General features: G+C 52.8%; 54 protein-coding genes, 3 tRNA genes and 1 pseudogene (1 of these 58 cut by a window edge). 23 read left to right on the top strand and 35 right to left on the bottom strand.

The genetic code is table 11. From position 1 onward, the window contains the following. Positions 1-363: 363 nt before the first annotated feature. From motD to flhD, 12 genes are all read right to left on the bottom strand, one after another. Positions 364-1,233, bottom strand: a complete 870-nt coding sequence (gene motD / locus ACZ5BW_RS06850) for a flagellar motor protein MotD (protein ID WP_464543516.1) — start codon at positions 1,231-1,233, stop codon at positions 364-366. Positions 1,234-1,299: 66 nt separating this feature from the next. Continuing rightward, on the bottom strand, positions 1,300-1,539 hold the full coding sequence (locus ACZ5BW_RS06845) for a hypothetical protein (RefSeq protein WP_464543515.1): 240 nt from the start codon (positions 1,537-1,539) through the stop codon (positions 1,300-1,302). A 60-nt stretch (positions 1,540-1,599) separates the two neighbouring features. Further along, complete coding sequence (locus ACZ5BW_RS06840; protein WP_464543514.1) at positions 1,600-2,340, bottom strand: flagellar motor protein; 741 nt, start codon at positions 2,338-2,340, stop codon at positions 1,600-1,602. Then, the gene (locus ACZ5BW_RS06835) at positions 2,322-3,050 is read right to left on the bottom strand and encodes an RNA polymerase sigma factor FliA (protein ID WP_464543513.1); all 729 of its coding nucleotides are present in this window, start codon (positions 3,048-3,050) and stop codon (positions 2,322-2,324) included. The genes ACZ5BW_RS06840 and ACZ5BW_RS06835 overlap by 19 nt, the downstream gene beginning before the upstream one ends. A gap of 11 nt (positions 3,051-3,061) precedes the next feature. Beyond that, positions 3,062-3,955: an AAA family ATPase gene (locus ACZ5BW_RS06830; protein WP_464543512.1), complete on the bottom strand. Its 894-nt coding sequence runs from the start codon at positions 3,953-3,955 to the stop codon at positions 3,062-3,064. Next, entirely contained in the window at positions 3,948-5,624 is a 1,677-nt protein-coding gene (gene flhF, locus ACZ5BW_RS06825) for a flagellar biosynthesis protein FlhF (RefSeq protein ID WP_464543511.1), read from the bottom strand. Before flhF ends, ACZ5BW_RS06830 begins: the two co-directional genes overlap by 8 nt. After that, positions 5,621-7,699 (bottom strand): flagellar biosynthesis protein FlhA, encoded by a 2,079-nt coding sequence (flhA, locus tag ACZ5BW_RS06820; protein WP_464543510.1) that lies wholly within the window; start codon positions 7,697-7,699, stop codon positions 5,621-5,623. The genes flhF and flhA overlap by 4 nt, the downstream gene beginning before the upstream one ends. A gap of 2 nt (positions 7,700-7,701) precedes the next feature. Further along, positions 7,702-8,880, bottom strand: a complete 1,179-nt coding sequence (gene flhB / locus ACZ5BW_RS06815) for a flagellar biosynthesis protein FlhB (protein WP_464543509.1) — start codon at positions 8,878-8,880, stop codon at positions 7,702-7,704. Between the two features lie 274 nt (positions 8,881-9,154). Next, entirely contained in the window at positions 9,155-10,081 is a 927-nt protein-coding gene (gene motB / locus ACZ5BW_RS06810) for a flagellar motor protein MotB (RefSeq protein ID WP_464543507.1), read from the bottom strand. Between the two features lie 21 nt (positions 10,082-10,102). Further along, positions 10,103-10,963 carry a flagellar motor stator protein MotA gene (gene motA, locus ACZ5BW_RS06805; RefSeq protein ID WP_464543506.1) on the bottom strand — a complete coding sequence of 287 codons (861 nt, stop codon included), beginning with the start codon at positions 10,961-10,963 and terminating at the stop codon, positions 10,103-10,105. 354 nt (positions 10,964-11,317) lie between these two features. Continuing rightward, positions 11,318-11,866 (bottom strand): flagellar transcriptional regulator FlhC, encoded by a 549-nt coding sequence (gene flhC / locus ACZ5BW_RS06800; protein WP_464543505.1) that lies wholly within the window; start codon positions 11,864-11,866, stop codon positions 11,318-11,320. A 78-nt stretch (positions 11,867-11,944) separates the two neighbouring features. Continuing rightward, positions 11,945-12,262: a flagellar transcriptional regulator FlhD gene (gene flhD / locus ACZ5BW_RS06795; protein ID WP_464543504.1), complete on the bottom strand. Its 318-nt coding sequence runs from the start codon at positions 12,260-12,262 to the stop codon at positions 11,945-11,947. Positions 12,263-12,664: 402 nt separating this feature from the next. Here flhD and ACZ5BW_RS06790 point away from each other — a divergent pair, with 402 nt between their 5' ends. Both ACZ5BW_RS06790 and ACZ5BW_RS06785 read left to right on the top strand, forming a co-directional pair. Then, positions 12,665-13,798 carry an RNA-guided endonuclease TnpB family protein gene (locus ACZ5BW_RS06790; protein ID WP_464543503.1) on the top strand — a complete coding sequence of 378 codons (1,134 nt, stop codon included), beginning with the start codon at positions 12,665-12,667 and terminating at the stop codon, positions 13,796-13,798. Positions 13,799-14,384: 586 nt separating this feature from the next. Next, positions 14,385-14,822, top strand: coding sequence for a hypothetical protein (locus tag ACZ5BW_RS06785; protein ID WP_464543502.1), 438 nt, complete (start codon positions 14,385-14,387; stop codon positions 14,820-14,822). Positions 14,823-15,028: 206 nt separating this feature from the next. Here the strand turns inward: ACZ5BW_RS06785 and ACZ5BW_RS06780 are convergent, their stop codons facing one another. Continuing rightward, a complete protein-coding gene (locus tag ACZ5BW_RS06780) occupies positions 15,029-15,346 on the bottom strand; it encodes a hypothetical protein (protein WP_464543501.1) in 318 nt (105 codons plus the stop codon). A 158-nt stretch (positions 15,347-15,504) separates the two neighbouring features. Further along, positions 15,505-15,593: transfer RNA gene (locus ACZ5BW_RS06775), tRNA-Leu, on the bottom strand. A gap of 958 nt (positions 15,594-16,551) precedes the next feature. Between ACZ5BW_RS06775 and ACZ5BW_RS06770 the strand changes: the two genes are divergently transcribed. Next, positions 16,552-18,276, top strand: coding sequence for a di-heme-cytochrome C peroxidase (locus ACZ5BW_RS06770; RefSeq protein WP_464543500.1), 1,725 nt, complete (start codon positions 16,552-16,554; stop codon positions 18,274-18,276). Positions 18,277-19,502: 1,226 nt separating this feature from the next. On the opposite strand, the gene ACZ5BW_RS06765 is transcribed toward ACZ5BW_RS06770, so the two are convergent. After that, positions 19,503-20,540, bottom strand: a complete 1,038-nt coding sequence (locus ACZ5BW_RS06765; RefSeq protein WP_464543499.1) for an SDR family oxidoreductase — start codon at positions 20,538-20,540, stop codon at positions 19,503-19,505. 322 nt (positions 20,541-20,862) lie between these two features. Here ACZ5BW_RS06765 and ACZ5BW_RS06760 point away from each other — a divergent pair. Next, positions 20,863-21,620, top strand: a protein-coding gene (locus ACZ5BW_RS06760) for an IS5 family transposase (protein WP_464543498.1) whose coding sequence is annotated in 2 segments (ribosomal slippage) — positions 20,863-21,196 and positions 21,196-21,620 — 759 coding nt in all. Because the reading frame shifts where the segments join, the coding sequence is not laid out codon by codon here. 12 nt (positions 21,621-21,632) lie between these two features. Here the strand turns inward: ACZ5BW_RS06760 and tnpA are convergent. Beyond that, complete coding sequence (gene tnpA, locus ACZ5BW_RS06755; RefSeq protein ID WP_464543497.1) at positions 21,633-22,046, bottom strand: IS200/IS605 family transposase; 414 nt, start codon at positions 22,044-22,046, stop codon at positions 21,633-21,635. A gap of 21 nt (positions 22,047-22,067) precedes the next feature. On the opposite strand from tnpA, the gene ACZ5BW_RS06750 reads away from it, so the two are divergent. Together ACZ5BW_RS06750 and ACZ5BW_RS06745 are read left to right on the top strand one after the other, a co-directional pair. Continuing rightward, positions 22,068-23,291: an RNA-guided endonuclease InsQ/TnpB family protein gene (locus tag ACZ5BW_RS06750; protein ID WP_464543496.1), complete on the top strand. Its 1,224-nt coding sequence runs from the start codon at positions 22,068-22,070 to the stop codon at positions 23,289-23,291. 292 nt (positions 23,292-23,583) lie between these two features. Continuing rightward, positions 23,584-23,787 (top strand): cold-shock protein, encoded by a 204-nt coding sequence (locus ACZ5BW_RS06745; RefSeq protein ID WP_464543495.1) that lies wholly within the window; start codon positions 23,584-23,586, stop codon positions 23,785-23,787. A 457-nt stretch (positions 23,788-24,244) separates the two neighbouring features. On the opposite strand, the gene ACZ5BW_RS06740 is transcribed toward ACZ5BW_RS06745, so the two are convergent. Continuing rightward, positions 24,245-24,871, bottom strand: coding sequence for a CHRD domain-containing protein (locus tag ACZ5BW_RS06740; protein ID WP_464543494.1), 627 nt, complete (start codon positions 24,869-24,871; stop codon positions 24,245-24,247). Positions 24,872-25,278: 407 nt separating this feature from the next. Between ACZ5BW_RS06740 and ACZ5BW_RS06735 the strand changes: the two genes are divergently transcribed. The 6 genes from ACZ5BW_RS06735 to ACZ5BW_RS06710 all read left to right on the top strand — a co-directional run bounded on the left by ACZ5BW_RS06735 (position 25,279) and on the right by ACZ5BW_RS06710 (position 31,575). Next, the gene (locus tag ACZ5BW_RS06735) at positions 25,279-27,207 is read left to right on the top strand and encodes a Tar ligand binding domain-containing protein (RefSeq protein WP_464543493.1); all 1,929 of its coding nucleotides are present in this window, start codon (positions 25,279-25,281) and stop codon (positions 27,205-27,207) included. Continuing rightward, positions 27,204-27,617, top strand: a complete 414-nt coding sequence (locus ACZ5BW_RS06730; RefSeq protein ID WP_464543492.1) for a response regulator — start codon at positions 27,204-27,206, stop codon at positions 27,615-27,617. Before ACZ5BW_RS06735 ends, ACZ5BW_RS06730 begins: the two co-directional genes overlap by 4 nt. Positions 27,618-27,662: 45 nt before the next feature. Further along, complete coding sequence (locus tag ACZ5BW_RS06725; protein WP_464543491.1) at positions 27,663-29,375, top strand: PAS domain-containing sensor histidine kinase; 1,713 nt, start codon at positions 27,663-27,665, stop codon at positions 29,373-29,375. 48 nt (positions 29,376-29,423) lie between these two features. Then, complete coding sequence (locus tag ACZ5BW_RS06720) at positions 29,424-30,053, top strand: UdgX family uracil-DNA binding protein (RefSeq protein WP_464543489.1); 630 nt, start codon at positions 29,424-29,426, stop codon at positions 30,051-30,053. 313 nt (positions 30,054-30,366) lie between these two features. Continuing rightward, on the top strand, positions 30,367-30,708 hold the full coding sequence (locus tag ACZ5BW_RS06715) for a cupin domain-containing protein (protein ID WP_464543488.1): 342 nt from the start codon (positions 30,367-30,369) through the stop codon (positions 30,706-30,708). 6 nt (positions 30,709-30,714) lie between these two features. Beyond that, positions 30,715-31,575, top strand: coding sequence for a DUF72 domain-containing protein (locus ACZ5BW_RS06710; protein WP_464543487.1), 861 nt, complete (start codon positions 30,715-30,717; stop codon positions 31,573-31,575). A gap of 54 nt (positions 31,576-31,629) precedes the next feature. Here ACZ5BW_RS06710 and ACZ5BW_RS06705 read toward each other — a convergent pair whose 3' ends face one another. Together ACZ5BW_RS06705 and ACZ5BW_RS06700 are read right to left on the bottom strand one after the other, a co-directional pair. Then, positions 31,630-32,070, bottom strand: coding sequence for a KGG domain-containing protein (locus tag ACZ5BW_RS06705; RefSeq protein ID WP_464543486.1), 441 nt, complete (start codon positions 32,068-32,070; stop codon positions 31,630-31,632). 255 nt (positions 32,071-32,325) lie between these two features. After that, a pseudogene (locus tag ACZ5BW_RS06700) lies at positions 32,326-32,448 on the bottom strand (IS110 family transposase); the annotation flags it as partial. A gap of 701 nt (positions 32,449-33,149) precedes the next feature. On the opposite strand from ACZ5BW_RS06700, the gene ACZ5BW_RS06695 reads away from it, so the two are divergent. Further along, the gene (locus tag ACZ5BW_RS06695) at positions 33,150-33,419 is read left to right on the top strand and encodes a hypothetical protein (RefSeq protein ID WP_464543484.1); all 270 of its coding nucleotides are present in this window, start codon (positions 33,150-33,152) and stop codon (positions 33,417-33,419) included. A gap of 13 nt (positions 33,420-33,432) precedes the next feature. Here the strand turns inward: ACZ5BW_RS06695 and ACZ5BW_RS06690 are convergent. The 7 genes from ACZ5BW_RS06690 to ACZ5BW_RS06660 form a co-directional block, all read right to left on the bottom strand. After that, positions 33,433-33,506 (bottom strand) — tRNA-Cys (locus tag ACZ5BW_RS06690). A gap of 148 nt (positions 33,507-33,654) precedes the next feature. Further along, positions 33,655-33,729: transfer RNA gene (locus ACZ5BW_RS06685), tRNA-Gly, on the bottom strand. 264 nt (positions 33,730-33,993) lie between these two features. Next, a complete protein-coding gene (locus tag ACZ5BW_RS06680) occupies positions 33,994-34,269 on the bottom strand; it encodes a hypothetical protein (protein ID WP_464543483.1) in 276 nt (91 codons plus the stop codon). A 29-nt stretch (positions 34,270-34,298) separates the two neighbouring features. Then, positions 34,299-34,871 carry a CDP-diacylglycerol--glycerol-3-phosphate 3-phosphatidyltransferase gene (gene pgsA / locus ACZ5BW_RS06675; protein WP_464543482.1) on the bottom strand — a complete coding sequence of 191 codons (573 nt, stop codon included), beginning with the start codon at positions 34,869-34,871 and terminating at the stop codon, positions 34,299-34,301. Positions 34,872-34,952: 81 nt separating this feature from the next. Continuing rightward, a complete protein-coding gene (gene uvrC, locus ACZ5BW_RS06670; protein ID WP_464543481.1) occupies positions 34,953-36,701 on the bottom strand; it encodes an excinuclease ABC subunit UvrC in 1,749 nt (582 codons plus the stop codon). Positions 36,702-36,778: 77 nt separating this feature from the next. Further along, the gene (locus ACZ5BW_RS06665; protein WP_074974177.1) at positions 36,779-36,967 is read right to left on the bottom strand and encodes a tautomerase family protein; all 189 of its coding nucleotides are present in this window, start codon (positions 36,965-36,967) and stop codon (positions 36,779-36,781) included. Between the two features lie 13 nt (positions 36,968-36,980). After that, a complete protein-coding gene (locus ACZ5BW_RS06660; RefSeq protein WP_464543480.1) occupies positions 36,981-37,697 on the bottom strand; it encodes a uracil-DNA glycosylase in 717 nt (238 codons plus the stop codon). An 18-nt stretch (positions 37,698-37,715) separates the two neighbouring features. Here ACZ5BW_RS06660 and efp point away from each other — a divergent pair, with 18 nt between their 5' ends. Then, the gene (gene efp, locus ACZ5BW_RS06655; RefSeq protein ID WP_464543479.1) at positions 37,716-38,282 is read left to right on the top strand and encodes an elongation factor P; all 567 of its coding nucleotides are present in this window, start codon (positions 37,716-37,718) and stop codon (positions 38,280-38,282) included. Between the two features lie 54 nt (positions 38,283-38,336). Here the strand turns inward: efp and ACZ5BW_RS06650 are convergent, their stop codons facing one another. Beyond that, positions 38,337-39,695: an OprO/OprP family phosphate-selective porin gene (locus ACZ5BW_RS06650; protein ID WP_464543478.1), complete on the bottom strand. Its 1,359-nt coding sequence runs from the start codon at positions 39,693-39,695 to the stop codon at positions 38,337-38,339. A 483-nt stretch (positions 39,696-40,178) separates the two neighbouring features. On the opposite strand from ACZ5BW_RS06650, the gene ACZ5BW_RS06645 reads away from it, so the two are divergent. Continuing rightward, positions 40,179-40,559, top strand: a complete 381-nt coding sequence (locus ACZ5BW_RS06645; RefSeq protein ID WP_464543477.1) for a hypothetical protein — start codon at positions 40,179-40,181, stop codon at positions 40,557-40,559. A gap of 133 nt (positions 40,560-40,692) precedes the next feature. On the opposite strand, the gene ACZ5BW_RS06640 is transcribed toward ACZ5BW_RS06645, so the two are convergent. Beyond that, positions 40,693-41,628, bottom strand: coding sequence for a DMT family transporter (locus tag ACZ5BW_RS06640; protein ID WP_464543475.1), 936 nt, complete (start codon positions 41,626-41,628; stop codon positions 40,693-40,695). Between the two features lie 195 nt (positions 41,629-41,823). Here ACZ5BW_RS06640 and ACZ5BW_RS06635 point away from each other — a divergent pair, with 195 nt between their 5' ends. The 3 genes from ACZ5BW_RS06635 to ACZ5BW_RS06625 all read left to right on the top strand — a co-directional run bounded on the left by ACZ5BW_RS06635 (position 41,824) and on the right by ACZ5BW_RS06625 (position 44,886). Further along, positions 41,824-42,390: a DNA-3-methyladenine glycosylase gene (locus ACZ5BW_RS06635; protein WP_464543474.1), complete on the top strand. Its 567-nt coding sequence runs from the start codon at positions 41,824-41,826 to the stop codon at positions 42,388-42,390. A 174-nt stretch (positions 42,391-42,564) separates the two neighbouring features. Continuing rightward, positions 42,565-44,637, top strand: a complete 2,073-nt coding sequence (locus ACZ5BW_RS06630; protein WP_464543473.1) for a carbon starvation CstA family protein — start codon at positions 42,565-42,567, stop codon at positions 44,635-44,637. Between the two features lie 48 nt (positions 44,638-44,685). Further along, positions 44,686-44,886 (top strand): YbdD/YjiX family protein, encoded by a 201-nt coding sequence (locus ACZ5BW_RS06625; RefSeq protein ID WP_464543472.1) that lies wholly within the window; start codon positions 44,686-44,688, stop codon positions 44,884-44,886. A gap of 477 nt (positions 44,887-45,363) precedes the next feature. Here the strand turns inward: ACZ5BW_RS06625 and ACZ5BW_RS06620 are convergent, their stop codons facing one another. Continuing rightward, positions 45,364-45,648: a TonB-dependent receptor domain-containing protein gene (locus tag ACZ5BW_RS06620; RefSeq protein ID WP_464543669.1), complete on the bottom strand. Its 285-nt coding sequence runs from the start codon at positions 45,646-45,648 to the stop codon at positions 45,364-45,366. Between the two features lie 512 nt (positions 45,649-46,160). Between ACZ5BW_RS06620 and ACZ5BW_RS06615 the strand changes: the two genes are divergently transcribed. Beyond that, the gene (locus tag ACZ5BW_RS06615; RefSeq protein ID WP_464543471.1) at positions 46,161-46,766 is read left to right on the top strand and encodes a PEP-CTERM sorting domain-containing protein; all 606 of its coding nucleotides are present in this window, start codon (positions 46,161-46,163) and stop codon (positions 46,764-46,766) included. 68 nt (positions 46,767-46,834) lie between these two features. Here the strand turns inward: ACZ5BW_RS06615 and ACZ5BW_RS06610 are convergent, their stop codons facing one another. The 4 genes from ACZ5BW_RS06610 to ACZ5BW_RS06595 form a co-directional block, all read right to left on the bottom strand. After that, the gene (locus tag ACZ5BW_RS06610) at positions 46,835-47,929 is read right to left on the bottom strand and encodes a PepSY-associated TM helix domain-containing protein (protein ID WP_464543470.1); all 1,095 of its coding nucleotides are present in this window, start codon (positions 47,927-47,929) and stop codon (positions 46,835-46,837) included. Positions 47,930-48,019: 90 nt separating this feature from the next. Next, positions 48,020-48,340 (bottom strand): TonB-dependent receptor domain-containing protein, encoded by a 321-nt coding sequence (locus ACZ5BW_RS06605; RefSeq protein WP_464543667.1) that lies wholly within the window; start codon positions 48,338-48,340, stop codon positions 48,020-48,022. Positions 48,341-48,437: 97 nt separating this feature from the next. Beyond that, positions 48,438-49,751 (bottom strand): IS5 family transposase, encoded by a 1,314-nt coding sequence (locus ACZ5BW_RS06600; protein WP_464540822.1) that lies wholly within the window; start codon positions 49,749-49,751, stop codon positions 48,438-48,440. Between the two features lie 100 nt (positions 49,752-49,851). Continuing rightward, a complete protein-coding gene (locus ACZ5BW_RS06595; protein ID WP_464543469.1) occupies positions 49,852-51,780 on the bottom strand; it encodes a TonB-dependent siderophore receptor in 1,929 nt (642 codons plus the stop codon). A 677-nt stretch (positions 51,781-52,457) separates the two neighbouring features. Between ACZ5BW_RS06595 and ACZ5BW_RS06590 the strand changes: the two genes are divergently transcribed. Then, entirely contained in the window at positions 52,458-53,174 is a 717-nt protein-coding gene (locus ACZ5BW_RS06590; RefSeq protein WP_464543468.1) for a DVUA0089 family protein, read from the top strand. Positions 53,175-53,405: 231 nt separating this feature from the next. Here the strand turns inward: ACZ5BW_RS06590 and ACZ5BW_RS06585 are convergent, their stop codons facing one another. Beyond that, complete coding sequence (locus ACZ5BW_RS06585) at positions 53,406-53,693, bottom strand: hypothetical protein (protein WP_464543467.1); 288 nt, start codon at positions 53,691-53,693, stop codon at positions 53,406-53,408. 360 nt (positions 53,694-54,053) lie between these two features. Here ACZ5BW_RS06585 and ACZ5BW_RS06580 point away from each other — a divergent pair, with 360 nt between their 5' ends. Further along, positions 54,054-54,713, top strand: coding sequence for an HAD family hydrolase (locus ACZ5BW_RS06580; RefSeq protein ID WP_464543466.1), 660 nt, complete (start codon positions 54,054-54,056; stop codon positions 54,711-54,713). Between the two features lie 48 nt (positions 54,714-54,761). Here ACZ5BW_RS06580 and ACZ5BW_RS06575 read toward each other — a convergent pair whose 3' ends face one another. Next, positions 54,762-54,962, bottom strand: coding sequence for a hypothetical protein (locus ACZ5BW_RS06575; RefSeq protein ID WP_464543465.1), 201 nt, complete (start codon positions 54,960-54,962; stop codon positions 54,762-54,764). A gap of 21 nt (positions 54,963-54,983) precedes the next feature. Between ACZ5BW_RS06575 and ACZ5BW_RS06570 the strand changes: the two genes are divergently transcribed. Both ACZ5BW_RS06570 and ACZ5BW_RS06565 read left to right on the top strand, forming a co-directional pair. Continuing rightward, positions 54,984-55,232: a hypothetical protein gene (locus ACZ5BW_RS06570; RefSeq protein ID WP_464574207.1), complete on the top strand. Its 249-nt coding sequence runs from the start codon at positions 54,984-54,986 to the stop codon at positions 55,230-55,232. Between the two features lie 388 nt (positions 55,233-55,620). Next, positions 55,621-56,641: the 5' portion of an amino acid permease gene (locus ACZ5BW_RS06565; protein WP_464543463.1), read on the top strand. 425 nt of this gene lie beyond the right edge of the window; the window shows 1,021 of its 1,446 coding nt (coding positions 1-1,021); the start codon lies at positions 55,621-55,623; its stop codon lies off the right edge, out of view.

Here is a 56,641-nt window from a genome sequence, read left to right as displayed (position 1 = left end):
TCTTCGGGCGAACTGGATTCCCCACGTCACAACTCTTGCGGTTATTACACTGACGAGACGTCTATAAACCCAAGGAATATTGTGATCACTTAATCGGACTTTCGCGCCATCAGACCACGCTGTTTCCTGAATCACTGATCACTTGATTACGCAAGATCATCCAGTGCGAGTGATCGACTTCGGCGAGAGCAACAGGAGGGATATATCGGCGAAGCCCGGTGCACTGGTATCTTTGCTTGAAGCGTCCATGCGCTCTCCTCTACAGGGAATTCGACCCTTAAGATTGGAGCAGGCCTTGGACGCCGAGGTCTTGAAATGCGGACGTCTTGAATGGGGAGGCTGCTGAATCCCCGCAGGAAAAACTTATGTTAGTTTCTCTCGCCGAAAAAGGCAAGCGGTTCTCTCAGAATCCGCTGCCGTCGCGGACTCGGTTTCCTGTGACGTGTCCTCAAGGCTATCGGACAATGGATTGTGTTCTGGATTGGAGAGGATCATGACGGTAACGCGTCGATTACGCGTGCGGCCATCTTCGGTATCGTTCGAATCCACGGGCCGGTTCTCGCCATAGCCCACAGCAGTCAGCCGTGCCGCTTCTACTCCGCTGCCGATGAGCAATCGAACCACGCTGCTGGCCCGCACTGCTGATAATTCCCAGTTGGAAGGGAATTTATCGGTGACGATCGGAATACTGTCCGTATGGCCTTCCACCTGGATGGGATAGTCGTTATCTTTCAGCACCTGCGCCACCGCTTCAAGAACCCGCGCGGAGTTTTGTTCCAGAACTGCCTGCCCCGGCGCAAATAATACCCTGGCATTGATTTCCACAGCCAGTCCCCGGCTGCTCGGAATCACCCTCACCTGCCCGTTCTCGATAAGCGAGCTGAATGGCTGAAAGGCCGCCACGACATCCCTTGCGATAACTTCCATTGCTTCCTGCTGCCGGCGCTGCGCCTCGGCCAGACGACGCGCCTTTTTTATTGCCCGATCCTCTTCCGGTGACTCCTGGACAGGCGACAAGGGCGCGGACTCAGGCGTAATGAGTACGCTTCGATCCGGCTGCGCACCGAATGTGCTCACCAGCGAACCGGCCACTCGCTGGTATTTGCCTTCGTTTAACTGTGAAACTGCATACATCATGACAAACAGCGCGAGCAGCAGCGTGATAAAGTCAGCGTAGGATACGAGCCACCGCTCGTGATTTTCACGCTCTTCCAGTTTGCGTTTGCGGGCCATAGGAATTAGCTGGAGGGGATACTCTATCAGCGCTGCTTACGTTATCTTCTTTTATTGGTTGCCGATCTATTCTTTATCGCTCGCCCTGCGCCCGCCTTTGCGCCGGTCCGGATTTCTTCTTTCGCTTGCTCCCCGGCTATTGGGGTCGCGCCGTTCTACGCCTGCACGTCTTTCTCCCTGGCGTCTCTCCACGTACACGCCATCCTTCATCGGTCTTTGCCTGTCATCTCCAGACATATCCGTTTCGTTGGCTTCGTTGGCTTCGTCTTCGTTTGTGATAGCTGTTTTGTCACTGTTTTTCATCATTTCTCCTGAATGGAACGATTGTTCTACTGAGCAAGCTGCACGATTCGACGGAAGGTTTCGTCATACAACATATCCCTTCAGCCGTTCTGCAATAAGCCGTGGATTCTCGCCTTTTGCAATTCCTACCAAGCCATCGACCAGCATATCGCGCAGCAATACCTGACGGGCAATGAGGGTCTTCAGCTTATTTGCAATAGGCAGAAATGCAAGATTTGCCAGGCCGACACCATAAATGGTCGCGACGAATGCGACGGCGATACCCGCGCCAAGGTCGGCAGGATTGGACAGGTTCTCCATTACCTGGATTAATCCCATCACCGCTCCAAGGATGCCGATAGTCGGTGCATAACCTCCGGCTGCTTCCCATACCTTGGCCCCCTGATGGTGGAGATCCTCGAAAGTCTCGATCTCCACTTCCAGCACGCGCTGCAACACCTTGGGTTCGGTTCCGTCCACCACCATCTGCAGTCCTTTTCTCACGAAAGGATCGTCGATGCCTTCAACATGATTATCGAGTGCCAGCAAACCCTCCTTGCGCGCAGCAGCGCTCCAGGTTGCGATATGTTGTACCAACGCCTCGGGGTTGAGCACTGGCGGAACAAATATCCAGCGGCTCATTTTCATGGCAAGTACAAACTGGCGGACTGGACTTTGCAGCAGGACAGCTCCCAGCGTCCCGCCCAGCACGACTACGAGGGAAGTAACCTGAATGAGCGATGCGTGGTGTCCCCCTTCGAGCACTTGCCCGCCAAAAACGGCAACCAGTGCAATACTGATACCGATTATGCTATTGAAGTCCATGCGCTTTCCTTGAGTCGCACACGTAGTCGGGCAACCGCCTGGCTATGTATTTGACATATTCTCGATTCGGAGACGCCTAAAACGGCGCCGATTTCCTTGAAATTCAGTTCCTGCTCGTAGTACAGCCCCATCAGCGTTTTTTCGCGCTCGGGCAGAGCCTCTATCGCGTTGATCAAAATCTGGCGCAAATCGCCGTCGAGCAGCGCCCCCAGCGGATCGGCAGTATTATCGGCACAGTTGCGCTCCAGAAAATCGTCGTCCTCATCGTCCGAAAAATCCTCATAATGGATGAGCTGAGTCCCTCTTGCTTCAAACAGCATCTGCTGGTAATTTTCGATCGACACGCCGAGTTCTTCGGCGATCTGCCGCTCCGAAGGAGAGCGGCCCAGGCGCTGTTGCAACACATTGATAGCGCCCTCGATCTGGCGCATGGCCCTTCGAGCTCCTCGTGGAAGCCAGTCCAGCTGGCGCAGTTCGTCGAGCATGGCGCCGCGGATGCGTTGCTGCGCATAGGTTTCGAATTGTGCGCCGGGCATCTCCTCATACCGGTTCAACGCCTCCATCAGGCCGATCATTCCGACCTGTATCAGGTCGTCTGCTTCCACACTGACAGGCAATCTCGCCATCATGTGATTAGCGATCCGTTTTACAAGCGGGGTAAACTCCACGATCTGCTGCTGTTTATCGATCATGCCGACCGAAGTGTACATGCTGTTCCTCACTATGACTCTGCTGTAACGGCATTCATTCTGGCACCCTGACTGCCGGCACTGCCTTGCAGCAAACATTGCATGAAGCGTTCGAGACCTCGCCCTTCATCCTCCTCGAACGGCCAGTGAGTCAACGATTCCGCCGCATGCTGGAACGCTGCCCCGAAGGACGCAGCCGAAAGAGATTTGGGCAACGGGTTACCAGGACAAAGCTTGTGCTCGTACGGTATATACCCCAGGAACTGGAGCGAAATCCCCAGATAACGCCTGGCAGCGCTCTCCATATTGCTGAAAATGGTATTTGCTTCGATTCCTGTAACTGCTTTATTGATCAGAATGTGGTAGCGCCGTTTATTCTGGCAGTTTCCGTTGATATGCTTGATCAGCGCATAGGCCGCAGTAATGGAAGCGGCTTCGGGCGAAGCAACCACAACGATTTCATGACTTGAAAGAGCAAGCGAAAGCGAGCGGCTGGCCCTGCCCGGCACAGCATCGATCAGGACCACGTCGAATGGCGGCGTTATATGCGCGAAAGATCCGATCAGATGGGCCCGGTCACCGGCGTTGAGTTTTTCAAGGGCGCGCATGCCCTGCCCCGCGGGCAGGATCGAAAATCCGTGGACGCTCCTGACAACCACCTCCTGCACGGTTTTGTCGCGTCGAATGACATCCAGCAGGTCGCGGTGCGCGTTCAACCCCAACAGTCCGCATACATTGCCTGCGCCCGTGTTCTCGTCGATTACCAGCACGCTTTTTCCATTGCGTGTCAGAGCCGCCGCGAGATTGATCACGGCTGTGGTCTTTCCCGCACCCGTTCCGCCGGATGTGAGTGTGACAATGCGCAGGAAATTCTGAACCAGCAATCGGCGCAGGCCCTCTGCCTGGTCATGGATCGGCTCAGTCAAGGAACACCTCGCCCGTATCCGGCCCGATTCCGCTACACTCGCGACTTGTCCCGGCTATCGAGCATGAATGGTCGATAGGGGTAAAAGACGTGGCGTCCTGGAACTGAGGAAAATGAGCAAACTGCGAGAGATCGTCGAACATGCGGTTTACCAGAGACTCGGCATCCGCGAGCTCGATATCCTCGGGGACCCGCTGGCCATGAGCGACGTAGTAGAGAGGCAAGCTGTGGCGCATGGCTATATCAAGCGCACAGCCCGTTACCACCGCTTCATCCAGCTTGCTGATGATGGCGCCCGCCAGACCATCGCCCCAGTAGGCCTGCGCAACTTCATCCAATGTATGCCAGCTCGAGGCAGCGTTGAGCAGCAGCAGGCGCTTGATTTCACTGCCGCAGCCGCTCAGCATGGCAACCTGTTCGGCCACCATCTGGTCGCGCTGCCCCACGCCAACCGTGTCGATCAGCACCATATGCTTACCGCGCAATTCATTCAACGCGAGCGTCAAGTCCTGCGTATCCCTCACCGCATGCACCGTGACCCCGAGAATCTTGCCATAAATCCGTAACTGCTCGTGCCCGCCTATGCGGTAGCTGTCGGTCGTCAGCAAAGCGACCTTGCTCGCGCCGTGGCGGACAACACAACGCGCTGCGAGCTTCGCAGTAGTCGTCGTCTTACCCACACCGGTCGGCCCTACCAGTGCGTAAACACCTCCCTTCTCCAGAATTTCGTTCTCATTCCCGATAGTCTGGAGGCTGTCTGTCAGCGTCGTTCTTACCCAGCTCATGGCTGCGCTTGCGTCCAGATTTCCTGGCAATTGATCCAGCAGCGCCTGCACGGAAGCATCATGGAGTCCTGCCGCCAGCAACTGGCGAAATAATTGCCCGCGCACCGGATCGCGCCTCTCCTGTTCGTTCCGGCTTAGTAAGGCAAGTTGCTGTTCCAATGTTGAATGCATGAAACGGACTTCCTTGAGAACACTCGCCGCAACCTTGTCCGCGACTTGAAGAGAATCCAGCGCAAGCCGCCGCTGCCTGCCGGGATTCATCCCGCCTGCCGTGCGGCGTGTATTCTCCGACCGTTTACGCCAGCTCCGGAAATCTGACACGTCGGTATTCCCCGCCGTGCTGCTCGCTTTGATGCGGGGTGTTCCTCTGCTGCTTTTCTTCGTCAACCCTTCTCCACTCTTCGTGGACTGCACGCGTCCCGTAGTTGCGCGAGGACGTTTGCTGGAAACTTGTGGAATGGTTTTTTTGTTCGTCCTGGCAACGTGACCCGTCTCTTGCGTCTTCTTTCGCGGCGAAGGAAGCGAATCAGCCTGAGGTGAATCTTCCACGGTTCTTTCAATTCTTGCCGCCTGCTCCGCACTCGCAGCAGGATGTACAGCAGGATTTCCGGGCTCGCTCCTGGAGACCGCAGGCGCGGGTGGCGACACTTCGGGTGAATAAAGCCCGTTCCTGTCCTCCTCACGCCGCCTTTGCTGCTGTCCATCTTCTTTCTGACGTTCCGGCGGCGGAAGCAACGCAGACATATCGCTATTGCTCAAGGCCAATATCTCGACACCGTCGTCTACCGCCCGGTTCGACAGAATCACTCCGTCTGACCCGAGCTCATCGCGTACCATGCGCAATGCTTCACTGGTTGTTTTGGCGAAAAATCGTTTGATAGTCATGCTCTGGCTCCAAGGATCGAAGTGACTTTAATATTGCTTGAATCGGGTACTTCCGCATGCGACAGTATTTTCAGTTGAGGTACGGCGCGGCGCAGAAAACGCGCCAGCAAGGTTCGAAGCGACGCCGGCACCAGCAACACGGGAACCAGTCCCACCTGCTCCTGCCGCTGACTGGCTCCAGCTGCCTCCCGAATAAGGGTATCGGCAAGTCCCGGCTCGATTCCCGCCCCCGTCGGACTGGCCTGCAAAGCTTGCGTCAGCAACCTTTCCAGTCCGGAATCAAGCGCCATCACCTGCAACTCGCTGGCTTGCGGCCATATCTGCTGGACGATTGACCGCCCCAACGCGATGCGCACCAGCGCCGTCAGCTCATGCGCATCCTGAACTTTCGAGGCGTGCTCGGCCAGGGCTTCGACGATGCTTCGCATGTCGCGGATATGCACATTCTCTTCGAGCAGATTCTGCAGCACCTTCTGCAGGGTGGAGAGCGGGAGCAGTTTCGGAACCATATCTTCCATCAGCTTGGGAGAATCCTTTGAGAGTCGATCCACTAGTTGCTGCACTTCGGTGCGGCCCAGCAATTCGGCAGCGTGGCTGTGCACTAGATGATTGAGATGGGTGGCAACGACAGTGCCTGCATCGACCACCGTATACCCGAGCGACTGGGCGCGCTCTCGCTGACCTGCTTCTATCCAGACAGCGGGCAGCCCGAAGGCCGGATCGGTGGTGGGAAGACCAGGCACGTTGCCGGATACGATGCCCGGATTGATGGCGAGATACTGCCCCACATTGACTTCACCGGTTCCAATAGCGACACCCTTGAGCGTTATCCGGTAACCGTTAGGGCGCAGTTCCAGATTGTCACGGATATGAACAGTCGGCGGAAGGTACCCGACCTCCTGGGCGAATTTCTTGCGCACGCCTTTGATCCGCCCGAGAAGCTCCCCGTCCTGGGCCTTGTCCACGAGCGAAATCAGCCGATAACCCACCTCCAGCCCCAGTATGTCCACAGGCATGACATCCTCCCAGCTCGCGTCCTGCGTCTCCACCTGGATAACGGGCGCTGTCGGCGCCTGCGATGCAAGCCGCTTGCGGCGCTGTTCCATCAGATAGGCGCCGCCACCGCACAATGCAGCCAGCAGCAGAAAGGCAATGTGGGGCATGCCAGGTATCAGGCCCATGAGGCCGATGATAGCGGCAGTCAAAGCCAATACCTGGGGATTTGAGAAAAGCTGGCCCGCCAGCTGAGTGCTGATATCCTCATCGGTGCCGACGCGGCTAACTATCAGGCCGGCAGCAGTAGAGATAATAAGCGCGGGAATCTGTGCCACCAGTCCGTCACCGATGGCAAGCAGGGTGTAATTTCTGGCGGCGGTCGCAAGATCGAGGTCATGCTGCAGGACGCCGACTATCAATCCGCCAATTACATTAATAAAGAGGATGAGAATTCCCGCTATCGCATCTCCTCTTACGAACTTGCTCGCGCCATCCATGGAACCGTAAAACTCCGCCTCCTGCGCAATGGAGACGCGCCGCCTGCCGGCCTCCTCCTCACCGATGAGGCCCGCGTTGAGGTCCGCATCGATTGCCATCTGCTTACCCGGCATGGCATCCAGCGTAAAGCGCGCGGAAACTTCCGCAATGCGGCCAGCACCCTTGGTGATCACGATAAAGTTGATCACCACCAGAATAACGAACACTACTATGCCGACTGTATAATTTCCGCCGACGAGGTAATGACCGAATGCCTCTATGACCTTTCCTGCCGCATCCGGACCGGTATGGCCTTGCATCAGCACCACGCGGGTAGACGCCACGTTGAGCGACAATCGCAGCAGCGTCGAAAGGAGCAGTACCGTGGGAAACACGGCAAAATCCAGCGGTTTGTGCGTATGGATGCTGACCAGCAGCACCATGATGGAAAGCGCGATGTTGAAGGTGAACATCATGTCCAGTAAAAATGCAGGCAGTGGCAGCACCATCATGCCGAGGATCATGAATATCAGCAGCGGGCCTGCAAGACTGCGCGCCCTCGCACCGCTAAACAGGTAAGTCAGTTTTGTCATCGCAGCCATCGTTATTCAGGTTTTCCAGTTCTTCCCGCTTTCTTGAACGCCTTGTTTTCCGGATCCAGCTCAGCCGGCACGGCAAGTTCCGGCAGGATTGGCGCCTTGCCACCAACCTGGCCATATTGCTGATGACGGCGCAATTGATAGACGTAGGCAAGCACCTCGGCGACGGCGTTATAGAGGGCCTGGGGAATTTCATCTCCCAGCTCAGCATGCTGATAGAGGGCACGGGCCAGCGGTGGGGCTTCCAGCACCGGTACTTTGTGCTGATGTCCTACCTCGCGGATTTTCAGGGCCAACAGATGGACACCCTTGGCGACGACACGGGGCGCGCGCATCTTGCCATCTTCGTATTTGAGCGCGACGGAGTAATGGGTAGGGTTTGTGATAATCACATCCGCCCTGGGAATTTCGGTCATCATGCGCTTTCTTGCCATTTCGCGCTGCTGCGCACGGATACGCCCCTTGATTTGCGGATTACCCTCCGTTTCCTTGTTTTCCTGACGAACTTCTTCCTTCGTCATTCGGAGCTTGCGGTAGTGATCCCACAATCTGAACGGCACATCCACTGTGGCAATCAGTATCATGGTGCCTGCGATGGTAAAAAAACTCAGAGCAACCAGTTCGCCCATATGAGTTAAACCCGGGACGAGTGGCTGGGCGATGAGCGACAACACGGATTCCTTGTAATGCCAGATCGTCCATACCCCTGCGCCACCGATCAGCGCGGCTTTGAGGAGAGCTTTCGCCAATTCGATCAGGCTGTGCAGTGAAAACATCCGGCTTAAGCCGCTTAATGGATTTATCCGCTTGAAATCGGGATTGAGCGACTTCCAGCTGAAAAGCCATCCGGAAAGCAGCATGGGCGCAACCAGTGCGACCAGGATCATCAGTATCAGGAAGGGAGAGAAGGTAATCAGCACATGGAAGGATTGGTCGAACAGGCGCTCAACCAGGCGCGCCGACTCAAATCCGATTTCACGCGGGATATGCATCCCCTCCTTCATCAATCGGGCAAGCTGGCTGCTGAAGTGTCCGCCCACGAGCCAAAGGCCAGTCCCAGCTGTAATAAGGAGGGCAAATGTCGACAGTTCCGTGGAGCGCGGTGCCTGCCCCTCTTCACGAGACTTTTCCAGGCGTCTGGGGGACGCTGGTTCCGTTCGTTCCTGATCGCTCTCTTCGCTCACTGCAGATTCCTGTCACAACCCGAATGACTGATAACTCCACGTGGAATTACTGCGCGTGGATGACATGCGGCATTATTGAGCAGCTTGGGAGTGTGCTATCGGCGAAAAAGAACGCAATTTTCCCCATAATTCTCGCAGCATCGCGGAGGGGATCAACACAGGGGGTTTATTTACTCGGTGCGGAGCGGGATTTCCCGCGTTCGGACAGGATCAGTGAAGTGTTTTCCGCCAGGGGGAAGTGTTGCTGGATTTCCGGAATGGTGGCAACAGTTTCTCAGCTGGCCCTGCTGCGCAAGGTTTCGGGATTGACCGCGCCATTCGTTTTGACTTCCGTTGTTTCCGCGCCTTCCTTGCTTATTGCCTCGGCAGCCTTGTTGCTCATCACAATGATGCTGATACGCCGGTTGACGGGATTCGTCGGATCATTCCTGTCGAACAGGACTGCGGAACTCAAGCCCACCACGCGCATGATCTTTTGCTCATTCATTCCGCCGAGAATGAGCTCCCGGCGGGAAGCATTCGCACGATCGGCGGAGAGCTCCCAATTACTGTAATTTTTCTCGCCACTCGCGTAGGGAGTTGAATCCGTGTGACCGGAAAGGCTCAGCTTGTTGGGCATTTCGTTCAGCGCCCTGGCAAGTTTTTGCAGAATTTCCCGCGTATGCGGCTCCAGTTCAGCCTTGGCAAGCGCAAACATCGGCCGATTCTTGTCATCGATGATCTGAATGCGCAGGCCTTCCGTCGTAATATCCAGCAGTAACTGCTTCCTGAATTCATACATGGTGGGATTGGATTCGATCAGGCGCTCCAGGCGGCGCTTCAAGTCCTCCAGCCGGCGTGCATCACGTCGCTCCAGCTCAAGCTGCGCTGCCCTGAGGCTGAGCGGTTTTTCAGTGTTGTCCACATCCACCTTTTGTACCTGCCCGTCCCGACGCATCACATCTTTTCCGCCCCCCTGGATCAAACTTGTCCGGTCGCCGCTCCCGGGACTTCTTTCCGGTATCGATTCCAGCGGTCTCAGAAAGTATTCGGAAATACCTTGCAATTGAGCCCGTGTCGAAGAACCGAGCAGCCACATAAGCAGAAAGAACGCCATCATCGCAGTTACAAAATCTGCATAGGCAATCTTCCACTGGCCTCCGTGCCCCTGGCTTTGCCTCCTTACTTTCTTTATGACGATACGATGCTGCGTTCCGGCCACGGCTGACCTCTCCCCTCTTTCTTATTTGTCTCTTGCCCGTCTGACGTGATTTTCCAGTTCAGCGAAGCTGGGCCGCTCCGTCGAGTAGAGCACCTTTCGTCCAAATTCGACTGCCAGTGCAGGAGTATAGCCATTGATGCTCGCCAGCAAGGTGACCCGGATGCATTGCAGCATCTTCGTCGATTCATTGAGCCTCTGTTCCAGTATCGAGGCAAAGGGCCCCACAAATCCATACCCGAGAAGAATACCGAGGAAAGTTCCCACAAGCGCCTGGGCGACAAGCACACCCAGTTCCGAGGGCGGCAGTCCCACGGATGCCATCGTATGAATCACGCCCATTACCGCCGCGACTATGCCGAATGCCGGCATGCTGTCCGCCAACCGGATTATGCAATGCACGGGGATTTCGCCTTCCTGATGATGAGTCTCTATCTCGTTGTCCATCAGATTTTCCAGCTCGAATGCGTTGAGATTGCCTGCCGCCATGAGGCGGAGATAGTCGGTCAAGAACTCCAACGCAACGTGCTCAGCGAGAATATCGGGATAATTGGCAAAAATCGCACTTTCATTGGGATAATCGACATCAGGCTCGATCGACATCAATCCTTCCTTGCGAACCTTGACCAGAAGATCATAGAGCAGCCCCATCAGGTCCATATACAAGGCTTTGGTGTACCGGGGACTCTGTACAGCCTTGGGAAGTGACTTGAAGGTGGCCTTGAGGGCTTTTTTCGTATTGCCCAGGGTAAACGCGCCCATGGCCGCACCCCCGATCATGAGAAGCTCAACCGGTTGAAACAGGGCAGCCAGGTGTCCACCGGACAAAGCAAAACCGCCGAACACCGACGCCAGCACGACGAGAGATCCAATAATGACCAACATCTTTTTCTGATATTTCCTGTATCGACTATTGCATTGCTGGAATAGGTAATTTTAGAAGCATGCCGGTAGTCCAGGAGTGCCTGCCGCCGCTCCGCCTCATCATGGTTCTTCCACGATAAAACTGCGGTAAGGCAGACAAAATCCTGGATCGTGTTCTCTATAACGGGTCAAACCCGCCGGACTTTAGTCCATCGACCCGTGTGTTCATTGCCACCGGGAAAGTAAGCGGAAAAAAGCGAAAGGCAGCCGGAAAGAATCCGGCTCAGAAGAGAAAGAGGTTGGATGCTGGCGGAGAACAATGTCCTCCGCGCGGAACAAGGATTGCGCGAGTATGGGAGTGCCGGGTGCTACGGGTTATATAGCTGCCTCTGCCACCATCCCTGTCCGCGCCTTGTTGGTTTTACCGGCTCGGGAAGGCATATTGCACAGTCCGCAAACGTAGCGGTGATGGAGATCGTTCGCGTGCACTACGAAATGCCCGCCGCATTGATTGCATGCAGTGGTCTGCATCAGTTTACTTTCAAAGAAGCGCACCAGCGTCCAGGCCCGGGTCAGGCTGAGTATCGGCTCCATCTCGCTGACCTGGCAGTGCTCCAGATAAAGCTTATAGCTCTTGATAATGGCGCTGATTCCCCGGCAGTCGCCATGAGCAATCAGATAGCGGTAAATGTCAGCGAATACGGAGGAATGTATATTGGGCTGCCACGTAAGAAACCAATCGGTGGAAAACGGCAGCATTCCCTTGGGTGGGGAAACGCCTTTCAGTTCCTTATAAAGCTTGATCAGCCGCTCGCGGCTCAGGGTGGTTTCAGACTCCAGTAACTGAAGACGCGCACCCAGGCGAATCAACTCGATCGCTGTCTTTATCTCGTTGGCTTCCGACACAATGCTTTTCTTGCGCATAACCGTTCCCCCTATCCTTATTCTTGCTCAGGAAGCTCGCTTCCCCAGAAATTCTCGGCAAATATTTCAGGAAATACTCTATGAAATTTCTTCAACCGGCTGCCCTGCAAGCAGGATTGCCGTATGAGATTGCGCCATCAATTTGTCTTTGGTGTAGTTGGCGAGCATGCCGAAGACCAGGTTGTCGTCGAAACGTATCCGGCACAACATCATGTTGGAGTTCGCCAGCTTGAGTATCTGCCCTGGGGTCAGAACTTCCAGGATATCGGCGATGTCCTTGCTTATCCCCAGTCTGAAAATCGCCATATCCTTGTCGGCAATTACCATCTGCTGGGCCAGCATGAGATAAGTGAGATTAAAGTCCTTGATTTCCGTTGTCAGTTCGTTGGCTTTCATTTTTACCTCCATCACAGTGAATGGGTGCATTGTGGAGGTTTGGAAGGAGGGAAAAAACCGGAGGTTGTCTGATTTGGGTGTAGAAAATGACAGCATTTCCGTGTAGGAAATTTTCCTACAGCAGAATACACCAGTTCGGGAGATGCCAGCGGAGCTGTATAACCTGCTCAAACGATGCCTGGAATGCGATACCGATGGCAGGTTACGCCGATTTTGGTTGATCAACGTCAACTTTTCATGAAACTTTAGCGGTCAATACCAAATTTTTAATAATTCTGCAAAAAAATTCTGATCGAAAAGCCGTCTATTTCATAGAATCCTCGCAAGGAAACCTGCGACTTCAGTCGCGGGAGGAATTGCATGATTGTTACAAGGTTCAGGTATTTCTTGTAAAATGCCTGAATGGAAGTTAAACGTGCTTACAAATTCCGGTTTTACCCGACGCCGCAGCAAGCGGAAGTTCTTGCCAGGACGTTCGGCTGCGCGCGTTTCGCCTACAACCACATGCTTCGCCAGCGCACTGACGCATGGTTTCAGCGAATGGAGAAGGTCAACTACAACCAGACTTCTGCGATGCTCACGGCACTCAAGAAAACTCCTGAGCATGCCTGGTTGAATGAGGTTTCCAGCGTCCCGGTACAGCAATCCCTGCGGCATTTGCAAACCGCTTTTTCCAACTTCTTTGCCAGGCGCGCCGGATACCCGGCATTCAAGCACAAGGACGGCGCCCAGGCGGCTGAGTACACGACTAGCGCGTTCAAATGGGACGGCAAAGCACTGAAGCTGGCGAAGATGGACAAATCTCTGAATATCCGCTTCTCGCGCACCCTCCCGAAAGCGGTTGTCGTTTCCACCGTCACAGTCAGCAAGGACACGGCCAACCGCTATTTCGTGTCCATGCTTTGCACGGATCAAGTCACCGCCAGGAACAAAGCAGTCGGAAAGATTGGCATTGATCTGGGCCTGACTCACTTCGCCATCCTCTCGACCGGCGAAAAGGTTGCTTCGCCCAACACATTCCGCAGGAATGAAACCAGACTGGCAAAGCTGCAACGCAGACTGGCGAAAAAACAGAAAGGCTCCGCAAACCGGCGCAAGGCCAGACTGAAAGTAGCCCGGCTGCACGCGAAGATTACCGATTCCCGCAGGGACTTCCTGCACAAACTTTCGACACGGCTGATAAACGAAAACCAAGTGATCGCCATTGAAAGTCTCGCTGTCAGCAACATGCAGAAGAACCGCTGCCTGTCGAAGTCGATCAGCGATGCAGGCTGGTCTGAATTCGCGCGGCAGCTTGAGTACAAGGCGCACTGGTATGGACGCGAACTGATCGGCATTGACAAATGGTATCCCTCGTCAAAACGCTGCTCCGGGTGCGGACATACCGCAAAGGCCATGCCTTTGAAGGTGCGCGAATGGACTTGCTCTGAATGCGGCAGTGTCCACGACCGCGACATCAATGCAGCGCGCAATGTTTTGGCCGCCGGACTGGCGGTGTCAGCCCATGGAGAAACTGTAAGTCCTGTTTGCATGTAAATGTGGATAGGCAAGGTTCTGTGAAGTGGGAATCCTCCGTCTTCAGACGGGGGGATGTCAACATGATCACTTGGCAATCTCCTGCGCTTGCAGACTGAAACTCCCTTATCGTTTGCGGAACTAAGTTTTATCAAACACTTGAAATTGATTCAACAATCATACCTGCAACCATATCCACAACTATAATATGATTGAATGAAGGAGTGTTTAATTTAAACTCTGTTCGCCAGACGATAAAATCGGAGCAACAAAGGATAAATTAATGAGATCGCTGATTCCCATAGTCCTCTTGTTATTACTTACTCAAGTTGCTTCTTGTAGTCGCCAGACGGAATCTAATAACCATCGTGTACCAGAAGCTACTAACTATAATGACTGCATTCTCCAGCATATGAAGGGTATTGGCAGTGATCTTGCTGCACGAGCGATCGATGAAGCCTGTGCTGCCAAATTTGGCGATTCTGAACCTCCGAAACAGACAAGTCTTTAATTTATGCCCAACAGATTTATCTTCAATTTTTTGTCCCACATCTATACTTTTATTTTATAAGCGTTTCTTAAAGACAACCGATTAAGGGAAAAAGTCTTGGGACTATACGAGATTGGTGCTGTTACCTACTGCACAAATGTTACTCCAGGCAAGTCTCTTTCCTCTGAGGAAGCGGAATACGTTGCATCTCAAGTCTCTGGGCTATTCCAATCACGCCTTGCAGAGAGTCCCTATGCGGAAGATGTTGGGGTTATCCGAACTGAATACAAGCTCGGTTGCGTTATCACTACCATTACTATCGGCGCATCGCTCGCGGGCCTTTACAAAATTATTGTCGATTACGAAAAATTCAAATCCGGACTGTCCCAATTAGCGAAAGATCTCAATGGCGTTTATGTTCGTGTTAAGCAATCCTTGCCCAGGAATGGCTCAACATACGTCATGAAAATAAATCTCCCGAATGAAAGAGTTCTAGAAGTCACTCTCAAAAAAGCTGAAAATCAAGAAAATCGGCATAGGGGTCGACTATTATAGGCCGCGCCCCTGCCACATCACGCGGCATGCAGATCCGCATCGGACAGTTCGAGAAATTAAGGTCATGAAAGACGGGGTACGCCCAGCGGTTGAAGTATGCGATGGTGAGCACCTGTTGAGGACTTTTACCTCCAAGACCACGCTCATGCTGGGCGCCCATAAACAAAACCGCCCGAAGGCGGCTGGGTGATCCTGTTTTAGCTGGGCTATCCTTTGCAGGCGTTACCTTTCCAGGTTGATCCGATAACGATACCTTTCTCAACTTCAAAGGTAGTTTGGCATGACTTGGTATTTCCGGTACTTCCCTGCTCAGCCGGAACCGTCCTAGAAAAAGAATAAGTAAGGAACTTTTTTCCTCCTTCCTCATAAACTTGCTGGGGAGTTCCAAGCAACATGATCAAATCAATCTCCGATATGCCGTTATACGGAGCTAATTTCTTTTCGTATCCGCTTGTGGTTGTGGTTGTGGTTGCGCATCCTGATAACGCCACAGCAGCTATTAGAAGTATTAATGTCCTCTTCATAATGAATCCCCAGCTGTTGAGCCCGATATCAGTCTACCGGACTTGATATTACTGCAATCTTCTTTTAACCATTCCCAAGCCTCCAGCACCGCTCTCTTCTGTGTGCACTAAGAACCTAAGAATGATAGTAAAAAACCAGCTTAAATTATTGTTTTTATTGGTGCCCGGAGCCGGAATCGAACCGGCACGGGCGGTTAAGCCCGAGGGATTTTAAGTCCCTTGTGTCTACCAATTTCACCATCCGGGCACATTGATTCTTAAGGCTTTTTATGCAATGTCAGGCAGGATTGTCTATGTTTTTGCTACAGGATCGGCACAAAAACTGAGCGAAAAGTTCAACGACAACGTATCATATTATCTCTCTTTACGTAGCATTTTGCCCATAGCAGTCACATCTTGCTTAAGGTGATTTGTCTCTGGGTGAGAATACAAGTTGCTGCAATCGCATGGCAGGCTGATCCAGCAAATCGCGTAAGGCTACCAGATTTCCATCTGATTGCAAGAATCAGCTTACGGATGCCGCTATCATGAAGGCGTATAGAGGATCGATGTTGCGCTCATCACAATTAAGTAGCCTTCCAAACATTTCCCTCCCAAAACCCGCTTCAGCGGGTTCTTGTTTATTGACTCAGCCTTTAACCTCTGATCTTTTTCTGAGTATGCTTCTTATTCGTGCGCTATTCGCGAAAAATACGAATAAACCAATAGAACTTCCTCCCAAAGCTTGAATAGCGAGGATAAAACTCTTCTTTTTCGCTTATCACCTCCTGTTTCACGCAACCATACTTCCTACCACCCTTCCCAAGCACTGATCCGGATCAGCAGGCTGAGACCTGCGGCTGTATTGCCAGTCATCAGCGATGAGTTCTTCTACCCCCTTTCCGCAAGGAGGTGGTAACAAGGTCGCAGTACCTTCGTGGCGAAGGGCGAATCGAAATCAGCAATTAAAAAACGCAGTGCAACGTACCACCAGACATCCAGCTGATTTGATATCTGACATCAGTCAGTTCAAGCAGTCAGGATGTTTCTAATGTTCGTCAATATTACCCAGGTCCGCGTTGCGAAGGATTGATAGCCGTTGACCCAGTAACGGTCGTATCGGCACATTTCATCGCTCAATCGGCAAAATAATTTATGCAATACGGGTAGCAAGGGCACGACGAGCCTCAAAACATATCGTTCATTAATCTAAAGGGAGATAAAAATTGAAAATCAAGTTCCTATCCTGGATTGGAAGCCTCCTGTCCACACTAGCTTTGCTCGTGCCGCCGGTTTCTTCGGCAGCCGAACAAGTAATCATAGATCAGGGGGCAGAGTGGACAGCTTCTGCCCGAAAGGATTTCTATAGTCGCGATCAGGGCTCTCGTATCATGCCACTGCGCTGGATATCCGCCTTGAAGCAAGCAGACGGCCAACCGTTCATGGCTGAAAGCTTGGGCCGATATGGCTACCTTCCCAATAAGACCAGCAAACCAGCTGGATTACCCGTGGGATTCACCGTTGCAAGTGGAAGCGAAGGACAGGAAATCGGCATGAACTGCTCTGCCTGTCATACGCGTCAGATCGAGGTCAACGGTACCGCATACCTGATCGACGGCGGACCGGGAATCGTCGATTTCCAGAGTTTTCTGGCTGATCTCGATACTGCCGTGAAGCTCGTTTTGACGGACAAGCAAGCGTTCACGGATTTTGCACGCGCCGTCCTTGGCCCGTCAGCAACCCGGAAGGATAAGGAAAAGCTGCAGGGAGCGGTGAAGGCGTGGTATTTACCCTACCATACGCTGATCGAGCGCGCACTTCCCGCAAAACCATGGGGTCCGGCGCGGCTCGATGCGGTATCGATGATCTTCAACCGGCTGACCGGCCTCGATATCGGTTCTCCACCGACATATATGATTCCCGAAAACATCCAACCAGCCATCGCACCGGTACGCTACCCATTTCTCTGGAATGCCTCGATCCAGGATAAGACACAATGGCCCGGCTTCTCCAGCAATGGCAATGATATTCTCGCGCTTTCCCGAAACCTCGGTGAGGTTTACGGCGTATTCGGGGTTTTCCATCCTAAAAAGGATAGATGGCGTTTGCTGGGGATTGATTACCTGTCCAATAATTCAGCCGAATTTCAGGGTCTGGAGACGTTAGAAGACCTGGTAAAAAAAATTGGTCCTCCCAAATGGCCATGGAAGATAGATCAGGCGCTGGCCGATAAAGGCAAGGAAATCTTCGTCCGCAAGACTGAGCAGGGTGGTTGTGCGGATTGCCATGGCATTAAACCAGGGCAAACACGGTTTCGGGATCAAAAAACCTGGGCGACGCCCCTCATGGATGTCGGTACGGATTCCAAAGAGTATGAAATACTTGCACGGACTGTTAAGACAGGTGTGCTTGAAGGTGCGAAGATTCCATTTCTCGCCACACCGCTCAAACCCGTGGATACGGCCTTCAATGTCCTGGGAACATCCGTTCTCGGCTCTATCCTCCAGCACTATGTTCCCGTGCTCATGAAAACTGAAGAGGAAGCTGGGGGGGCGAAGAAGAGCGCGCAATCCCCCTTTCCGCGAGAGACAGAATCTCTTCGAGATGCTTTCATTGCTCGACCGACCGAGGCTAAACCGTCCTATCCGTATGAATCACGCGTCCTCGAAGGTATCTGGGCCGCTGCTCCCTATCTTCATAACGGATCGGTTCCGACATTGGCAGAGCTACTGAAGCCTGCAGCTGAAAGGATCAGCTCGTTCAAAATTGGTCCGGCTTACGATATTGTCAGTGTAGGACTGGCCACCGAGCAGAATAAATTCGACTACACGCTGGAAACTACGGATTGCAGTGATCGAAATTCCGGAAACAGCCGTTGCGGCCATGAATTTGGGACAAAGCTTTCGGCCGAAGAGAAAAAAGCGTTGCTGGAATATCTCAAAACACTTTAGCCCCTCATATCGCTCATTTCCAAATCCATATCATCTTCTCTCTTATATTCTGGGGTTCATCGCACTTTCCTCACAGTGTGATGAACCCTTCTCTTCTTCAGCAAGCTCACCTTATTTGCTGTTCACAAGAACTTTCTCTACTGGGTTATAAAAACGATTGCCAGGAATACCTGGCTCGGTAATAGATGATAAGGAAGACGTACTAATTCTCAAGGTGATGAGCCTCGGGCTGTTGAAAAGTCGCTCTGGGTATTACCCAGCTTCCGGAATATCGATCACCAAAATCCATGATAGAACTTATGTCCGGCACCGTGGGACGAATATCGGGTTTTGCCAAACAGTGTGGAAAATGCCTGGGTGGCGCAATGAGATGTGTACTATCACAGAACACCTGAAGACAGCATCAGGGGAACCGATTTATTACCTCGCTGCTCTGACAGCAATCAATTCCTCGAAACCCTGAATTTCCCCCTGAAGCGATAGCGTTTCGATCTGCTGGGAACATGTACTTAAGTACAATTTATTTCCCACTGATCAAGGACTAGAATGCCATTCGTAAAATTATCTCTCGTTCACATCCTTGGAGGAAAAAATGAAACTTGCGATGGTGCTCCTGACAGGAGGCCTTTTCGCACTCTCATCAGCAGTTCAAGCTCAACATAATGGCATCGGACAGGAGTACAACGGTTTACAGAATTTGGGACGTGCTGGGCACGCAAGGCATGAACAGATGATGCTGGAACAGCAGCAGTTGCGAGTTCTGCAGGAGCAGAACGAGCACCGGCGAAGGGACCACCTCCGTTCCCAGCGGTTACGAGCGGCAAACTCCTGGGGAGGGCACAGGTTTCGACTCCGGGCATGGGCAGCTGCCACCCTTGCCAAGGACTCATAATCCCCTGATCGTAGGTTCAATTCCAGCATAAATACCAATAGATTGGGGAGTTACAAGCATCTATTTGTAACTCCTTTTTAGTTTCCGATAATGACAATGGATATCAAGCTCGCGTATGGAATAATGAGGAATAATGAGGCAGGTGTAAGCAAGATCATTAAAAGGGCAACAGGTAATCTGCGAAATTGGGGTCAGGTGATAGGGAGAATTCGCACTTGGGAGATTCACATGCGCATCATAGTTCGTCCTGATAGCATCGGCAAATGGTGTCGGCAGAAGAAACCTTAAGACTGTAGGCAAGGTTGAAAGTCTGCTTCTGGCCTTGTTAGCTGCGTTAGGGGTATCCTTCCCCGCCTGAGGCACCGTACACCTGTCCGGTTGCGTAGCTTGATTCCTGCGACGCGAGAAAGACATACAGGGGGCCGAGTTCCGCCGGTTGGCCGGGGCGCCCAAGCGGAGTCTCCTTGCCGAACCTGCTGAGGTCCGCCCCTCCAGTCGTCTGCAACGGCGTCCAGAACGGTCCTGGCGCCACCGCGTTCACCCGTATACCCTGCTTGGCGACCTGCTTCGCCAGCGATTTTGTGAAGGCAACGGCGCACGCCTTTGTCTGCACGTAGTCGAGAAACGCATCGGATGGAGTGTAAGCCTCAATGGAGCTTGTGTTGATGATCGCCGCTCCGGGCTCAAGATGCGGCAGAGCGGCCCTGGTAATCCAGAACATGGCATAGACATTGCATTTGAAGGTCGAATCGAACTGTTCAGTCGTAAGATCGACGATAGAGGGCTGCGCAGCAGCCATAGCCGCATTGTTGACAAGGATATCCAGTCCGTCCAGCTCCCGGACGGCGTTGGCGACAAGCCTGGAGCAAAAATCCTCGTCCCGGATATCGCCAGGGATCGCGACCGCCTTTCGCCCTTCCGCCCGAATAAGTTTCACGACCTCACGAGCGTCGGACTCCTCAACAGGTAGATAGTTGATCGCGACATCGGCGCCCTCACGCGCAAAGGCGATGGCGGCGGTGCGACCAATGCCCGAATCGCCACCGGTCACAAGTGCCTTTCTACCCACTAGCCGGCCCGAGCCCTTGTAGGTTGTTTCACCGTGATCAGGCCGCGGTATCATCTTGCTTACAAGGCTGGGAGGATCCTGTTTTTGCGGGGGAAAAGGGGGAATAGGATATTGCGTTCTCGGATCCTGTTTACGGGATTGGCTGGGCCTTTGTAGCGAGCCGGGGCGGCTTTCTTGCTGTCCTTGCTGCGCTTGCTGCCCTTGCTGTGCAAAGGCCGGATAGACAAATGCTGCGGCAAGGCCGGTTGTCATGCCGCCAACAAACTGACGCCGCGCGGTGCCGGTGTCGTCTTCTGGTTTCATATCTGTTCTCCTATGAAAATTGCCGGGACGATTTCCGATCAGTTTTCGCCAAGCCGAGCCTCGGCAATACCGCTAATGGAAGCTTTCCCTGAATGGAAGTTTTCCCTGGTTGGGGTGGATAGGTCTGTTGATCGGAATGCGCGGCAAACCTCGTCCAAGTGATCTGGTTGCGAAGCAACCTTTAGGCGAAGCTGTCGAACCTGGTCGGGTAAGGATAGCACGGAGGCCATCGGCGTTCTTTGTTAGCTAGGCTCAGGACCTATTAATTTTGGGATTCACGGAAGTGAGCGGATGTGATTCACTTATGTCAGGAGGAGTTGCCATGAGTGATCTTTTTATGCTGTCAGAGAAACAATTCAACCGCATAAAGCCTTATTTTCCCTTGTCCCATGGGGTGGCGCGTGTGGATGATTTGCGGGTGCTCAGCGGGATTATTTACGTGATAAAGAACGGCCTGCAATGGAAGGACGCTCCCAAAAGCTACGGCCCGCACAAGACGCTCTACAATCGCTTCATGCGCTGGAGCAGGATGGGTATATTCAACCGCATTTTTGCGGAACTGGCTGGCAAAGAGGAAACGCCCGATCGGCTAATGATTGACGCCACACATCTGAAGGCGCACCGTACGGCAGCCAGCCTTTTAAAAAAGGGGATGTTCCCCGCCGTATCGGTCGCACCAAGGGCGGCTTGAATTCAAAACTCCATGCCGTGTGCGACAGCATGGGCAAGCCTGTTGTCCTGCTGCTCTCCGAAGGGCAGATGAGCGATTATAAGGGTGCGGCCCTGTTGTTGCCTGTTCTACCCAAGGCAAAAGAGTTGCTGGGGGATCGCGGCTATGATGCTGACTGGTTCAGGGCAGCCCTCAGAGAAAAGGGTATTACGCCCTGCATTCCCCCGAAGAAGAACCGTAAAACCCAGATCGAATACGACAGGGAACTCTACAAGCAACGCCACAAGGTAGAAAATATGTTCGCCAGGCTCAAGGACTGGCGACGCATCGCCATGCGTTATGACCGTTGCGCCCACACCTTCTTCTCCGCCATCTGTATCGCCCCTACCGTCATCTTCTATCTCAATTAATGAGTCCTGAGCCTAGTGTGGCGCCTGCTGCTGTTCGATGTACTGGCGAACGATGCCCATAGGTGCTCCGCCGCAAGATGCGGCGAAGTAGGAAGGCGACCAAAGCATGTTTTTCCAATACCGTCCCTTAATGTCTGGCCGCTCGCTACGCAGTCGCCGACTGGATGCCCCTTTGAGGCTATTCACCAGTGCCGATACCGACACCTTCGGCGGATATTCCACCAGCAAGTGCACATGGTCGCTCTCGCCGTCCATCTCGACCAGCGAAGCCTCAAAGTCCGTGCAGACCTTGGCGAACATCCTGCGCAGGCGATCTATTGCATCGTCGTCAAACACTTTGCGCCGATATTTCGCCACAAAGACCAAATGGACATGCATCTTGAAAACGCAATGCCGTCCGTGTCTAATTTCGTTGTCATCGCTCATAGACCAAAGTATAATCGAGTCATGAAACGCCTTCAAGCCTATAAATACGAGCTACAGCCCAACGGGGAACAGCAGCGCCTCATGCTCCGCTTTGCCGGGTCGTGCCGCTTCGTGTTCAACAAGGCGCTGGCATTGCAAAAAGCCAACCACGAAGCGGGCGAAAAGTTCATCGGCTATGTTGCGATGGCAAAGCACCTTACCGCCTGGCGCAATAGCGCGGGGACGGGCTGGCTCGCCGATGTGCCGGTTCATCCCTTGCAGCACGCGCTCAAGGACCTGGAGTGGGCCTACAAGAACTTCTTTGCCAAACGTGCCGACTTTCCGAGTTTCAAAAAGAAAGGCCAAGGCTATAGCTTCCGCTACCCGGACCCCAGGCAATTCAAAATCGATGCTGGCAACTCGCGCATCTTTCTCCCGAAGCTGGGCTGGATTCGCTATCGCAACAGCCGGGGATTGCTCGGGACGGCCAGGAACATCACCGTATTGGGCATGGGTGGCAAATGGTTTGTGTCGATCCAGACCGAACGGGAAGTGGAGACGCCGATTCACTCTTCGACGTCCATCGTGGGCGTCGACGTGGGAATCGCCCGTTTCGCCACGCTCTCGGACGGCACGGTCTTTGAACCGATCAACAGTTTCAAGAAGCAGCAAGCGCGCCTGGCTCATTACCAACGGGCGATGAGTCGCAAAACCAGATTCAGCCGCAACTGGATGAAGGCGAAAACCAAAGTCACGAAGCTCCACCAGAAGATCGGCAATATCCGCCGCGACTTCCTGCACAAGACTACGGCCACGATCAGCCAAAACCACGCGATAGTGTGTATCGAGGATTTGCAGGTGCGCAACATGAGTAAGTCCGCAGCGGGAAGCGTCGAAGCACCGGGGCGGAGCGTCAAGGCCAAGTCTGGCCTCAACAAGTCGATTCTGGATCAGGGTTGGGCCGAGTTCCGCCGGCAACTGGAATACAAGCAGGCCTGGCGAGGCGGCAATGTGTTGGCGGTTCCGCCGAAGAACACCAGCCGGACTTACCCTTGCTGCGGGCATGTGTCGGCGGGGAATCGCCAAACGCAAGTCAGGTTCGCTTGCGTGGACTGTGGCTACGAGAACAACGCCGATCTGGTCGGCGCGATCAATATTTTAGCGGCAGGGCATGCCGTGTTGGCCTGGGGAGGAACGGTGCAGTCGGGCCGTCCAGCGAAGCAGGAACCCGCCGAAGCGACTATGCAGGAGTTCGCTCTTGTTTAGCGCCGCAGGAATCGCCTTCCTTCAGGTGGGCGAGGATGTCAAAACTGCTGGAGCTTGGGTCCCAGCAGGTTTCCTGCACCTGATCAAAATTATGGCATTGAAAGATTTGCTCTCTCGCTAAGGGTCCAAAATGCACCATCTGAGTGAACATAGATTCTTCATTCTTCAGTACGGTAGCGAACATATTTCTCATTCAGGCACCGTCAGAATGCCGTTAGACCTGAAAACCAGGTCTCTTTTTAACTGATATGTTTCCCGGGTTCCTGGCTCGGCTTTTATATAGGAAGTAAAAATGGCAATTGGCACAGTAAAATGGTTCAATGAGGCCAAAGGATTTGGTTTTATTACCCCTGTTGACGGCAGTGAAGATTTATTCGCACACTTCTCCGCAATCAACATGTCCGGCTTCAAAACCCTCAAAGAGGGACAAAAAGTAACGTTTGAGGTTACGCAAGGCGCAAAGGGCAAGCAAGCATCAAACATTCAAGCCGCGTAAGATTGCACGCTGGGCGGAATATTCGTGCCAGCGTGTAATCCTCTTATAGAGTTACCTGATTCGTATGCTATTTCTATTTGACTGATTGGGAATCAGCCAGATCAGCGAGCATGAAATAACTCAAGGCCCAGAGCAGATTGCCGCAATAGGCAAAAGGGAACGAAAACTCAGTTGTTTTTGTGCAATTGCTTTTCAACAGTGAGCAGAAAAAATCCTGTTCTTCCAACTCATTGCTCGAAGAGCGCCCGAATGAGTTAGGGGTTATGGGCAACCACCCCCTCCGGCAAATTTAATAAACCAGAGAAAACGGCACCCCTGCCCTTCGATTCCGGCTTCGATTGCTATCCAGGCAATCCTTGAGGATCAGCAGGTCTCCTTATCTTACCTTGGAAACAAAGAAAGCCTGTTTATAGCCAGAGCTCAAAATCATTCCATTCAATTACTCGGCAGCAGATGTTCAGCTTATCCTAACGCCGCTATCTTCGCAGGAAAGAAGACGACGACGCCATGCCATCATGCTCACCATCGCTAAACCGGCCAATAGCATCGCATAGGTTTCGGGTTCTGGTATGGGAGCCAGGAAACCGCGAATCTCCCCGCTTGGAAATTCGGGCATCGTATGGATATTCGCGTACGCGCGACCATCATTTATTCCCGCAACCAATGCGTCGAAGGCGCCTTGAGCAGTTCCGCCATTCGCGTTCAGGAATGGCAGATTGTAACTCGACGCATCCAACATATTAAAGGTGTGATCGTAATCACCTGCCATGACTCCGGAGGGAAAGCCAGTAAACGTGGGACTTACGGTGGCGACTCCCGCCAGTCCCTCATGCGGCGTGGTTGTGCAGCAGTGGATATGCGAGGCGGAAACATTTCCCGTAAGCCCGCTGAAGCTCTCTTCCACCCGCATCGTCCCGGCATCCTGATTAATAGTGATCATTGCCGTACCAATACCTGGAGAAGAGTTCGGCGGATCCTCGTTGGGACCGGTAAGGTTCGCTGTATAAACCGTGGTCTGGGCAACAGCTGGCATAGCTACTGCCGCCGTGAGCAGACATCCCGCAGCCAAAACGTTGAGTTTCATGATTATCCTCCTTTAAGATTGAATTTCAGCGCATCTCAATCCCCGATTAACAGCTAGAGCGTCACTCGGCGAAATACCACCGATCCGGGAACGCTATCTAAATATAGTACATATCAAGGAGAGCCTCTCAATAGGAATAGGCCATTTGGTTGTGCGAGTACTCTGGAGGCAGCGGATCGCCTGCAACATCTGCTGATCCACATATTCGGGTCATAAATTTCCTGCCATAAATTTCCTGCTCCCGACCGGTGAGCATCAATCAACGTTGTCTTCTTTCCCTGGATGAGCCGTGAACGGGGTTGTCGGATTAAAAGATATTTTTCACTTGAGGTTCACAGAGGTATATTTATAACTTTCTGTGCAATAGAAAACTTTGAATATCACCTTTTCGACTCCTTGCAGGTCACATGTTCAAAAATCTGACATTTAAAAACCTGACGATCAAATCGCGCTTGATCTTTACCCTTTCCTACCTGGTCGCCTTTTTGCTGGGAATGGGAATGATCGGTTTGTTCGGCATGAGCAATGCGATAGACGGACTGAGGACCGTCTACCATGACAGGGCGATTCCGCTGAGCCAGGTTGGATATATTGAATCACTTTTGCTGCAAACCCGGCTCGCCGTCACATCTGCCCTGGTAATGCCGACGCCCGAAATCATCAGGAACAAGACCGCAAAGGTTGAGAAGAATATTGCGGAAATCAACAAAACTTGGGAAGAGTATATAACCACCCGTCTGACCCCCGTGGAAAAAAAGCTTGCTGCCAAATTTGATGCCGACCATCGGAAATATGTGACCGAGGGGCTGCTGCCGGCCACAGCAGCGCTGCGCGCCAATAAAGTCGGCGAAGCAAACAGGATACTTATAGAGAAGATTCGTCCGATGTACCTGCCGGTAGGCGAAAGCATCGACGCGCTTGTTTTGCTGCAGGTCGATGAAGCAAAGAGAGAATATGACCAGGAACAAAGCCGGTACGAGACAATCCGCGCCATTCTCATCGCTTCGATAATTGTTGCCCTGCTGCTGGCGGTGGTGTTCAGCCTCATGTTCATCCGTGCGATTTTTCAGCCTCTCGAGAATGTGGTGCGAATCTCCCGCGGCGTGGCGGCAGGAAACCTGAGACAGGAAATCGAAGTTCGTCCATCGAATGATGAAATCGGCCAACTCATGGAGGCCGTGCGGGAAATGCGCGACAGCCTGGTGGACACAATCGGCCAGGTTCGCGCCAGCGAAGCAAATACGCGCGCCTTGATAAATAACCTGATTGTAGGTGTGGTCTCCGTTGACGAAGAGGGCGCGATCAAGACCGACAACCCGGCAATGGAACGGATCTTCGGTTATTCCGAAAGTGAGTTGATCGGACAAAATATCGGCTTCCTGTTCCCCCGGCCTGAACACGGTCAACTGACGGATTATTTTAAGAATTACCAGGAAAACACAAAACTGCAAGTGCCCGGAAAAACGAATGAGGTTATAGGGGTGCGCAAAAACGGTGCAACGTTTCCCCTGGATATTTCTGTGACTGAGATGCATGGCCAGGAGCATCGGATGTTCGTCGTCATTCTGCGTGACATCAGTGAACGTAAACAGGCAGAGGAACAGAAGGCGATACTGATGGCTGACCTGGAAAGCGCCAATGAAGAGTTGAAAAGTTTCGCATATGTGGTATCGCACGATTTGAAAGCACCGTTGCGCGCAATTGGCGCACTTGCAGACTGGCTCTCTACTGACTACCTCGATAAGTTCGATGATGAAGGTAGAGAGCATATGCGCCTCCTTGTCAGCAGAGTCCATCGTATGGGAAACCTGATCGACGGTATCCTGCAATATTCACGTGTGGGGCGGGTCAGAGAAGCACCTGTGGAGGTGAAGGTGGATGAAGTCCTGCGCGATGTAATAGATTTCATTGCCCCTTCGCCAAATGTTACCATTACCGTCGAAAATACATTACCAAGCATAGTGATAGAGCCAACGCGCATCCAACAGATATTTCAGAATCTGCTTTCAAATGCCATCAAATACATGGATAAGTCTCAATGCGAAATTCGTATTGGCTGCATTGCAGAGGGCGAACATTGGAGGTTCAGCGTCAGTGATAACGGTCCTGGTATCGAATCACGCCATTTTGAAAAAATCTTTCAGCTTTTCCAGACGCTTGCCCCAAGAGACCGGGTAGAAAGCACCGGTGTTGGACTCACCCTGGTAAAAAAGATCGTGGAAATGTATGGTGGCAATATCTGGGTAGAATCCACACCTGGGGAGGGTACAGCTTTTTTCTTTACTCTCCCTAAAACAGTAGCAGTCGCAAATTTAACCAAAGGAACAGCAGCGTGAAAATAACTAATAGACCCATCCTCCTGGTGGAAGATGATCAAGTAGATAAAATGACGGTCGTTCGTGCTCTAAAAGAGATTCACGTAACGAACCCGCTCGTCCACCGGGAAAATGGTGAGGAGGCTGTTCATTATCTCCAGGACCCGGCAAGCGAAAAACCGTGCATCGTTTTGCTAGACTTGAACATGCCCATCATGAACGGTCTCGAATTCCTGAAAGCGGTTAAAAATGATGACAAGCTGAAGCGTATTCCCATAGTAGTTCTGACTACATCAGAGGAACAGCAGGATAAGATAAACAGCTTCGACCTCGGTGTGGCGGGGTATATGGCCAAGCCGGTGGATTATCGTCAATTCGTCGAAGTCATGCGTTCCATCGATGCTTACTGGACCATCAGCGAGATGCCATGATAAAGGCTCAATCAACTCCCTGATTTTACGAAAGCTCATCCACTTATGACCAAACCCCTGATTCGCGTTCTACTCGTCGAAGACGATGCCGTGGATCGTATGGCGTGTCGACGTGCCCTTGCCCGGGACCCGGACTATGAGTTCGTGCTTTCCGAAGCCGAATCAGGCCGGGAGGGATTGCAACTTGCCTATGAGCAAAAGCCGGACTGCGTCCTGCTCGATTACCACTTGCCGGATGTGAATGGTCTTGAGTTTCTGGCGGCGCTGACCGACGAGAGTGGCGATGTCTCCATCCCGGTCATGATGCTGACAGGTACGGACAACGCTGCCATTGCCGTAGAAGCAATGAAGCGCGGGGCGAAGGATTACCTGATCAAGGATCTGGAACACCAATACCTTGAATTACTGCCTGCCGTTATCCAGCGCGTGCTGAGCGACCGGCGGATACGGCTGGAAAAAAAGCAGGCGGAAGAGAAACTCGCCCAGGCGGAGGCCAAATATCGCTCCCTGGTCGAAACCATTCCGGCAATCGTTTACATTGCTGCACTGGATGGGAGCAACCGTTTCCTCTACGTCAGCTCGCGTATCAATATGCTTGGTTTTTCAGCAGAACAATGGTTGAACGATCCGGCCATCCTGCTTGCACAGATTCATCCGGACGACCGGGCGCACGCACTCGAGGGGCGGGCAAAAAGCCGCGCAACGGGCGCCCCTCTGCGTTGTGAGTATCGTTTGCTTGCTCAGGATGAAAGAGTCTTGTGGTTCCGCGACGAGGCGAATGTGGTGCGGGATGAATCGGGACGCTCGCTGTTTCTGCAAGGTATCCTGGTTGATATCACTGAAAGCAAACAGGCAGAAGAAGAGTTGAAGCAGCACCGTTTTCGCCTCGAAGAACTCGTCGCCAAGCGCACCGATGAACTGGCGCGGGTGAACGAGGAGTTGCGGCGCGATATTGCCCAGCGCAAACTGATCGAAGAAGAACTGATCAAAGCCAAGACAGAGGCGGAAAAAGCCAATCTTGCAAAATCAGATTTTCTTTCCAGCATGAGCCATGAATTGCGCTCACCGCTGAATGTCATGCTTGGTTTTGCCCAATTGATGGAATCGAGTTCTCCCCCGCCGACATTCACGCAAATGACCATGCTCAAGGAGATCAATTCTGCAGGATGGTATCTGCTTGAACTGATAAACAAAATCCTAGATCTCGCCGCAATCGAATCCGGCAAGCTGGTTGTTGCGCAGGAACCGATGTGCATCGGAGAGGTCATGGTCGAGTCCCGGACCATGGTCGAACCGCAGGCCCAGGAGCAAAACATACAACTGATCTTTCCGCCATCATCGGACATGGGCTTCTTCGTTCGGGCCGACCGAACGCGGGTGAAGCAGGTTCTGATCAATCTTCTTTCCAACGCAATCAAATACAACCGCGAGGGTGGCACGGTCGAAGTGAGTTGCTCCATGACCGTGCCCGGACGCCTCCGCGTAAGTGTGCGCGATACCGGGACGGGATTGCCGCCGGAAAAACTGACACAGCTTTTTCAGCAATTCAACCGGCTCGGACAGGAAGCGGGGTCTGTGGAAGGCACAGGCATTGGCCTGGTGGTGACAAAACAACTGGTTGAACTGATGGGCGGGGCAATCGGCGTGGAAAGCACTGTCGATGTCGGCAGTGTGTTCTGGTTTGAACTAACAGCCGATGGAGCTTCCGAGGCTGCCCCCGATGCAGATAAAAACGAAGAATTCAGTACTGAAGGTTAAGAAAACACCTCTGTCTCCTGTCTCCTGACCCTGTCCATCCTTCAGCAGATGAAAACGCCTCAACCGGACACTTCACATCCTGCTGAACATGCTGGAAACACCATCGATTCCCTGCGTAAAGCAGCCACGAATTGCCGCGCCTGTCACCTCTGGGAACATGCTACCCGGACTGTCTTCGGAGAAGGTTCCCCGCGCGCATCGGTCATGCTCGTTGGCGAGCAGCCTGGAGACCGTGAAGATATCGCAGGCCATCCCTTCGTCGGACCGGCGGGATCGATTCTGTCGCATGCGCTGGCAGCAGTCGGTGTATCGCGAGAAGAACTCTATGTTACCAATGCAGTCAAGCACTTCAAATTCGAACTGCGTGGCAAGCGACGTATGCACAAGAAACCGGTCGATGCGGAAATCGTGGCGTGCCATGCCTGGCTCCAACGCGAAATTGAACTGATAGCGCCCCGTCTGATCATTGCCTTGGGCGCCACTGCGGCTCGCTCACTGCTGGGCCGCGCCACCCCTGTCAAAGTCAACCGGGGGAAATTGCTCGAATACGCAGCCGGCGTATCATTGCTGATTACGGTCCATCCCTCATTCCTGCTGCGTGTACCGGAGGAAAACAAGGACGAAGAGTACGAGCGCTTCGTGAATGATCTCAAGCTGGCAAAGCCCTTTCTCGGCTGATTTACACTGAGGTAATGGCCCCTGTTCGGTCGGCCATTCTGCTTAAACCCTTCCCCGTCTCCCCTTGTCTCCCCCTATTGATCCGGTCAGAAAATATTATGAATCTCGTCATTCCGGGCCTGACCTGGAATCCAGCAAACCGAAATCCAGCCCAAACCAATAATGGCGTGCTTTGAACGCGGCTGGATACCGGCTTCCGCCGATATGACGTTCGTCCTGCTTACTCGCTGACTCAATAGCTCCTCCCCTTCTCGCGAAACGGCGTTGTTTTTCTGCTGTCAAATTTCTGTAATGGATGAGATGGGAGAAATGGATGAAACGGAAAAATCTGCAGTTCGAAATCGGATTTCGCATCGTTCTTGGTAACCCGAGTTCGCAGGCGGCTGAAATGGTTTTACTTCCAGGGAAGGCAGAAGGAGAGCCACATAATCGCCACCGCGGTGCTGACCAGTGGCTGTATGTCGTTTCGGGAATGGGTATTGCAACCATAAATGATAAGCGCTATCGCCTGGGTGAGGGTTCCCTTTTGCTCATTGAGCGTGGCGATGAGCATGAAATCCGCAATACGGGAGAAGACCTGCTCCGAACACTCAACTTTTATGTTCCCCCTGCATATACGACTGAAGGGGAAGAACTGTCGCACGGACGGAGTTGAGAGCGGGTGAGCGAGACGCGTATCGGCATTTCCGGCTGGCGTTATCCGCCTTGGCGCGGCATATTTTATCCTTCCGGACTTCCCCAGCATAGCGAGCTTAAGTATGCTGCCAGGATATTACCGACTATCGAGATAAACGGAACTTTCTACTCCCTGCAGACACCGGACAACTTCCAGCACTGGTATGATGACACGCCCCTCGGGTTTGTTTTCAGCGTTAAAGGATCGCGCTACATCACGCATATCCGGCGCCTGAGCGACATCGACATTCCACTCGCCAATTTCTTCGCTTCGGGAATATTCAATCTCCGGGAAAAACTTGGCCCCATCTTGTGGCAATTTCCACCCAGTTTTCGCTATGATCAGGACAGAATGAGGGGGTTTTTCGACCTCCTGCCGCGAGATACAGAGCAGGCTCTGCATCTGGCCCGCCACCGGGATAAGCGCATGACGGGCCGCGCACGCCTGGCGATCGGCGCAAAACGTCCTCTACGGTATGCCGTCGAAATACGGCACGACAGCTTCCTCGATGAAACCTTCGTAGAACTCCTGCGCGCACATAATATCGCACTGGTCATTGCAGATACCGCAAGAAAATGGCCCTACCGTGAAGACGTAACGGCAGATTTCCTCTATCTCCGCCTGCATGGTGATCAGGAAATTTATGCGAGCGGATATACCGAGGAGGCATTGGTACGTTGGGCGCAACGAATTCGCCTGTGGCGCGAGGGTTTACAACCCGACGACGCGCATCTCATTTCACCGCATCAGCCGCCGCGTATACCGCGCGATATCTACTGTTACTTCGATAACGATATCAAAGTGAGAGCGCCTTTCGACGCGCAATCATTGATCTCCAAGCTTTAGCACTCAAGGCGGATACGGAAAAGACCGCCCACTCAGGCAACGGTGTAGAAGGCTCTACCGGTTAGTGTGATTTGAGCTGTTACCCTTGTCGTGCTGCCCGGATTTCCCACTTCGCGACGAGTATGGAGCCTCCTTCTCATGCTCAGCATGTGAACCGACTTTTCCACGTGATTCCCCGCCTTTGCGCCCTGCTTCGCGCGCCTCCTGGGAATCAAACTCATGCGCCGTACCCTTCTCGTGTGCGGCCTTGCCCCCTTTTCTGCCCGCCTCGCGTGCCTCTTCCGAATCAAACTCGTGCGCCGTGCCCTTCAGATGAGCCGCCCGGCCCCCTTTCCTGCCCGCCTCGCGTGCTTCCTCAGAATCGAACTCATGGGCAGTACCTTTCAAATGGGCCGCCTTGCCGCCTTTACTGGCGATTTCACGCTGCTTGTTTGCATCCATTGAAGCAAAACCGCGCTTGTCACCGCTTTTTCCTCGCTCTTTATCTGCAACCATGCCATGCCTCCAAATTATCAAATACTTTTAAAACCTCGCTCTGACAAGCCACCCGGGAAACTCCCAGGCATCATGAGGATGAGGATTTCTTATCTCAATTTGTTAAAGTTAAAAGCAGAGAATGATTTATCCTAGCCTGTAAAACACATTTGCTCTGTTCGGAAGCATACATAGTCCAGCTTATTCAAGTTGTTGCAATGATTCCTGTTTCTTCACTCCGGCAGTATCGATTGGCGGGGGAGAGTCGCTGGCATGACCAAACTGGCGTTGCTCGATGCGCGTCGTGCCGTCCGCTTCTTCGATGATCGCGCAAGCCGTAATTTGCGCCTGATGCACATCGAGTCCGATGATGCGTTTGTGAAGTGCTATCAGTTCCACCTCACCTCCATTCCGGTTAAACTTCAGGATGGAAAGTGGCGGGTGCCAGAACTGAATATGCCTGAAGGCGACAAGTCGCCAATGGCCTGTTTAACGGGCGCTCTCCAAGGGAGCAATCCGGGGTACGAGTCAGTTCAGCGGGTCACGTTAGATTCAGGGTGCCACCGCCAAAAAATTGCGGGACCTCCTCCCGCCACCTCCCACCCCATAGTTTCTTTCATCATCTGGGGTGGCGCCAGCCGCAATGAACGTTAGAGAAAAAAGTGAAAGATCTCAAAAAAGGCTTGATTTGGAGGAGTACGAAGCTGCACGATGGAAACACCAGGCAGAGAAGGTGCTAGAGCAACTTGAGCGGGAATAAATATACATGAAAATATTCTCGCTTATATTTGCCCTCATATTCTCCCTCGCGGCACTACCGACATATGCCAAACTTGCGGATGACCTTAATGATTTGGTCGGTTATACAATTACTGCAAGCAAAACTATAAACCGGTGGTATGACGACGAAAAAGGTAATGACACGTTCGAAGGGTGTGACCGCGGTCGCGTGATCGTGTTTGACGACAACACATCCCTTACTTGTGCGGAATATGGTTATCAATATGTTTATAGACCGACAGCTATAATTCTTACCAGGAAAATCACTGCTAAAGGAAAATCATTTTACGATGTTAAGATGGTTGTGGGAGACGAGATTTATGATATGCGCAGATACGCTTTCTGGTACGCATCATCGGATTCGCAACAATTATGCTATTCAAGCTCGGGAGGATGGTAGCGGGAAAGCAGGGGAAGTAACAAACTACTGGATTGATGCTGAGATACCGGCAGCTGAAATAAGGGAAATCAATGGCTATGCCTTGGCAACCCTCCCCAAAAGTTTGATTTCCTGTTTCGCCGCTTCAGGTTTCTGCCAGTCATCAACAGTAACTAGCATTTCTTTCCGAGCTTCTCCAGAATTTTTATAACCTATTGATTTTATGGAGGCGGGGGTCGGAATCGAACCGGCGTCCACGGCTTTGCAGGCCGCTGCATAACCACTCTGCCACCCCGCCTTACTACGACCTACGGCGACCGTATTGCTACTTTGGCACCATTGCGGTGCGAGAACAAAAAGCAAAAAGGGAAAACGGATATTTTTAGCCTGAGTCCCTCAAGTCCAATCCGACAGAGACCGCAGCAATGATCCATTTTCCCAGTAACTGGAGCGGGAAACGAGGCTCGAACTCGCGACCCCAACCTTGGCAAGGTTGTGCTCTACCACTGAGCTATTCCCGCGAAAAACAGCCTGCCATTATAAGGGCGGCGCTATCTTTGTCAAGAAAGCAGTAACCCAAAAGTATTCGCCTGAAGGTTAAAAAACATGTAACTCCGGGTGTTTGCCCCCATTATGCATAAAGGAATAGCAATCTTGGAGTACTTATAACAGCGTGATAAGTCGGGGCCGGAGCGCCGGCATTGTGCAAGATAGATTCAGATAGCTGTTTCCCGCCGGTTCCTTCCGGTCGAAGCTCGTCTGTTTTTTGTGAACCCCTAAAATATCTACACCTCTGGCGGCTCCGGGTTCAGGCCCGACATCACGATAATTTCCATCGGCGCGAGATGGCTCAGGTTTGATGCTCTTGCGATCACATCCTGTTCCTGCAAGAGTTGATACTGAAACGCGCCCTCGTACATATCCTCCACCAACAGTTTCACCACTCTCTTCGGCCATCCTGTCATCCACCGGTTGGCAATCCCGATTCCCATTTCTCCCGATTCGCATATCATTTCCCGCACCTGGTCGGGGTATATATCCGGGTTGTACAGTGATTGCATTTTTTTCTCCTCCCTTTATCGCAGCTTGCTCAGCCGTGCTTCACCACCTGCGGAATCGCGATCTTGAGATAATAGGCCATCGACCACAGCGTCAGTATTGCCGCAAGATAGATCAGCCAGGTGCCTATCTCATGCGAATCGAAGCTTTCACCTATTTTTTCGTGATATAGCAGCAGCGGAATGGCCGTCATTTGCGACACGGTTTTCAATTTCCCCAGAAAGGAAACGGCCACGCTCTTGCCTTTGCCGATCTGGGCCATCCATTCGCGCAAGGCCGAAATGGCGATCTCCCGTCCTATGATGATGAAAGCAATGAGCGCATCCAGCCTGCTCAGGTAAACCAGCACGATGAGTGCGGCAGCAACCATGAGCTTGTCAGCAACGGGATCGAGGAACGCACCGAAGGCCGAGGTTTGCCGCAGCACACGCGCAAGATAACCGTCCAGCCAGTCGGTAATGGCAGCGCCAGTAAAGATAATGGTTGCGATCAGGTTCTGGTCGGCGTGCGATAACCAGGTCGAGGGAAAATAGAATATACCCACGAACAACGGAATCGCCACGATGCGCAGCCAGGTGAGAACGTTGGGCAGATTAAAAGGCATAAGGGTCGGGAATATGCCATTAAAAAACGAATCCGGAAAGCGTCCCCCTGCAGGCCACTGAGCCTGCGGGCCGGGTAAGATTCAATGCAGTTCCCTGTAAATTTTCTCTGCCAGCGCGCGACTGATACCGTCGGCCTGCTGCAATTCTTCGATGCTCGCGGTGCGCACGCCTTTCAGCCCGCCAAACCTTGCCAGCAGACTTTGCCGGCGCTTGGCGCCGATACCGGCGATCTGCTCCAGGCTTGAACTGACGCGGGACTTGCCGAGCTTTGCGCGATGGCCATAAATTGCAAAGCGATGCGCTTCATCCCGAATCTGCTGGATGAGATGCAACCCGGGATGATCCTTTGACAATTGTAATGGTTTTTCCACCTCCGGGAAAATCAATTGCTCCAACCCCGGCTTGCGCTCCTCGCCTTTTGCCACGCCTACCAGGTTCGCATCGCTCAACCCCAGCTCTACCATAACCTCGTGAGCAGCATTGATCTGCCCTCTTCCCCCGTCGATCAGGATCAGATCGGGTAGATTGCCCTCGCCCTCGGCAATTTTATGGTAGCGCCGCGAGAGCACGTCGCGCATGGCGGCATAATCGTCTCCCGGCGTGATATCAGTAATATTGTAGCGACGGTACTCGCTGTTGCGCATGGCGAAGTTGTCATAAACCACGCAGGAGGCAACGGTGGCTTCACCCATTGTATGACTGATATCGAAACATTCAATCCGGCTCAACCCACTCATATCCAAAGCCTGCTGCAAGGCTTGCAGCCGCTCCTCCTGGCTTGCCTGGCGGCCCAGCATTTGTTCCAGCGCAAGGGTGGCATTTTCTGTCGCCATATCCAGCCACACGCGTCTGCTGCCTATCGGGTTCACATTGATGATCACCTTATGGCCAGCCTGCTGCGTGAGCAGAGCCTGGAGTGATTCCCGCGGAATTTTCTCTCCCACGATGATCATATCCGGAACGCTGCGATTGAGGTAGTGCTGGGTCAGGAAAGCTTCCACTACCGCGGCTAGATCATATCCTTCTGCATTTTGCGGAAAAAAACTCTTGTCCCCGAGGTGACGCCCTCCCCTGACCATCGCAAGGTTGACGCACACCCGACCGCCACCGTTGTTCTCTGCCACGCAGGCAACGATATCGGCATCCAGCGCTCGCCCACTATCCACGAATTGCTTTTCACAAATCTTTCGCAGGGATTGGATCTGGTCGCGAAACAACGCCGCTTGCTCGTATTCCTGTTCATCGGCGGCCTCATGCATTTTTCTGGTAATGCTTTTCAAAACCTCCGTTTGCTTGCCCTGCAGAAAAAGCTCCGCATCCCTTGCGTCTTCCGCGTAGGCTTCTTCGCTGACCAGATCGACACAGGGTCCGCTACAGCGTTTGATCTGATAGAGCAGGCAGGGACGCGTGCGATTGCTGAAAACACTGTCTTCGCAAGTACGGATGCGGAATACCTTTTGCAGCAAATGGATGCTCTCCCGCACCATTCTCGCATCGGGGAAGGGGCCAAAATAGCGGTGTTTCTTGTCGAGCGGGCCACGATGAAAGCCAAGCCGGGGAAACCTGTGTCCGCTCAAGACCACATAGGGATAAGATTTATCGTCCCTGAAAAGTATGTTATAGCGAGGATTTAAGCTTTTTATTAAATTGTTTTCGAGTAACAGCGCCTCTGCTTCAGATCGCGTAACAGTAGTCTCGATTCCCGCAATCTGGGAAACCATGAGTTGCGTGCGGGGACCAAGGCCATTCTTCTGAAAATAGGAAGAAACACGCTTCTTGAGGTCAATCGCCTTGCCGACATAAATCACCTGCCCGGCTGAATTCATCATGCGATAGACTCCAGGCTGGGATGGAAGACTGGCGCAAAACACCTTGGCATCGAAAACCGCTTCTGCCTGCAAGGCGATCAGTCCTCCTCACCCAGCAGGCTGCCCGCGATGGCCCAGCTTTCATGGGGCATTTCATCGAAAGCGATATAAGTATAGGATTTGGGCTTATGCGCGATGCGCTCCAGCGTATCGGTTATTTCCTGAGCGATCTGCTTCTTCTGCTCGCGACTGAGCGAGCCGGCAATACGGATATTGACATAGGGCATGGTTAATCTCCAGTTAGGCCAGGTCAGAGCGGATTTTTGCAAACACCTCTTCGAACATTTCTGTAGTCAGGCGATGGGTCTGAGTATTGTAACGGCTGCAATGATAGCTGTCATATAGCATCAACCCGTTGCGTTTCGAATCATCAGGCCCGAAGTTTCCAGCAAGCGCATGAACAGCGCCATGACGGAAGGCATGAGACTTCGGCTTGAGTCCCAATGCCATCAGCACAGCCTGATGAGCGACAGCGCCAAGAGCCAGCAGCGCGCTACCGCCTCCTTCAGCAAAAGCCGAAATCTCATACGCGAGATACCTGTTGCACTGCCTGATCTCGCTTGCCTCCGGTTTGTTCTCCGGCGGGAGACATTTGACCGCATTGGTGATGCGGCATTGCATCAGTTCCAGATTGTCATTGATGGAAGCAGAACCTTCATGGTTGGCAAAACCGAATTTGAAAAGCGTTCCATACAAGAGAACGCCCGCAAAATCGCCTGTAAAAGGCCTGCCTGTTCGGTTCGCACCGTGCATTCCCGGGGCCAGGCCGATGATCAGAAGTCTGGGCCTGGCATCGCCAAAAGGAGGCACTGGCCGGGCGTAATAATCGGGGTAGCGCGCTCTTACCTCATCCAGAAATCCGGCCAACCGGGGGCAGCGGCGGCAGCCTGCTGAAAACTCAGCCGGGGGAGAATTATCGGGGGTTTTTTGTAGTAAGATGCGCGCTTCTTGATTCAAAGGAAATCACTAAAAAATATGGCTAAAGTTCTTGCTACCGAAATTCGCGTAGGCAATCTGATTGAATGGGACAAGCGAATCTGGCGCGTACTGAAATGTTACCACGTCCATGTTGGCGGTCGCGGCGGGGCCTTCATGCAAGTGGAAATGAAGGATATCGAAGCAGGCACAAAGACCAACCAGCGTATCCGGACCGAGGACAAGGTGGAGCGCGCTTTCGTCGAGCCGCGGGAAATGACCTTTCTCTACCAGGAAGGCGACAATTATATCTTCATGGATAAGGAAAACTATGAGCAATTGAGCCTGTCGCGTGATTTCCTCGAAGGCCAGTATGAATATCTGCTGCCGAATACGGATATCCAGGTCAATTTCCACAATGATCGGGCGATTGGCGTGCAGCTTCCTGCCAGCGTGGTGCTAACCATCACTGACACCGAGCCCAATCTGAAAGGCGCCACCGCCACCAGTTCCTACAAGCCCGCCACGCTGGAAACCGGGCTGGTCGTCATGGTCCCGCCGTTTGTATTGCAAGGCGAGAAGATCAAGGTCAATACCGATAGCGGCGAATATATCGAGCGCATGTAGAGCGGTCAGCGCGTTAACCGACGCATTCCGCCGTTCTCGACCCGATGTCGGGTTTTAAAAATTCAACTGAGTCCGGAAAGAAATGGCCGAGGGCGTGTCCGTACGATTCGGCGTGCCTGGCCCGGCATTTCCAATGGCGTTTTTGGTAAGGTAATAATTGAGCATGAGCCGGACTCCTTTCCGCACATACCAGTTGAGGCCCAGCGTCAATACCTGGGTCCGGCATTTCGATGTCCCGGTGCCACAAGGATCCGCAACCAGGCTTTGATCCCTGTTCTCCATTGCGTCATAACGCGCGGCGATCTCGACCGCTCCCCACTTTCCGAGCGGATTGGGCTTGCTGAAAATACCAAGCTCTTTCCGGTAAATTGTCCGTTCACCGGTTACAAACCAGCTGGCCTGAATGTAGTATGCCCACACGTGGGAGGCTCTCTGCGCGCCTGCCAGGAGATGGGTATTGTCGAGTTTTACCACAGCGTATTCGCCTTGCAGGGTGACAGGCCCCAGCGCATAAGCTGCTTCCAGCGACAATGTAGACTGGCTTCTGTTGTCGGATGGCCCCATTGCTGCACCAGCGACGCCATAAGATTGGATAAAACCCCGGCGGCCACCATAAACGTCGACCGCCTTGACAGCCAATGACTGGTCGGTTGGCGTATCTCTGCTGTAAGATAAGCCGAAATGGAGCGTATCACCTTCCTTCGCGCGCGGCACCCAGTATAGCCGGCCGCCATAGCTTGAACCCGCTATGGGCATGCCGATACGTGTGAGACTCATGACATCCACCGCATAACCGAGCTGGTCTGCGAAGACACCCTGGTAACCCACACCCATGAGCCATTGACGCCCTGCAAAAATGCCGGAGGATGAATTCGAAGGGCGCTCCATCATGGTTATATCATTTGATGAGGTCAGTTCCTCCATGCTGCGATGAGCCTTGAACTGACCGACTGTCAATCGGCCCGGGCCGAGCCCGATCGAAGCCCAGACTCGGAGGAGGCCGTTGGGAGTAAGCCCGTTAGTGAAATTGTTCTGCACTATGTAAGTCAGATCATAATATTTGCCCGAGACATCAAGCCAACCCCGGCGAAAATCGAAGCCGTTTCGTGAACCATCGCCGGATATCTGGCTGCCAAAAGCCGGGTACGCGGGATCGGGTTTATCGTCGTTGAACGAATTCACGTCAAGATGGGCGCGACCGCCGAGAACCATTTCAAAGTTGCCATCATCGCTCCTGATTTTAGGTTTTCCGAATATGTTGCTCGAGTACGTATCGGCCATTTCAACGTTGCGATCATCGCTCCTGATTTTAGGGCTACCTTTAATATCGAGGGTAAACGGATGAGCCCAGCCGACGTTCGCGCCTATCGATACAACCAGAGCGCAACATTTCAAGATGTTATTTATCGACATGGAATTGGATTATTACCGCTTTATTGAATGAATTGGAAATTGAATTACTTTGTCATGACTGATCCCTCCATCGAGTAATGCCGCCAAACCAGTCGCCGTCGTCGCCCTAAAACGGCTAGTCAGATAATCTGTATATAAATCAAATTCATGAGTTTTCATCTCGTAAGCATAGCAATTGCTGGCCGTGCGTAACATCAGTTATTAACAAAATCATCGGTACTGGCTGCCGCGCTCGTCTTTTTCGGAGCGGATGCAGTATTGCGCAGGGCTTAATAATAGCGAAGCAATGCAAGGCGTTACGTAAGAAGAAACACAAAACGAGCCTGCTGCGGTAAGGTTTCCATGTATTCCCCTCCAGTTTACGTTCGGGACCTGATTGCACCCCAAAGGGCAGCTTCGTGTGTTACCGCACTGACCCGCAAGTGCGCGCTACGTAATCTTTCAGACACAGCAATATCGCTGTATCGACAAGAAGGAATAACCATGAAATCATCTTCGACATCAATTAACCGAGGACTGGCGTCGATATTGGCGCTGACGGGCGCAGCGGTTTTCAGCATTGCAGGTGTGGCGTATGCCCAATACGGCGGCGGGGCGAGTTCCGGCCAGGGAGGTTCTGGCGGTCAAAGTGGCTACACCGGACAAGGTTCGCAAAAAGGACCTGACGGAGGGCCCACTCCGTACGACACTCTTGAAGAACCTATGGATTCAGGTTATGTAGACCAGGAGAAAAGAGTTGACCGCGCCAAAGATCCGCGCTCACCCAGTCCGGAAGGTCATGTCCCAAACTTCCCCGTGGACAAAGAGGGAAGACCCATAAAGGATCCGAAGTATGAACAAGGTGGACCGATCGGACCGAACTGATCGAGGAATGTTGCCGCGGTATTGAACGTTTACCGCGGCAACTCTTCCTTTCAGCCCCCATCCTTGGCAGTACTCACCCTTCCATGCATCTGCCTGCCCTTCCAGAATTCCAGAATCCCTTTCAACGTCCGTTTCAAAGCCCTTCTGGCGTTTCCATTTCGCCAGGAGAAGCAAGAGGTTCACGTAATGCTGTGGCCGCAATTCCCGCCAGCGCGATCAGTCCCATCCCGAGCAGTGATATGCCGGTAATCCGGTCGTCGAATAGCAATACTCCATACAGGTAGGACCAGGCAATGCCGAGGTATTGAAGGCTGCCATTGACGAGCAGTTTTCCGATCGCATAGGCGCGGGTAAGCAGTAGCTGGGCCAATGTCGCAAGCAAGCCCATGGCCAGTAGCAATCCCAGGCCATGCAGCGTGTGAGCATGCCATCCATCTGCAAGGAATGTTACCAAGGCTCCCCCTCCCATGCTGGCAATGGAGAAAAAAAATACAACGCGCGTATCCGGCTCACCTGCTCTGCCGAGTGCAGCCACATGGAGGTATGCCAGTGCAGTGAGCAGGCCGGAGAGCAGGCCTAAGAAACCACCCCATGTCTGATCATTCTGGATCGCAGGCCGAAGAATACAGATGGCGCCAGCGAACCCGGCAAAAATTGGACCGATCAGCCGCGCATCGGCTCGTCCCCGCTTCAGAAAAACTGAACCTCCGATGAGCAGGACAGCCATCCAGATAGGAGCCGTGTAATTCAGTGTTACGGCAGTAGAAAGTGGCAACGCTTCTATGGCGTAAAACCAGAGCCCAAGTGCGCACACACCCGTCAGACTTCGCCAGAAGTGCAACGCCGGAACGGAGGTGCGCAGCGTGATGCTCCGCCTTCGCGCCAGCGTAGACACGATCACGGCTCCAATGAAGCCTCGATAAAATACCATTTCACCCGTACCATACTCTGCCGAAGCAAGCTTGACGCACATGCTCATGGTGGCAAAAAGCAAGGTTGCGGCAATCATGAGCACGGGCGCTGATATTTCCCCCTTCCCTTTCCTTCTCGAAGTTTCGTCAATCAACATTCAGTTTAAGTTTAACCTTCAAAAGATCCACCAAAACCTGCCAGGATAAATATCCTATCCGCTTATTGAATGAAGCAGCAGAATGAAGCAGCAGAATGAAGCAGCAAAAGCCGTATAGGGTAAGGGCCGGCATAGCAAGTCACAGCAAGGAGCAGGCAGTTGGTTTTTTGAGACGCTCTGTATAAAATCTGTGCCATGAGCATGATTCAGCCACCTATCGATTTTTCCGCCTCTTCCGTTGACGTGGCGCGCTCCCTCATAGGCGCCACCTTGCTTATAAACGGAGTTGGCGGGCGGATTGTAGAGACAGAAGCTTATGACCACGATGATCCCGCCTCACACAGCTTTTCGGGTCCTACTAGGCGTAACCAGGTGATGTTCGGCCCTCCCTGCCATGCCTACATCTACCGCTCGTACGGCATTCACTGGTGCCTGAATTTTGTCTGCCGTCCGGTGGGACATGGAGCTGGCGTATTGATTCGCGCGATCGAACCGCTTGCCGGCCTGGATATCATGCGTAAGCGGCGAGGGCTGAGCGATGAGAGGCTTCTCTGTTCCGGCCCTGGCCGGGTATGTCAGGCGCTGGGCATCACACACGAGCATAGCGGAATGCCGATCGATACTCCTCCGTTTCAGCTTACCCCTCCCCCTGATCCTGTTCCAGTTGTAACAGGCCCGCGTATAGGGATTTCCAAAGCAAAGGATGTCCCCTGGCGCTTCGGACTTGCCGGCTCCCCTTTTCTGAGTCGTCCATTCCGCTAGCCTTGATCCGGCCAGAAAATACTATGAATCTCGTCATTCCGGGCTATCCGGGATAGGATTCCAACCTGCGCGTAAACCCCCATTCTCCGAGCAGATCGCGATCTCGGGAATGCATAGCGCAAGCGCAGTATCAGCTTCAATTTCTTCACTCAGGATTCGAAAATCGGGAAAAAAATGAATACCATTATCAGCAAACTCGGCTGGTTTGCATTTGCCGCCACCGGTGCGTTCGCCTTTGCAGTCGTCGCCCTGAATCGCGGCGAACCGATTGGCGCCCTCTGGATCGTCATCGCAACAGTCTGTGTCTTCACCATCGGCTACCGCTTCTACAGCCGGTTCATCGCCAGCAAAGTGCTGGGACTCGATCCCACTCGCATGACACCGGCTTACAAGCACAACGATGGGCTGGATTATGTGCCAACCAACAAGTATGTGCTATTTGGCCATCATTTCGCCGCCATTGCCGGTGCTGGCCCCCTGGTCGGACCGATATTGGCTGCGCAGATGGGCTACCTGCCCAGCATGCTCTGGCTCCTCGCAGGTGTCGTGCTCGCCGGCGCGGTGCAGGACTTCATCGTGCTGTTCATTTCAATCCGGCGTGACGGCCGCTCGCTCGGCGATCTCATCAAGTCCGAGATGGGGCAGTTGCCGGGCATGATCGCCCTCTTCGGCACATTCTTCATCATGCTGGTCCTCCTTGCGGTGCTCGCCCTGATCGTGGTCAAGGCGCTGGCGGAATCGCCCTGGGGAACGTTTACCGTCGCCGCCACCATTCCTATTGCGCTCTTCATGGGCGTTTTTACACGCTACATACGTCCCGGTTCCATTGGCGAAGTGTCGCTGATCGGCTTTGTGCTGTTGATACTCTCGATTGTCGGCGGTCAGTACGTGCAGGAGATTCCCTCGCTCGCTGCGCTGTTCACGCTGACAGGCGAGCAACTCACATGGCTCCTGATCGGTTACGGATTCATTGCCTCCGTGATGCCGGTATGGCTGCTGCTGGCGCCACGCGATTATCTCTCGACATTCCTCAAAATTGGTACCGTGGTCAGCCTGGCAATCGGCGTCCTCATCATCTCACCGGAGCTGAAGATGCCGGCATTGACACAGTTCGTGGATGGCTCGGGGCCGGTCTGGTCAGGCAGCCTGTTTCCCTTCCTGTTCATTACGGTAGCGTGTGGGGCGATATCCGGCTTTCATTCCCTCATATCTTCCGGAACCACGCCCAAGATGATCCGCAATGAGCGCGATGCACGCTTCATCGGCTACGGCGCCATGCTGATGGAATCATTCGTCGCCATCATGGCGCTGGTTGCCGCCTCCACTATCGAGCCCGGGATTTACTTCGCCATGAACAGCCCGGCAGCAATCATCGGAACCACAGCGGAATCGGCAGCTCAGACCATATCTCAATGGGGTTTCCATGTCACGCCCGAGATGATCACGCAAACAGCACGGGATGTGGGGGAGCATACCGTCATTTCCCGCACCGGCGGCGCGCCCACCCTGGCGGTGGGCATGGCGCAAATCCTCTCCGATGTGCTGGGCGGCCAAGCGATGATGGCCTTCTGGTATCACTTCGCCATTCTGTTCGAGGCGCTTTTCATCCTCACCGCAGTCGATGCGGGTACCCGCGCCGGACGCTTCATGTTGCAGGATTTGCTGGGCTCATTCATTCCTTTCATGAAGCGCACCGATTCCATAACCGCCAACCTGATTGCCACTTCTGTCTGTGTCGCGGGCTGGGGTTACTTTCTCTATCAAGGAGTGGTTGATCCTCTGGGTGGCATCAATACCCTGTGGCCGCTATTTGGCATCTCCAACCAGATGCTGGCAGGCATCGCCCTGGTATTGTGCAGTTGTGTCCTGTTCAAGATGAAGCAGGATCGTTTCGCGTGGGTGACAATTCTTCCTGCCGTCTGGGTTTTTGTCTGCACCCTGACCGCAGCCTGGCAGAAGATATTCGATGCCAATCCACGCATCGGTTTTCTGGCGCATGCAAACAAATACAAGGAAGCCGTCACGGAAGGCACGGTGCTTGCACCGGCCAAGTCCATCGGACAGATGCAGCAGGTGATTTTCAACGACTATATCAATGCGTCGCTGGCGGCATTGTTCATGCTGGTACTCATCAGCATGCTGGCATTCGGCATCCGTACGGTGTTGCGCGCCCGCGCCCTCAACACTCCCACCACCAGGGAAGCGCCATTCGAGTTATTGCCGGTTGAAGCCGTATCAAGAACGTGATGACAGACTGAGGGTGATTTCGGGAAAATTATCGAGGAGAAGCAAACGATGTTAATCAGAATTGTGAGTGGATTGCGTTATCTCGGGCAGGGCATGCGGCTGATGGTGGGCATGCCCGAATACGACACTTATGTCGCACACATGCACCATGCGCATCCCGGTCGGCCCGTCATGTCATATGAGGAATTCTTTCGTGAGCGCCAGGAGGCAAGGTATGGCGGCAATGGCAAAGTGACGCGATGCTGTTAGTGCGTTTCCCATAAGCCAAGTGCCTGGCAATCCATCCACCCCACCGTCTACGAACGGAAAATGGCAGCAACACCATCTATCCCAGTGTCCGAAATTACTTGACCACTACACATTCACGTTATTACTCCCTCTTTCCTATTCCCTCTCCTGCTTGCGGGTGAGGGAACGGAGGGAAGGATATTTGGTCGAGCTTATTAGCCTAAAAATTGGCAACCACCGTCAGACGATAAATACGCGGCGCACCGGGAAGGATGTTGTTATTGCTATTCGCGGCGGCGTTTTCGATATTTGCCCCCCGTACCCGCTATCGTGGGCGTAATCTCGGCATATCGGTATAGGCGTACCCCCCATCATGCTCCACTGTGGAGTGATTCGTCCCATCAGTCCCACCTCTGCTCCACGCGCCCGCTGTCCATCAACCAGCATTGACCTTGTGGGATCATTTGGAACGGGAGCGATGACGTTGCTGCGCTCGAGCTAATACAAGGCTGCGGTAAAGGAAAGATCGGGCCGAATATCCCATTTGGCACCCAACTCCAGGTTCATGAACTGCTCAGGTTTAAGCGCGACGTTACTCAGGCTGAGGGAACTCAACTGGTCACCCGCACGCGGCACATAGGCCAGGCTGTAGTTGCCGTATATGGAAACCGGCTCAATCGCTTGTAGATCAAGCCGATCCGCAGTGAAAGTAGACGTCATTGGCATGAAATCTCTGGCCGTACGATTATTCACGAAATTCGCGTCGAAATTATCGTAGCGCAGGCCGAAAACGGCTTTTACCTGTGGAAGCAGGGTAATTTGATCCTGACAGTAGGAAATGAGAATTTGAAATAATTTTTATGATCTCATTAAATGAGAATTGTTTTTATTTTAACAGTGGTCAAAAAGCAACAGGCTGAACGTATTTCAATACAAAGGCATTATTCTGGGACATCACAAAGACTTGAATATCATTGCTTTTAATCGAACAAATCCGGCTGTGTCTCTGCCAAGCGACAATATAGTTTCTAGAATTTCAAATACTTATCTGATGAGGTTGATTTCGGGTCGGTCTGGGGAGACGTTTCCATAATATCGTTTCGACCGGATATCTACTTAACCCTTTGTTACATAAAGAATTTAAAGAGCATTTTGCCCGGCACAATTAATGCTAATATGATAAGGCTATGGGCTTTCTTTCCCCGATTCTGCAACATTCAAGCGATCGGAACCTATAGCGATTCGGACGTAATATTTCCAATAAAACGCAGTGATTATAATAAGGAGATACAACAATGAATAATTTTTCCAAGGTAGTTATAGCTGCTTTAGCGTTCGGAGGTTCAATTTCCATCGCATCTGCCGCAGGCGTTATTACCAACATAACTGAAAGCGGAGCAGGTCTCGGGTCGTTTGACTTTACCATTGACGAGGCTAACAGGACACTCGACCTGACCAAAGCTTTTGGTAGCGTTAATCCAATCGTCCTGACTTTTACTGTGGAGCACAGCCCGGGCCCGGGCAATCCCTACACTGTGGCTGAAGCCGTTACCAACAATACCGGCCAGGACTGGGCCGACTTTCACTACACTATCGGGGAGCCGGACCAGGGTCAGGGAGTCGTATTCACCGCACACAACAGCTCGACACTTTCCGGCTTCGCGCTTGATCAATCGAGCGGCCCGCGCAACCTTGACTTTACTGGTTTTCAAACAGCTGGCACTACGTCTGACGCGGCCTTCACGATCAGCCCCTTCGATCCGGGTCAAGGCAACACGATGACCTTTACAGTCACTCAGGTTCCCACCATTCCCGAACCGGAAACCTACGCGCTGCTGCTGGCGGGACTCGGTTTGATGAGTGTTATGGCGAAACGCCGGAGCGGTAAACAAAACACTTGAACAGTTTCCGACTGTCGCAAACCCCGCCCGCGCTTGGGCGGGTTTATAACCCTGCCATCTCTGTCACTCTATTTACGCACTTTCACCTTGCTTCTGTTCCTCCACATGATATAACCGGTAGCAAACAGAATAAGAGGTGAAAAACCGACAAGCAGCTGGAGGACACGCGTAGTTAACCCTCCTGCCTCCCCGATATGGAGGGGATAGAGATTATTATAAATCCGCGTGCCCGCAGGAGCAGTCAGCGCATTCTCCACAAACAGCACTTTCCCGGTGTATTGATCGAAATAGATGAAACTCCTGCCGTTGGGATGCAGTTCTTCCGGCAGCTTCTTCCGTACTACCAGCGGCGCGTTTGGCGTTTGAGGGAAATTAATCCATGTAGTCGGAGCCGGCAGGATGCGGTCAGCTTCACGCAATAAGTCGTCGATTGAGAGGTTCACCTGCCCTCTTCCACCAGGATCGGAGGGAGGTGGTGTCGAACGGGGTGGACTGGCTGTCAAGAAATTCACAAATACAGCCACCGGTTTGTTGAACACCAGCGAGATGCCGGTAAAGGCAATGATCAGAAGAAAAAGAACCGCGTAGATACCCAATGCATGATGAATGTCAAAAACGAGCTTTTTGGTTGGCGCAGACCAACTGATTTTCAGGCCGCGGGAAATCTTCCCGTTTCGCGGCCACCACAAAATGAGACCGGTAACGCTCATGCAAAGCAGCAGCAGGGCACTGACACCCAGAACAGTCTTGCCGCGTTCGCCAATCAGGAGTTCCGTATGAACGAGCGCGAGCCATCCCATAAACGTCTCATCCTGCCGGTGCCCGCCCAGCAACTCGCCACTATACGGATCCGCATACACGAACAATCCGTGCGCATCGTTCATCTTCAGCAGATAGGTTTGGTGTGGCTCGCGGGGCATACGCACGGAAAGGAGCTTGTCTTGTGGATAGGTGCGTTTGACTGTATCCAGCACTATCTGCAGGGGGGCAGCATTCGAGCTATTGCTGACCACATCTGCCTGCATCCATTCAGGATGGATAAGCGTCTCGATCTCTTCCCGAAACACGATCATACTTCCGGTCAGGCCGCTCAATACCAGAAATAACCCGACTGCCAGCCCCATGTACAGATGGATGTTGAAGATGACTCTCCGGATTTTCATGGACGATTATCTGGCGCAAATATCAGGCAGAGCGCGTTTCGAACCCTGGGAATTCAGGGTTTTCGGTTCTCTCTTAGCCATCCGGGATAATCAGAATTCGACCCGAGCCACGGTTTTGGCCATGATAGGAGCCCCTACGCCAAGCAAGCCATTGCCTGCGGTACTCCAGTAATTGCTGTTGGTTACGTTATCCACCACCGCCTGGATCGTGGCACGCTTACCTGCTATGCGAGTCGCATAGCGCGCGTTAAGAGACAATATAGCGTAGTCATCCACGAAAGCCTGATTTGCATTGTTGACTGGACGTCTGCCCACATAGTACACCCCCCCGCCAAGGGCCAGCCCAGGCACGCTCTGCAAGCGGTACTCCGCAAAGAGGCTTGCCGTGCGCTCCGGCGTGTTATCCGGTATCCGGCCAAACGTCGCAGGATTATCCCTATTTAGTCGTCCCTGAAAAACCTGTTTTTAGCGGACAAGCATCAGGAACTGATGGGTGTGTTCACTTTGTTTATGTTCCAGGCATTGCAGAATGTAGGCGTACAAAAGCGGCCACTCGGCGCAGAATCTTACGCAGATTGTGCCCAGCACCGCACAAGAGAGCATTCATGGCATCACCTGCTGTACCTTTGAGGAAGTTTCTTGCCAGGCGCCCATCGGCTTTCATATGCCCAATTACGGGCTCCACGGCATTACGGCGCTTTAGCTTCTTCCTGATGGGTACCGTGACACCTCGTTTGGCGCCGGCAACCCATACCTTTATCCGATCTGAAGCAATGCCATGACCGCGATAACCCCGATCCACGTACACTTGCCTGGGCACCCGTCCAGTCAGCCGCCGTGCCTGCGCCAAAGATGCTTTAAGCGTGTGTCCGTCATAGGGATTGCCGGGTAAGGCTTGCATGCCGATGACGAAGCTCTCCTTGCTGGTGGTGACCACTCCTACCTTGACGCCGAATTCATAAGGCTTGTGGGCTTTGCCTTTGGCAATGCATTCGACTTCGGGTGCATGCACGCTGTACACCTTGCCTTTGTCGTGGCGTTGTTGTGCCTGGATACGCTGGCTAACCTCCAGCAATCGCTTGAGCTTGGACTGTTCCTGTTCCCCTGGTATTTGCCCAGCCGCCACTTTGCGTTCGATGTCACGGATCACTCGCCCAAGATAGGTCTTGAGCCGCTTCTGTTCACGTTTGGCGCGCTGCATCTGCCGGGCATGAGCATAGCGCCCATGTTTGGCTAGCGCTACTTTGGATAAGCGCTCATAGCTCTGACGAAGCCCAATGCCCATACCTTTGGCCATTCTCACCAACGCGCCTCTGGCTTTGTGGTAGAGCCTGGCATCGGTCGGAAATGCAATGGCTTTGTCTTGCACTGTGGTGTCCACATTTACCACGGCCAGCGAGGCTCTGGATACGGTCCTGGTTTCAAGTCCGGCCTTAACCGTAAGAGCAAGCATGAATTCACAACCCTGCTTGCCGATCCGCTGCCGAAACCGCGTCATCTGGCTCGGATCAATCGGCAAGGTGTGACGGAAGTATTCTTCCCCGCAGAAGTATTGCCAATAAGGATTTTCTACCCAGCGTGCCACTACGCTTTCATCCGATTCGTTAAAGGCGTGTTTGAGGTAGTGCAATCCCACCATGAGCCGGATCGCAATACCAGGACGCCCTTCCTCGGCATACAGCCTGCCAAAGCGCGCTTCTGCTGCATTCCAGTCAATCTTCTCCGCCAGCCGATACAACGCATGCCGTTGATCGAGTATGTGTTGCAAACGCAGGCGAAACATGTCATCACACGCAGGCCTCTCTTGCTTCTTCGGCTTCATGAATTCACCAGAAATCCAGGGAAAATATTCCCAATTCTGGCAATTCCATCAGCCGTTGTATACCCCTCAATGCTAATATCTATAAGGATTAGGCCGTATTTCAGGAGCGACTATTTAACTGCTTGGCCTCCATGAACAGGGCTGATCCGATAAGGGACAGTTGCTTGGTTATCTCCCCTGAAGCCGCCAGTTCGAAGCCGCTGTACTGCGCCATCCCGTTCAAAACAAAGCGGTTGGCTGCATCAACAGTAGTCGAGGCGCGCTTGATATCGAAGTAGGCTACTTGCAGCAATATTCCTTCCGCGATCATCGCCTTTATGCCTGCTTCCTTTTGCTTTGATACCGCCGGAGCCAGAATCTCGCCGCTGTTTGCGCGATTAGCCGGCGCCTGCCCGCTCTCTTCGACTCCCTCAATATAACTTGCATAGAGAGATACATTGGGAATGATCTTGTACAGCAGTGACAGCGATGGATTAACGTTGGTTGCCTTAAAGTGAGTGTTGGTCCCGACACTCTCATAGAAGCTGCCGCGCACTCCCAACATTACCTGCAGTCTGTCCGCAATCAAAATGCGATCGGATAGATACACACCCAGATCCGTTATCTTCGAAAAGTTAGAGCGAAATGGAGCGGTGGGGGATAATTGCGCGATGTCATTCGGATGGAACAGATTCTGCGCCACATCGGCAGTAGATGAAGTGCGCGGATCCTGGCTCCGTTCGTTACCGACAAAACCCAGGGATACTTCATGCGTGATGAACTGGCCCGGCAAGCGGCCGGAAACTTCTGCCCGAAGATTTTCGTTATCCCAAACCTGATTCCGATTAAAGAAGATGCGCAGCGTACCCTGGCCCGTGGCAAGATTGTAATTCTGGAACTGGGAAAAATTCCGATCGCGCATGGTGCGCGCCTTACCGGCTTCAAGTAACAGTGCCCAGTTATCGCTCAGCGCATAATCGGCGCGAAGCAGCAGGTTGGTTGCCTCGGCATCATATTTCTGCCACTCCCCTGCAAGGTTGCGGCGGGCATTTGGAACAGGCGGCAGCGTTATCACACCATTTACCGCTGCAGGCGCCTGAATTGCCGCCTGCTCCGAAACCTCCTTCCGATAATGTTCCACATCGAACTTGAGGGACAGTTGATCGGTGACCCGCCAGTCGAAGGCGCCTGACATCAGCGCCCGATATCCGGAAAAATTATGAATACCGATATCTTCCCTCCCGGCGAGAAGATTGATACGCGCTCCGAATTGCTGCGCATCCCCGAAGCGCCGGCCAAGGTCAATGTGGGTGTTGGCGCCACCATAGATATTCGCCATCAACGAAACATTAGCGATGGGATCCTTGCCAGCGCGCTTGGTGACCATGTTGACAATGCCAGAGGGAGGCACAAACCCATAATATAGAGAAGAGACGCCTTTAAGTACTTCGACGCGCTCCTTGTTCTCCATCGGAATATCGATCAGGTTGATGATCGGCATGAATCCATTGAGCCGATAATTGCTGCGGTTCTCCACGAGAATCCCGCGGATCGAGAGATTGTCGTATGTCGAACCGTTCAGTTGCGCGCGAGTCACGCCGGCTGTATTGCGCAAAGCGCCGAACAAACTGGTGGTTGCCTGCGCATCGAGCACCGCTCGCGTGATGACGTTGCTGGTCTGGGGCACATCAATAGGCGCCATGTCGCGGAATGTGCCCACCTGCACGGTATCCGACTTGAAGCTCCCTACCCGTTCGCTCATGACGGTCACAGTGGGAAGCTGCTTACCGGGCTCAGCCTGAGCCGGATTCTGAGCAGACTGGGTTTGGCTCGAAGCCTGAGCTTGGTTTGAAGTCTGAGCCTGGCTGCTGCTCCTCTGCGCATACTGATTTGGAGTCTGAGCATTTGCATGCATTGCCCAGGGAGCCAAAAAAAGCGCAACGAGAGCGGATAAATCCACTTTCAATGCCTGGAGTCGGAAGATCGTCTTGTGAGACAGGTTGCGCTGAAACCGGTGAAATGACGCAGTGTATTTGTTCTTATTTGCCATGACTTAGCCATAAAAAAGCCGGCCAGCGATCAACTGGCAGGCTCTGGAATAAAAATATGGCTGGCTTGCCCGGAAGTGGGCTGGCGGGCTAAAAGCTGCCGGGAAAGGAGGACCCGGCAGCAACGGATAACTTGTTCGGTTTTTTTAACTTTTCTCGCTATTCCTGTTTTTCTTGTTTTGCGGGTTACTGAAAAAACCGAGAAAAAATCCGAGGCAAAACCTTCTTATGCTAACACTAACCTTTTCCCCTATCGGTAACGCTGCGACATCCCCTTGGATATTACTGTAGCTCTGCAAAACCAAATTTAATACGAATGATTCTCATTATACGCAATAAAGAGAGAAAAACAAGCGCTTTATTCGTGCACCGGAAGACTGATGCATTTTGAATAAAACTGGAAATGAAGACTGCGCCCTCATTCAGTAACAGTCGAATTTCTTATCTTAAATAGAAATTATTCTCAGAATCATTAGAAAAAAGCAAACCATAATCGTTATCTTCAGGGGAGCAGTAGAAAGTATTCCCTGTCCAAGCCAATACCTGCGTATTTGCCACAGAAACCCCGAAATAAGAAGGACTAACAATCTAGAGGGAGGTGATATCTGCGAATCGACAATTTGTGCCGCAATAAAAACAGATGGACCTCAAAAATTAATAACCTGATTGGAGATGACAAATGAAGTTGAATGCGACCTATTTCAAAAAAATAGCCGTTTCCGTGCCATTATTTATACTGGCTCTTCTCGCTAATCCAGCACACGCCGTTGACTGGACTGAGATCGGTGATGCAGGGCAGTTGGTGAATACGGCACAAATGCCGACAGGTGATGAAGGTCGACTGAGAAACATCTACGGAACCATTTCGACCAATAATGATGTGGATCTGTTCAGGATCTACATTTCCAATCCCACTACATTCTCCGCGGGTGTCAGCTCTACCAGTGGCAACCTTGATTCGGGACTCATCCTGTTTAACGAGGGAGGGTACGCGCTATATGGAAATGATGATGCCATGCTTGGTACGCGTACCTCAGGCTTGCCGGCAGGCCATCTGAATGGGCCCCAGGCACCAGGCTGGTATAATCTGGCAATATTTGCCCTTGGCACCCCACCCGTCAGCGGCGATGGCTTCACGCCCGACCACTATATGTTTCCCGATGTAAGCTCTCCCTATACCCAGATCCTTACCGCGACGGGGCCTGGAGGAGCATCGCCCCTGACAGGATGGGCACAGTTGGAGGACACGGTTGCGCTCAACGAGGAGTACCGCATAAGACTTTCAGGAGTGACAGTCTCTCCGGTTCCCGAACCGGAAACCTACGCCATGCTGCTCGCTGGCCTGGGATTGATGGGAACGATGATCCGGCGGAGAAAGGGATTTATTGCGCGATAGATTGCTTTCCCATCCGGGATTTCTGGAGATTGTCTTGACGAGAAGGAAGGGCAGCCAAAAATAGACACCTTCAAGGCTGAAGGCTTTACCAGGAAGATTTGTTTGTATAGACAAATCATGTATGAAAACCTTGTGGACAGTATTATTCGTCCACAAGGTTCTTCATTTGAATTGACTTATGACTGACAGCAGTCCGTGTGAAGTCAAAAGCAGAATTGCAAAAACCGCCGATCAATCTTTGTCAATCTCGATAAGCTTCCCATCCTCGCCAACCTTGATCTCGATCATCTTTCCGTCAGGCAGCCTGACATCAGCCTCATAAATTTTTATCTTCTTGCCACTTATCGTTTCAGTTTCTTTCTCGATCTCCTCGATTATGCCCCCGCTCGTGTTTTCAGTTATCGTTTTCTGAACCGCAGGGGGAACATCGGACCATTGAACTTTTTCATCGGCAAAAGCCGATGTCGAAAGTGTCAGGGCAACGGGCAAGAAAATCGCAACAAACGGTTTTTTATTCATGAAGTGGATCTCCTTATAAGGAACAGGTGGCTACGGGTGAGCGCCCCGTGATGTGAGAAAAGGAACCATGACAGAAAACATGACCTTTGATTATTAGATCAGGACGATCGCGAATCGTCCGTACGTTATCGAACAGTACGATGCCGGCATATTGCGAATTTGCAAATTCCCCCCCGGTTCAGCAGTCGGGGTATCATCAGGACTCTTGAAAACAGTGTGAGAAACCTATCGTCGAAGTCTGTGAGTTTCACTTACTCAAGTAAGTCGCTACCCACGTCCTGACCCTCGAAGTGGCCCGCCGCAGAGGGCTTCAGCTACACACAGCCGCTACACACAGTCCTTTTACAGGTGATTTACAGCGTGAAAGAAAATAATCTTATCGTGGTATTTGATCTCGGGGGTGTGCTGATCGACTGGAATCCCAGGCACCTTTATCGCAAGCTTTATATGGGCGATGAGGCAGCAATGGAGAAATTCCTGTCGGAAATATGCACGCAAGAATGGAATATGCAACAGGATGCCGGGCGGACCTGGGCCGAAGCGGTGGCAGTTCTGAAAACTGAACATCCTCGTCATGCGGATATGATCGACGCCTTTCATCTTCGCTGGCATGAGATGATCGGCGGGCAGATCGACGATACAGTTGCAATTCTTCATGAACTGCGCAAGCGCGATGTACCGCTTTATGCGTTAACGAATTGGTCTCAGGAAACTTTTTTTGACACTGCAAACCGCTTTGATTTCCTAAGCTGGTTCAAGGGCATTGTGGTTTCAGGTGTGGAAAAGCTCGTCAAGCCGGACCCTCGCATCTTCCAGTTGTTGCTTGACCGATACGGTCTTGCCGCGGAACATGTCGTTTATATTGATGATAGCCCCTCGAACGTGGAAGCTGCCGCCGCGTTAGGCATGTATGGGATTCATTTTGTCTGTGCGGATACACTTGGCGCCGAATTGGCAAACCTGGGTTTGTTGCCGAACCGAACCGGAAAAGCACCCTCCAGTGAAAACAGCATGCCGTAAAAGACCACAAGCCTCATTCAACGCAGGATTTGCCACAGAAGCCTTAAATTACTGCTCGTCTATCCACGCACGGGCTTCTGCATTAGCCGCCCGGTATGCTTCCTCTTCATCCCGCAGGGGCTTGACGAAGCTTTCGTAGACTACTATGCCTTTGTCATTCAACACCCTGTAACGCCCATTCCATAAACCGCTTGCATCTTCCCACTCCGATGCGGTAATGATCGTGTATCCCTTGTAATCAGTATTCATATCGCCTCCACAGGTAAACTGATGATGATAGTTGCCAATCGTCGTATATCCATGTTCTCTGTCCTCACTCAGTTGGAGACAGGCGTGATGGCAAACGTTCGATACGAGGAAGCACTCCGGGATATGACGCAGCCTTCTGCAAACCCGCGGCGCAGCGCGAATCTTTCTCGTCGTCCGCAAGCCCGGGAAAAAACTCCCGATGAGGATGACGAGACGCAAGGGATGTGGATGGTGCAGAAGGATGATCCGCAGCAGCACGTCGAAGACTGACCAAACGGGGTGATCCTTTCTGCATTTATGCCTTTTCGGGAGAAAGCGCCCGAAACGTCTCATTATGGCCCTTGAAGAATTTTGAAGAGAACGACCGGATGCTTGTCCAGCCGCATTGCAGCAGGCGGAAACGCTCCCTGTTGTCCTGGCCGACGTGCTCAGGAGATTGATCAGGCGATGAGCTTCGCTCCTCCACCGAGCCACGAATTGCCGCCGCCCCACGCATTCCTGCGATAATTCTTCCTCATTCAAGCCGCTTTCCCTGCAGCATTTTGGTTTGCAGCGGCCTGCTGGTTTAAAATAACGATCTTGCCCGTAACCGCCGAGCTTGAGCGAACCCGGTCAAAATCCAACTGAAATCCTTTGCGTTTATTACTGGAGAAGCATTGTGCTGTTTGAGCGTGTCAAACCTGTGGCTCACATCCTGGAATCGGCTGAAACCCGAGGGCTCAAACGACAGCTTGGCGCATTTGATCTGACCATGCTGGGAATCGGCGCCGTCATCGGCACCGGCATCTTTGTGTTGACTTCGGTTGCCGCGGACAAGGCAGGCCCGGGCATGATGTTTTCCTTCCTCATAGCCGGATTCGTCTGCGCGCTGGCCGCCCTCGTCTATTCCGAAATTGCAGCCATCGTTCCGGTAGCAGGATCCGCCTATACCTATTCTTATGCGATATTCGGCGAACTCGCTGCATGGATGGTCGGCTGGGCGCTGATTCTGGAGTATGCGATCGCCGCAGCGGCGGTAGCCGTGGGCTGGTCCGGTTATATCAATGGCTTCCTGAACGAAATAGGCTACGGGCTGCCACTGGCACTGACGGCAGGACCGGCGGACATGATTGTCGGGCTGGATGGCACAACATCGGCAGGAGGATTCAACCTGCTGGCATTTCTGGTGTCGTTGTTCGTTACCGTGCTGCTGGTCATGGGCACAACAAAAAGCGCGAGGTTTACCGCAGTTCTGGTTATCATAAAGATGATCGCACTTACCGCATTTATCGTTCTCACCCTGCCGGCAGTAAATTCCATAAACTTCCAACCCATGCTGCCCAACGGATGGGGCACACCGCTTTCAGGAGTGGGAATCCTGGGGGCTGCTGCATCCATCTTCTTTGCCTATGTCGGATTCGATGCCGTTTCGACCGCAGCCGAAGAAACGAGCAACCCAAACCGTAATGTGCCGATAGGATTGATAGCTTCATTGACAATTTGCACCATCATTTATCTTGTCGTCGCCTACGCCGCGGTGGGAGCAGTGGGAGCCCAACCGGGAGGTGATTTGTCCCTCTCCAAAGAACCGCTGGCATTTGTGCTGCGCGAGGTCGGTTACCCAACCATAGGCAACTGGGTGGCTTCGGCGGCAATTGTCGCACTGCCCTCTGTCGTGCTCATGATGCTCTATGGACAGA

The sequence above is a fragment of the Nitrosospira sp. TNL300 genome, assembly GCF_055385915.1.
The sequence above is the reverse complement of the archived record's forward strand: the minus strand, read 5'-3'. Positions and strand labels throughout refer to the sequence as shown.

Excerpts from the sequence above, each read along its gene's own strand:
- ACZ5BW_RS06725 (WP_464543491.1), top strand. The coding sequence starts at position 27,663 with ATGACCAAACCCCTGATTCGCGTTCTACTCGTCGAAGACGATGCCGTG.
- ACZ5BW_RS06575 (WP_464543465.1), bottom strand. The coding sequence starts at position 54,962 with ATGAATACTGATTACAAGGGATACACGATCATTACCGCATCGGAGTGG.
- ACZ5BW_RS06570 (WP_464574207.1), top strand. The coding sequence starts at position 54,984 with ATGATGATAGTTGCCAATCGTCGTATATCCATGTTCTCTGTCCTCACT.
- ACZ5BW_RS06600 (WP_464540822.1), bottom strand. The coding sequence starts at position 49,751 with ATGAAGCCGAAGAAGCAAGAGAGGCCTGCGTGTGATGACATGTTTCGC.
- ACZ5BW_RS06635 (WP_464543474.1), top strand. The coding sequence starts at position 41,824 with ATGAGCATGATTCAGCCACCTATCGATTTTTCCGCCTCTTCCGTTGAC.
- tnpA (WP_464543497.1), bottom strand. The coding sequence starts at position 22,046 with ATGAGCGATGACAACGAAATTAGACACGGACGGCATTGCGTTTTCAAG.
- ACZ5BW_RS06695 (WP_464543484.1), top strand. The coding sequence starts at position 33,150 with ATGATATGCGCAGATACGCTTTCTGGTACGCATCATCGGATTCGCAAC.
- flhA (WP_464543510.1), bottom strand. The coding sequence starts at position 7,699 with ATGGCTGCGATGACAAAACTGACTTACCTGTTTAGCGGTGCGAGGGCG.
- ACZ5BW_RS06630 (WP_464543473.1), top strand. The coding sequence starts at position 42,565 with ATGAATACCATTATCAGCAAACTCGGCTGGTTTGCATTTGCCGCCACC.
- ACZ5BW_RS06735 (WP_464543493.1), top strand. The coding sequence starts at position 25,279 with ATGTTCAAAAATCTGACATTTAAAAACCTGACGATCAAATCGCGCTTG.
- ACZ5BW_RS06640 (WP_464543475.1), bottom strand. The coding sequence starts at position 41,628 with ATGTTGATTGACGAAACTTCGAGAAGGAAAGGGAAGGGGGAAATATCA.
- ACZ5BW_RS06645 (WP_464543477.1), top strand. The coding sequence starts at position 40,179 with ATGAAATCATCTTCGACATCAATTAACCGAGGACTGGCGTCGATATTG.
- ACZ5BW_RS06765 (WP_464543499.1), bottom strand. The coding sequence starts at position 20,540 with ATGAAACCAGAAGACGACACCGGCACCGCGCGGCGTCAGTTTGTTGGC.
- ACZ5BW_RS06680 (WP_464543483.1), bottom strand. The coding sequence starts at position 34,269 with ATGCAATCACTGTACAACCCGGATATATACCCCGACCAGGTGCGGGAA.
- ACZ5BW_RS06790 (WP_464543503.1), top strand. The coding sequence starts at position 12,665 with ATGGAAGTTAAACGTGCTTACAAATTCCGGTTTTACCCGACGCCGCAG.
- ACZ5BW_RS06715 (WP_464543488.1), top strand. The coding sequence starts at position 30,367 with ATGAAACGGAAAAATCTGCAGTTCGAAATCGGATTTCGCATCGTTCTT.
- ACZ5BW_RS06845 (WP_464543515.1), bottom strand. The coding sequence starts at position 1,539 with ATGATGAAAAACAGTGACAAAACAGCTATCACAAACGAAGACGAAGCC.
- ACZ5BW_RS06615 (WP_464543471.1), top strand. The coding sequence starts at position 46,161 with ATGAATAATTTTTCCAAGGTAGTTATAGCTGCTTTAGCGTTCGGAGGT.
- flhC (WP_464543505.1), bottom strand. The coding sequence starts at position 11,866 with ATGCGCAAGAAAAGCATTGTGTCGGAAGCCAACGAGATAAAGACAGCG.
- ACZ5BW_RS06625 (WP_464543472.1), top strand. The coding sequence starts at position 44,686 with ATGTTAATCAGAATTGTGAGTGGATTGCGTTATCTCGGGCAGGGCATG.
- flhF (WP_464543511.1), bottom strand. The coding sequence starts at position 5,624 with ATGACTATCAAACGATTTTTCGCCAAAACAACCAGTGAAGCATTGCGC.
- ACZ5BW_RS06750 (WP_464543496.1), top strand. The coding sequence starts at position 22,068 with ATGAAACGCCTTCAAGCCTATAAATACGAGCTACAGCCCAACGGGGAA.
- ACZ5BW_RS06835 (WP_464543513.1), bottom strand. The coding sequence starts at position 3,050 with ATGTACACTTCGGTCGGCATGATCGATAAACAGCAGCAGATCGTGGAG.
- ACZ5BW_RS06610 (WP_464543470.1), bottom strand. The coding sequence starts at position 47,929 with ATGAAAATCCGGAGAGTCATCTTCAACATCCATCTGTACATGGGGCTG.
- efp (WP_464543479.1), top strand. The coding sequence starts at position 37,716 with ATGGCTAAAGTTCTTGCTACCGAAATTCGCGTAGGCAATCTGATTGAA.
- ACZ5BW_RS06595 (WP_464543469.1), bottom strand. The coding sequence starts at position 51,780 with ATGGCAAATAAGAACAAATACACTGCGTCATTTCACCGGTTTCAGCGC.
- ACZ5BW_RS06740 (WP_464543494.1), bottom strand. The coding sequence starts at position 24,871 with ATGAAACTCAACGTTTTGGCTGCGGGATGTCTGCTCACGGCGGCAGTA.
- ACZ5BW_RS06705 (WP_464543486.1), bottom strand. The coding sequence starts at position 32,070 with ATGGTTGCAGATAAAGAGCGAGGAAAAAGCGGTGACAAGCGCGGTTTT.
- motD (WP_464543516.1), bottom strand. The coding sequence starts at position 1,233 with ATGGCCCGCAAACGCAAACTGGAAGAGCGTGAAAATCACGAGCGGTGG.
- ACZ5BW_RS06840 (WP_464543514.1), bottom strand. The coding sequence starts at position 2,340 with ATGGACTTCAATAGCATAATCGGTATCAGTATTGCACTGGTTGCCGTT.
- ACZ5BW_RS06780 (WP_464543501.1), bottom strand. The coding sequence starts at position 15,346 with ATGAAGAGGACATTAATACTTCTAATAGCTGCTGTGGCGTTATCAGGA.
- ACZ5BW_RS06650 (WP_464543478.1), bottom strand. The coding sequence starts at position 39,695 with ATGTCGATAAATAACATCTTGAAATGTTGCGCTCTGGTTGTATCGATA.
- ACZ5BW_RS06585 (WP_464543467.1), bottom strand. The coding sequence starts at position 53,693 with ATGAATAAAAAACCGTTTGTTGCGATTTTCTTGCCCGTTGCCCTGACA.
- flhD (WP_464543504.1), bottom strand. The coding sequence starts at position 12,262 with ATGAAAGCCAACGAACTGACAACGGAAATCAAGGACTTTAATCTCACT.
- pgsA (WP_464543482.1), bottom strand. The coding sequence starts at position 34,871 with ATGCCTTTTAATCTGCCCAACGTTCTCACCTGGCTGCGCATCGTGGCG.
- ACZ5BW_RS06720 (WP_464543489.1), top strand. The coding sequence starts at position 29,424 with ATGAAAACGCCTCAACCGGACACTTCACATCCTGCTGAACATGCTGGA.
- ACZ5BW_RS06745 (WP_464543495.1), top strand. The coding sequence starts at position 23,584 with ATGGCAATTGGCACAGTAAAATGGTTCAATGAGGCCAAAGGATTTGGT.
- ACZ5BW_RS06665 (WP_074974177.1), bottom strand. The coding sequence starts at position 36,967 with ATGCCCTATGTCAATATCCGTATTGCCGGCTCGCTCAGTCGCGAGCAG.
- motA (WP_464543506.1), bottom strand. The coding sequence starts at position 10,963 with ATGTTGGTCATTATTGGATCTCTCGTCGTGCTGGCGTCGGTGTTCGGC.
- ACZ5BW_RS06590 (WP_464543468.1), top strand. The coding sequence starts at position 52,458 with ATGAAGTTGAATGCGACCTATTTCAAAAAAATAGCCGTTTCCGTGCCA.
- uvrC (WP_464543481.1), bottom strand. The coding sequence starts at position 36,701 with ATGATGAATTCAGCCGGGCAGGTGATTTATGTCGGCAAGGCGATTGAC.